Raw genomic sequence first — 55,217 nt, forward strand, 5'->3', positions numbered from 1 at the left:
ATGGCACTGCGCCCGTTCTGCGGCAGCACTTGCCCCCGGATCGGTGTCTGTCCGTTGACCCGAGCGCGAAATTCTCCGTCCAGCCCGCGCGCCATGTTGAACTCGCCAGACACACCATCAAGCGCAATAGTGTCCGTGATCTGCAAGCGATCAAGGGTCAGGCTTAGCGGCCCGCCCCCCTGTTGCCCACCGGTCCCGGCACCCGAGCCGCCGAAATCCGCCTCGCGCAGATCCAGCGTTCCGCCACGCACCTGCACGGCCGGAGCAGCGCCGGGGCCACGGCCCCACAGATCTACCGGGCCATTCATCCAGTTACCGACCCGAACAGTGCTGAAACTTGCCCGCTCCAGCCCGCCGCCGGGAATGAACGTGATCGACCCCTCTGCCTGCAAACCCGGCGCGTCCAGCGCGATCCGGTCGACACGGGGCAATGGCCCAAGCCGCCCATCAAGCGTCAGAGAGCCGGCGGTCGACGCCGGTTTGGACCAGCCCAGGGGCGGCGATGACAGCCGGACCCCACGTAGATTGGTGGATAGGGCAAAGGCAGGGGTGCCGTCGCCCGCGGGCAGATCAATGGTAATGTCACCAGACCCCCGCCCTGTCACCAAACCGGGAGGAAGCCCCAGTTCAAAGGCATCAATCGTGCGCTCCGACAACTCGATGGTGCCTGTGACCTGGCTGGGTTGCGGAGATCCACGGCCCAAAGGCTGCGCCCAGCGCGCATCGAACGGCACCCCGTCCAACGTTCCCACCCCTGACACCTGCACGCCGTCTTGCGACGCAACCACGCGCAACGTATCCGCAGCCAGCCGGCGGCCCTCGATCAGTGCCGTGCTCAACACGTCCCGCGCGGTGCCGGTCGCATCATATTCCACATCCTTCGGCTGCAACCCCTTCTTCATGGCAAAGGCCAGCGTCCCCGCCGCCTGAAGGCGTCCATCCGCCAACGTGGGCGACAGGCCGGCACGCTCCATCACGCTGAGCGGCGGCACATCCAACAGCGACAAGCCCGCCGTCACTGTCCCATCCGTTTCCAAGCGGACAACGGCAGGCACGCCCTCTTTTGCGCGCACGTCGGGAATGATGAAGGACGACCCGCTGACATCCACGTGTCCGCCAAGGGGGGCCGCAACAACCCCCTGATCAACCGAAACAACAAAGCGTCCGTCCAACAGGCTGGCACTGCCGCGCGCCTGCTCGATGGGCGGCATAGTCTTGAGGTAACGCACGCGCGCGTCCTCATAGGCGAACCCGGCATAGGCGACAATCGGGCTGCCCGGTTCATCGCGCAGCGCGACATCCAGATCGCGCATCTGACCATCCTGCAGGTTTTCAAGCACCCACTTGCGTGCCTTAGGGGCATAGCGATCCGGCCAGATCTCAAGCAGGCGATCCGGCATCATGCCCGCCATCTGCGCATCCAGCTGGTAGCTCCAGCCATCCGGTGCAGCAAACAAAGCCCCACGCGCAATCAGGTCCTGACCATGATCCTGAAACAGCGCCTGCCCGACATCCAGCCGAAACGGATTGAGGCTCAAACGGAAGTCCAGCTGAGCCGCGTCCATCTGAATGGGTTCGGGATACAGATTGTCAGGGTTGGCGCTCAACGCGCTGGCCCGGAATTGGCCCACAAGATCGTCAAGACCACCTTGATCGTCCAACCCCAGGACCGCCTGACCATCAATCTGCGCAGTGATCCACGCGCTCTCAACGGACAGCTCATCAAAGGTCAGAACCGTGTCACCGGGATCATAACTGAAGTAGCTGCGCGCCGACTGGAACGGCACCGGTCGTGTTGCGTCGGTTGGCTGAATGACACCCGCGCCGATGTTCAGCGACACGTTCAGTGGATTCAGCACACCATCCGCCCCAATGCCGCCACGCACCGCACCGGATATCGGGGCACGCACCACATCAAGCCATTCGAAGGGCGGTGCAAGAACCGCAATGTCTCCTGCATCGACATCTTCCACGAGCACACCAAAACTGGCGGATGACTGACCGACCTGGCCCTCGTAATTGGCTTCCAGCGTCGCCACGCCCTCTCCGCCGCTCAGCAAGGCAAGGTCCGAGGTAATGCGCACCGCGTCACCATCGCGCGACAGTCGCATCCGACCGCCGTCAATCGTCCACGCGCGGGCCGACCGGATATCTTCGATCCGCAGGGTCAGCGCCTGAATGTCGCCTGAGGTCAGGGCAGACAACCCGGGCAATGTCAAAAGTTCGTCGACACTTTCGATCAACAGGGCAAGGTTGGCGGCCCGTTGTGTTGGTCCGGTCAGGTCCAGACCACCGGATAGAATGACCGATCCATCAATCTCACGTCGCAGGCTGGCAAAGACTCCCGACACGCTGATGTCAGTGGGGCGAAATTCGCCCTGCACCAGATCGGTCAGGGACAAACCGATCCGCATTTCGGAAAAGCCGACAATCTCGACACCTGCGGTGTTCAGCACTTGCACATTGGTCATGCGCACCCGCGGTTTGGCGTTGTCCTCAACCATAAGGTCCAAAGCATCGAACCGAAGTGACGCCGCACCCAAGGCTTCACCTGCGCGCACCTCTATCCGGTCGCGCACCCAATCAGGCGCCGTAACGGGCCGCCCGATCAGCACATAGATCGCAGCCCCCATGAGGGTGGCAAAGACAAGGCTGAAAAACATGCTCCCCAACCCAAGGCGACGCCACAGGCTTTTTTTCCGCCGCGCGGGCGGTTCGGTGATCGGATCTGCACTGCTCATGTCTTTATTCTTGTCTACCCAGCCCTATCATGCCAGTCACAACTTTCCCAAGTCTTATGAAAAGGCCGAAACATGCTGGATATCGCTTCCCCCGCCCCTGACTTCACGCTGCCTGACAGCGACGGCAATGACGTGACCCTGTCGGCGATGCAAGGCAGCCCGATCATTCTGTACTTCTACCCGCGCGATGACACGCCGGGCTGTACCAAGGAGTCCATCGCCTTTTCCGAACACCTGGCCGAGTTCGAGGCCGCAGGCGCCAAGGTCTTCGGCATTTCCAAGGACAGTGTGGCAAGCCACGCCAAATTTGCCAAGAAACGCGAGTTGACTGTGGGCCTGTTATCGGATGAAAACGGCTCGGTCTGCGAGGACTACGGCGTTTGGAAGGAAAAGAACATGTACGGCAAGAAGTACATGGGCATCGAACGCACAACATATCTGATCGACGCCAACGGCAACGTGGCGATGGCCTGGCCCAAGGTAAAGGTACCGGGTCACGCCGAAGCGGTACTGGCGGCCGTCAAAGCCCTTTGACCGGTTGGGGCCTGCACGAGCGGTTTCAAACCTCGGCGGGTGTGGTGGCAGCCGGACGTAGCGGCACCGGCCCAGCGCTGGTGCTGGCGCATGGTTGGCCATGGTCTTCCTTTTCCTGGCACCGGGTGATTGCCACGCTGTCCAAACGGTTCACCGTATATTGGTACGACATGCCCGATTTCGGCGCCTCCGAACGTCGGGCAGATCGCGCAAGCGGGATTGACGCACAGGCGCATGTCTTTGCCGAGATGCTCGACCATTTTGATCTGCGCGCACCCACCGTATGGGCACACGATTTCGGCGGCGCCATCACCCTGCGCGCGCATCTGATGGGCGGCGTGGATTATGCCCGTTTGGTGCTGATGAACGTGGTGATGATGCGCCCGTGGGGGTCTGGCTTTTTTGATCATGTAAAGCGCAACGCCGATGTCTTTGCCGCTGTTCCGCCCCATATCCACAAAGGCATCACCCAAGCATATATCAGCGGTGCATTTGCACATGGCATTGCCCGGGCGGACTTGGATCATCTGGTGGCACCATGGCTGGATGCCGAGGACCAAACCGCCTTCTATCGCCAGTTCGCTCAGGCGGACGAAGCGTTGACGGAAGCATTCGAAGACAGGCTTGCGCAGGTCAGATGTCCCGTTCACATCTTGTGGGACGCGGACGATCCGTGGATACCTCTGGCACACGGGCGCGACTTGGCTTTGGCTATGGGCGGACCGCCCATGACGGAACTGCCGGGACTGGGACATATGCCACAACTCGAAAACGCCGACGCAACACTCCGGGCAGTCCTGCCCGCGCTCACGACATGATGCCGCTCGCGCAAATGGCAGAGGCGGTGCTGCGCACTGCCGAAGGCCGCGAAAAGACCGCGCTGTCGCGCCAGCTGGCTTCCGAATGGCAAGCGGCGCAGGCGGATGGGCAAAGTCCCCATATCGGCACCGCTTCCCCGCCGATGCACCCGGCGCGGCCCGCAGCACCAGAACTTCTCAGTCCCCGCGACGTCCCGCGCCGCCGCCCCGGCAGTCCCGAGGGGCGCATCGCCCTGCCGCCTGCAGTCGCGCATATCGAACTCAACGCCGTGGACCTGCACTGGGACATCATCGCGCGCTTCACCCATGTGCCTATGCCTATGGGGTTTTACGACGACTGGGTCAAAGCGGCAGACGAAGAATCCAAGCATTTCAACCTGATGTGCGACTGCCTGGAGGAGTTGGGCAGCCACTACGGCGCTCTTCCCGCCCATGCCGGCATGTGGCGCGCCGCCGAAGACACCGCAGAGGACTTCATGGGCCGCCTTGCCGTTGTGCCCATGGTGCTCGAAGCCCGCGGGCTCGACGTCACACCGGGTATGATCGAGGTCTTCCGGAAGGCGAAACTCGACAGCGCGGTCGCTGCCCTCGAAACCATCTATGCCGAGGAAGTGGCCCATGTCGCCTATGGCTCAAAGTGGTTCCACTTCCTGTGCGGCCGCGACAATCTCGACCCCAAGGATGCCTTCCACAACCTCGTGCAGCGCTACTTCCACAGCCCCCTCAAACCACCCTTCAATGAAGAGAAACGGGCCGAGGCCGGCCTGCCGCCAGACTTCTACTGGCCTCTGGCGCTAACAGACTGATCCGTATGGGTATCATGCGCGGCTTTCCGCCAATTTGACACATTTCCGCACCGGTTTTGCACAGAACGTAGCGTGAGGCTTGCCGCCAAAGCGGTGTGACTTTATGCACAGGCGTTAGGGCGCTGTGTTTGGGGATATGAGCGCGTAACGGGATGGGACTAAAGGGACGAGCGTTTTGCGGACACGCCTCGGCATTAAGTGGCACGGACTTCTGGAAAAGTATTTTCCCGAGCGCCGCGTCTTTCTCAAATCAGACAATGATACCAGATTCATCCGGCTGCGCCCCGGCACACAACTGCTCGCCTTTGCGGGCAGTTCTTTTGTTGTGGCATGGGCCATCGTCGCCACGGCCATCCTGCTCATGGACAGTATCGGATCGGGCAACTTCCGCGAACAGGCCAAGCGGGATCAAAGCACCTACCAGGCGCGCCTGAACGATCTGGCTGGTCAACGCGATGCCCGCGCGGAAGAGGCACTTGCTGCTCAAAACCGATTCAACGCGGCACTCCAGCAGATTTCACTCATGCAGTCCGAGTTGTTGTCCTCCGAAACCCGCCGACGTGAACTCGAAACCGGAATCGAAGTGATCCAGGCGACGCTCCGCGGCACCATGAAAGACCGCGAAGCCGCGCGCGCGCAGCTCGCTGCGCTGAAGGACCAGGTTGAAACTGGCGGTGCAGGTATCGCACTCGCCGCAAGCGGTGGTGGCGCACCCATGGATTTTGTGGCTGACGCGCTCGCAAAAACCGCTGCCGAACGCGACAAGATCGAACAGGACGCGCAGGATGCGCTGCTTGCCGCCGACGCAATGGCAACCGAAATCGCGCTGATGCGCGAACAGAACGACCAGATTTTCCGCCAGCTCGAAGAAGCGATGACCGTCTCGGTTGCGCCGCTGGACAAGATGTTCCGCTCCGCCGGCATGCCAACCGACCGCATTATCGAACAGGTGCGGCGCGGCTATTCCGGCCAGGGTGGCCCGCTCACGCCCCTGTCCTTCTCCACCCGCGGCGAAGAGCCCAGCCCCGACACGCTGCGCGCCAACCGTCTGCTGAACCAGATGGACACGCTGAACCTTTACCGGATTGCCGCGCAAAAGGCGCCGTTTGCCACCCCGGTCAAATCCGCCTTCCGCTTCACCTCATCCTTCGGCTTTCGCCGCGACCCCAAAACAGGCGGGCGGCGCATGCACAAAGGCGTCGATTTTGCTGCCGGTCTGGGCACGCCGCTCTATGCCACGGCCGACGGCGTTGTAACCCATGCAGGCTGGCAATCAGGCTATGGGCGCCTTGTCAAAATCCAACATGAGTTTGGCATCGAAACCCGCTATGCGCACCTTTCACGACTGAGTGTGAAAGTTGGCCAAAAGGTCTCGCGCGGGGATCGGATTGGTGATATGGGAGCATCCGGACGGGTGACCGGTGTGCACTTGCACTACGAAGTCCGCGTCGGCGGAAAAGCCGTAAACCCGATGATCTATATCAAGGCAGCCAACGATGTTTTCTAAGAGCAAAATCAACGATCCCGCGCCCAGCAGAGATGCGGAGAAAAAAGCGGCACCGGCCGCCCCTGCCCCCGCAGCGCCCAAACAGCAAAGCGAATTCAAGGCCAGCGCGCCCAAGGCGAAACCACCCGCATCGCTTCTCTCAGCTGACCTGCACGTCACGGGCAACATGAAAACCACCGGCGACATCCAGGTCGAAGGCACAGTTGAAGGCGACATTCGCGCCCACCTGCTGACCATCGGTGAAAGCGCCACGATCAAGGGCGAGGTCGTCGCGGACGACGTCGTGATCAACGGTCGCATCGTGGGCCGCGTCCGTGGCCTGAAAGTGCGCCTGACCTCGACCGCACGGGTCGAAGGCGACATCATCCACAAGACCATCGCCATCGAAAGCGGTGCCCATTTCGAAGGGTCCGTACAGCGTCAGGACGATCCCCTGAACGCGGGCGGCAACAAGCCCAAGGCACCACCGCAGCAGCCATCGCCAGCGCCGCAAAACGGCTAGGGTCTTTTTCACATGACAGATACACGGGCGCCCCAGACCACTGCGGCGCCCGTTTTTCATCCCGGGTTCTGCGCGGAACGCAGTCGCCCCTACATCCTTGTTGCGGCGGTACTCGCCTCGGCCCTCGGCATCATAGACGGCACGGTCGTAGCCATCGCCCTACCCGCCATGCGCGACAGCCTGGGCGCGGGGCTGGTTCAGGCACAGTGGATTCACAATGCCTATATGCTCACGCTATCGGCCCTGATCCTTGTCGGCGGGGCCATGGGTGATCGTTTTGGACTGGGCCGCGTTTTTGGGCTGGGCATTGCGCTTTTTGTTGTGGCGTCGATGTTCTGCGCCCTCGCCCCCACGCCGCTCTTCATGATTGTCGCGCGCGCAGTGCAGGGTGTGGGCGCGGCCATCATGGTACCCGGCTCGCTCGCCCTGATTGCCCGCGCCTATCCTCGCGAAAGTCGGGGGCGCGCCATCGGCACATGGGCTGCTGCAACCGCAGTCACCACTGCTGCCGGGCCCATCATCGGCGGGCTTACCCTGACCATTGGCGGGCCCGAAATGTGGCGCTGGATCTTTGCAATCAACCTGCCACTTGGCGCCTTGGCGCTGTTTCTACTATACCGCCATCTGGGCGACGACCCAGCCAAGGAGAATGCCCGCGTTGACATTCCCGGTGCCCTGACCGCAACCGCCGCTCTGCTGGCCATCGCATGGGGACTGACCTCGCTTGATCATGGCGGCAACGCGACGATGTGGTTGATCAGTGGCGCGGTGATGCTGGTGATATTCCTGTGGACGCAAAAGCGTGGCGATCATCCGATGATGCCGCTCACGCTCTTTGCCTCCCGCTCCTTCTCAGCCGCGAATGCGCTTACCTTCACACTCTATTCCGCGCTGTCGATGATGTTCTTCTTCATGCCCATGACCTTTATCGCGGGCTGGGGCCTGACCGAGATCGCAGCCTCGGCCGCTTTCGCGCCCATGTCGGTGTTCATTTCGCTTTTGTCGGCACGCGCCGGCAGACTGGCTGATCGGATCGGCCCTGCGCCCTTGCTCATGGGTGGCTCGTTGGTGGTTGCGACAGGCTATGCAGCAATGGCCACTCTCGCCACTTATCAGAACTTCTGGGGCCATATCCTGCCCGCCATGTGCCTCGTGGGCCTTGGCATGGCAGCCGTCGTGGCCCCGCTCTCTACCTCTGTCATGGCAGCGGTGGACGAAACCCAATCCGGAACCGCCTCGGGCATCAACAATGCCGTGACGCGCATGGCGAGCCTCATCTCGGTCGCCGCAGTCGGAGGGGTCATTGCCGCCCTCTACGCAGGTGCAGGCGGCACAGCCAGCTTCGGGATCGAGAGTGACACAGCGGACCATGGCGCAGCTATGACAGCGGCGTTCTCAGGGCTGGCCTGGATCGCAACAGCACTCGCCGTGATCAGTGCCGGGTTCGGTTGGCTGACCCGAAACGTAAACGAAAATTAACCTTTAATCCAATTTAAATCGTTTAGGTTTGGCTCTTAAGGGTATGATCTAAAAAGAAAAAAGGTCGTACTTAAAGTACGCCCTCCCACTTTGTCCCCGCGGGGACAGATTTTTACTCGGTGACAGACACCTTGGTCATCACATCCGGCGCACCTTCAATCGCACCAGACCGCGGATGCCCCCGCTTGATCTGGTCCAATACCTCAAGGCCCGAGGTCACACGGCCCACAACGGTGTACTGTCCATTCAGAAACGGCCCCGGCTGGAACATGATAAAGAACTGGCTGTTGGCACTGTTCGGGCTTTGCGAACGGGCCATGCCGACGACGCCACGATCAAAGGTGATGTCCGAAAACTCGGCTGGAAGATCCGATTGATCAGATCCGCCGGTCCCTGCGCGACGACCGTCGTAATCAGCTGTCGTATCGCCGAACTGCACATCACCTGTTTGCGCCATGAAGCCGTCGATCACGCGGTGAAAGGCGACATTGTCATACTCGCCCCCCTCGGCCAGCGCCGTGATGCGTGCGACATGCTGCGGTGCCGTGTCTTCCAGAAGATCGATGGCGATGGTGCCATTGGCCTCACCGCTCACCTCAATCTCAAGGCCCGAGGCCAGCGCTGTCCCCGCAGGGACAGCAAGTGCCGCAGCGACGATCAGGTTACGCCACATCGGCGGCCACCTTCACGCTGATCATACGGTCAGGCTCGGCAGGCGGCTCGCCCCGCACGATGGCGTCCACGTGCTCCATACCCGAGGTGACCTGACCATAGACAGTGTACTGCCCGTTCAGGAAATCATTGTCCTTGAAGTTGATAAAGAACTGGCTGTTGGCGCTGTCGGGGTTGGCTGACCGCGCAGCCCCCAACGAGCCACGAGCGTGGGGGACCTTGGAGAACTCGGCCGGAACGTCCGGCTTGTCCGAGCCACCGGTGCCGGCCATGCGGATATTGAACCCGTCTTCCATGTCGCCATGCTGCACGTCGCCCGTCTGCGCCATGAAACCGTCGATTACACGGTGAAACGCGACGTTGTCATATTCACCGGCACGCGCCAGTTCCTTCATCCGCTCGACATGCTTGGGGGCCACGTCGGGCAGCAGTTGAATGGTGACGGTTCCGCCTTTGAGCTCCATCAGGATCGTGTTTTCGGGGTCTTTGATCTCGGCCATGTGCGCCTCTTTCCAATTGGTTTGGGCATCTACCTAAGCCGGTGGGCACGCAGGGACAAGTCACCCGGTTGACCCGAGGTGCATTTGCCGCGATGCAAGGGCCAACGCAGAGGCAAAGGAGTGCGCGACATGGGCTGGAAATCGCTGGATGACATGAATCTGAACGGCAAGCGCGTTCTGACCCGCGTCGATATCAACGTGCCCATGGAAGACGGCCGGGTTACCGACGCCACCCGCATTGAGCGGATCGTGCCCACCATCAAGGACATCCGCGCACGAGGCGGCAGCCCGGTGTTGCTGGCCCATTTCGGACGGCCCAAGGGCCAGCCCAACCCCGAGATGTCTTTGCAGCCCCTCGTCCCTGCCCTCGAACAGGCGTTCGGATGCGCGGTCACCTTTGTCGAACGTCCCAGCCGGGACTGGATCGACGCACAGCCTGCCGATGCGGTGATCCTTGTTGAGAACACCCGCTTTTCCCCAATGGAAGAAGCCAACGATCCGCAGATGGCACAATTTCTTGCCTCCCTTGGCGACGTCTATTGCAATGACGCGTTTTCGGCCGCGCACCGGGCGCATGCCTCGACCACCGGCGTGGCCCATCTGTTGCCCAACTGCGCGGGTCGGTTGATGCAGGCTGAACTGGAAGCGCTAGAGGCGGCCTTGTCCAATCCGAAGCGTCCCGTCGGGGCTGTTGTGGGTGGAGCCAAAGTGTCGACCAAGCTGGACCTGCTGCAGAACCTCGTGAAGAAGATCGACGTGCTGGTGATCGGCGGAGGCATGGCCAACACATTCATCGCGGCACAAGGCGCGGACCTTGGCGCATCTCTGCAGGAAGCAGACCTGCACAACACCGCGCGGGACATCATGGCGGCAGCCAAGGACGCAGGCTGCACCGTGATCCTGCCGACAGACGGACGTGTCGCGCGTGAATTCAAAGCCGATGCGGACCATGAAATTGTTGCCCTTGGGCAAGATACGAAACTGGCAGATGACCAGATGGTTCTGGATGCTGGCGATGATGCGGCAGACGCCATCGCGCGGGCGTTTAGCGATTTGGAAACGTTGATCTGGAACGGCCCCCTCGGCGCATTCGAGATAGCGCCATTCGACACCGCGACGATGGTGGCAGCCAAGGCAGCGGCGGCACTGACGAAGGCAGACAAGCTGGTCACGGTTGCAGGTGGTGGGGACACCGTTGCTGCACTCAACCAGGCGGGTGTTGCAGATGACTTCACCTATATCTCGACGGCCGGGGGCGCATTCCTTGAATGGATGGAGGGTAAAGACCTGCCCGGGGTAGCTGCGCTCACTCAATAGTCAGCGCGTGCCGGTTGGCGCAGACGCGCCTTAACCCATATGATGCCCTATCGATCTGCATCAAATGGGGGACACGACATGGCCTGGACACTGATCACCGGCGCATCCGAAGGTTTGGGCGTGGAGTTCGCGCGCATCGCAGCCAAGGAGAACCGCAATGTGATCCTGGCTGCACGCTCCAAAGAGAAGCTGGAGGCTGTCGCCGAAGAGGCACGCAGCCATGGAGTTGAGACAGTGGTGATCCCTGCCGACCTGTCCGACATGGCAGAGGTCGACCGGTTGTGGTCCGAAGCGAGCAACGGACGCGAGATCGATGTCCTCGTGAACAATGCGGGCCTTGGTTACAACGGCCCGTTCGACGCCGGTCAGGGATGGGAGCGCGAACTAGCCTCGATCAATGTGAACATGCTGGCGCTGACCCGGCTGATGAAGCTGGCGATCCCGCACATGCAGGGTTTGCCCAAGGGGCGTATCCTGAACGTCGCCTCTGTCGCCGGGTTCACCCCCGGTCCGCAGATGGCGGTGTATCACGCCACGAAAGCCTATGTTCTGTCCCTGTCTGAAGCAGTGGCCGAAGAATTGCGCGGATCATCCGTGACAGTGACGGCACTGTGCCCCGGTGCGACTGCCACCAATTTTTTCGATGACGCCGACATGCACGGCGTGCGCCTGCTCAAGATGTCGAAGCCCATGAACGCGAGGGACGTGGCCGAGGCCGGTTGGCTACAAGCACGGGTCGGCAAGCGGATCGTCGTACCCGGTGCAATGAACAAGATGTTTGCTTTCCTGCCCCGGATATCGCCGCGAGCCCTGACAACGCGGATAGCCGCGCAAATGATGGGAAAACACTAGGCCTTGTAAACAAAAGGGATTCACAGCGCGAATCACCTGTGCCATAGTGTTCGAAACCGCCCAAAGAGGCGGGAACAAAGGCAGCAGTTTCACATGTCCCGTACCGCACGCCCCGCAGTGGGCACATTTATCTTCTTCTCGGTTGCGTTCGCCTTGGCGATCTACTTCACCTTTGCCGCCGTGCAGGGGGATTTTGGTCTGTTCCGCCGTGCCGAGATTGAAGCGGAAGCGCGGGACCTGTCGCGCCAGCTTTCTGAGGTCCAAGTGCAGGTGGCACAGATGGAGAACCTGACCAAGCGTCTGTCGGACGATTACCTGGATCTTGATCTGTTGGATGAACAAGCCCGAAGCGTTTTGGGCATGTTGCGCAGCGACGAAATCGTCATCCGCTAACTCCCCGCAAAACCGCTATTTTAAACACAAGTTGCCCTTGCGGCAGATTGGCACTCGCCTCGCGTGAACGAATCCTGTAGGGAATAGTTTAACGCTAAACTATTCCTTGTCAGGGAGGTCACCGCCATGGCCGCGCGCAAAGCCCAAACGAAACCAAACGTGTCAGCGGAGGAGCTGCAGGGCTACTACCGCGACATGTTGTTGATCCGCCGGTTCGAGGAAAAAGCCGGGCAGTTGTACGGCATGGGTCTGATCGGTGGGTTTTGCCACCTTTATATCGGGCAGGAAGCCGTGGTTGTCGGCTTAGAGGCTGCCGCTGAGGAAGGCGACAAACGTATCACGTCCTACCGCGATCACGGCCATATGCTGGCCTGTGGCATGGACCCCAACGGCGTGATGGCCGAGCTGACAGGTCGCGAGGGCGGCTACTCCAAGGGCAAGGGTGGCTCCATGCACATGTTCTCGAAAGAGAAGCATTTCTATGGGGGGCATGGCATCGTCGCCGCGCAGGTGCCGCTTGGTGCGGGCCTCGCTTTTGCTGACAAGTATAAGGAAAACGGGCGCGTCACCTTTACCTATTTCGGTGATGGTGCGGCCAACCAGGGCCAGGTCTACGAGGCCTATAACATGGCCGAGCTGTGGGACCTGCCGGTCGTCTTCGTCATCGAGAACAACCAGTACGCCATGGGCACTTCGACCAAGCGGTCGACGAAGTCGCCCAGCTATTGGGAACGTGGTGCGGCTTATGGCATCCCTGGCGAGGAAGTAGATGGCATGGATGTGTTGGCGGTGAAGGCCGCCGGTCAGAAGGCCGTTGCGCACTGCCGGGCTGGCAAGGGTCCGTATATCCTTGAGATCAAAACATATCGTTATCGCGGTCATTCGATGTCGGACCCGGCCAAGTACCGGACCCGTGAGGAAGTGCAAAAGATGCGCGATGAGCGGGATCCGATCGAGGCGGTGCGGTCCATGCTGTTGACCGGCAAGCACGCGACCGAAGATGACCTGAAGGCCATCGACAAAGAGATCAAGGAAATCGTGAACGCCTCTGCCGAGTTTGCGAAGGAAAGCCCGGAACCAGCGCTCGACGAGCTTTGGACCGATATTTACGCCTGAGGGGAGACAGACTTATGGCAATCGAAATTCTCATGCCCGCCCTGTCCCCCACGATGGAGGAAGGCACGCTGGCGAAATGGCTGGTGAAGGAGGGCGATACGGTATCGTCCGGTGACATCATGGCCGAGATCGAGACCGACAAGGCGACGATGGAGTTCGAAGCTGTCGATGAAGGGATCGTCGGAAAGATCCTGATCGCGGAAGGCACCGAAGGTGTGAAGGTGAACACGCCCATCGCCATTCTGATCGAGGAAGGTGAAGAGGTCGGCGACGTATCTGCCGCCCCTGCCCCGGCAGCCGAAGCCGCCCCCGCGGTTGAAGCACCTGTTCCTGCTGCCGCTGCGGCGCCTGCCGCACCTCAGGTCGACCTGACACCGGACTGGCCGGAAGGCACCGCGATGAAGGAGCAAACGGTCCGCGAAGCGTTGCGCGACGCCATGGCCGAAGAGATGCGGTCTGATGACACCGTGTTTCTGATGGGCGAGGAAGTGGCCGAGTACCAGGGCGCCTATAAGATATCGCAAGGATTGCTGGACGAATTCGGTGCAAAACGTGTGATCGACACGCCGATCACCGAACACGGCTTTGCCGGGATCGGTGTGGGTGCTGCGTTCGGTGGGTTGCGGCCAATCGTCGAGTTCATGACCTTCAACTTCGCGATGCAGGCGATTGACCAGATCATCAACTCAGCCGCCAAGACGCTGTATATGTCCGGCGGCCAGATGGGTGCACCCATGGTGTTCCGTGGTCCCAACGGGGCTGCCGCCCGCGTGGGTGCCCAGCACTCTCAGGACTACGCGGCGTGGTACATGCAGGTTCCGGGTCTGAAGGTGGTCATGCCCTATTCGGCCTCGGACGCCAAAGGTCTGATGAAAACGGCCATCCGCGACAACAACCCCGTCATCTTCCTGGAAAACGAGATCCTCTATGGCCGTACCTTCGATGTACCGGATATGGATGATTTCACCGTTCCCTTCGGCAAGGCCCGCATTTGGCGCGAGGGTGAAGACGTCACCATCGTGTCCTTCGGCATCGGGATGCAATACGCGCTAGAGGCTGCGGACAAGCTGGCTGCTGATGGCATCAATGCCGAGGTTATCGACCTGCGTACCCTGCGCCCGATGGACACGGGCACGATCATCAATTCGGTAATGAAAACAAATCGCTGTGTGACAGTTGAAGAGGGTTGGCCGCAAGGGTCTGTTGGCAACTACATCAGCTCGGTCATCATGCAGGAGGCGTTCGATTACCTTGACGCGCCGGTCATCAATTGCACGGGCAAAGATGTTCCAATGCCCTATGCCGCGAACCTCGAAAAGCACGCGCTGATCACCACGGACGAGGTGATCGAAGCCGTCAAGCAAGTCACCTACCGCTAAGGAGCCGCAGACATGCCGACAGAAATTCTCATGCCCGCACTGTCTCCGACCATGGAGGAAGGTACACTTGCGAAATGGCTGGTGAAAGAAGGGGATACCGTATCGTCTGGTGACCTGCTTGCAGAGATCGAGACCGACAAGGCAACCATGGAATTCGAAGCCGTGGACGAAGGTATTGTCGGCAAGATCCTGGTCGCGGAAGGTTCGGAAGGGGTGAAAGTCAACACCCCCATCGCCGTGTTGTTGGAAGACGGCGAAAGCGCTGATGATATTGGCGATGTTGGCGCATCGACGGCGGTACCTGAAGCAGCACCTGTTGAAGCTCCAGCCAGTGAACCGACAGCCGCCGCAGCAGCAACTTCTGCTCCATCTGCGCCGAAGTGCAGCGATGGAACACGCATTTTTGCATCCCCTCTCGCCCGCCGGATTGCCGCGCAGAAGGGGCTAGACCTCGGTGTGATCAAAGGGTCAGGGCCGCATGGCAGGATTGTAAAAGCAGATGTTGAAAAGGCAGAGGCCGCTCCAGCGCAGGCAGCCGCTACGATGGCAACAGCCGCTCCTGCCGCGGCGGCCCCTACCGGTCCGGGCAGCGACACTGTTGCGAAGATGTACGAGGGTCGCGAATACGAAGAGGTCAAACTCGACGGAATGCGGAGAACCATTGCTGCGCGGCTCACCGAAGCTAAGCAGACGGTCCCACATTTCTACCTCCGGCGCGATATCAAGCTGGATGCATTGCTCGAATTCCGCAGCACCCTGAATGGACAACTGTCCGAGCGCGGGGTGAAATTGTCAGTGAACGACTTCATCATCAAAGCCTGCGCACTGGCGCTGCAACAAGTGCCTGACGCGAACGCGGTTTGGGCAGGTGACAAAGTGCTCAAGCTCACGCCTTCCGATGTTGCCGTCGCAGTAGCAATTGAAGGCGGACTTTTTACACCCGTGTTGCAAGACGCACATCAGAAATCGCTGTCCGCACTTTCCGCGGAGATGAAGGATTTGGCCGGTCGCGCCCGTGATCGTAAACTCGCCCCGCATGAGTATCAGGGTGGTAGTTTCGCCATCTCGAACTTGGGTATGTTTGGGATCGACAACTTCGACGCGGTTATCAATCCCCCACACGGCGCGATACTTGCCGTTGGTGCCGGTGTGAAGAAACCAGTGGTCGGAGCAGATGGCGGGTTGGCAGTTGCGACCGTGATGTCGGTCACCCTGTCCGTGGATCATCGCGTAATTGACGGAGCTCTCGGCGCGAACCTGCTCCAAGCCATAGTAGACAATCTGGAAAACCCGTTGGCGATGCTTGCTTGATCAACACAAAAAGCCCCCTCGGTACAAACCAAGGGGGCTTCTGGGTGATGACCAAATCACTAGGATGGTGAGATAATCAGCGCGGAAAAAGCGCTTCTGACTGTCTCGACCATGGCAGTGCAGATCGCTTATTGATCCTTGCCCAACATGTGGTTCATTGAAACAGAAGGTTGGTCGCAACCCGCCTCACCCACAATGCGTGCCGGAATACCAGCGACCGTCTTGCAAGGTGGAACTTCTTCCAAGACAACAGATCCTGCTGCAATACGGCTGCAATTGCCAACACGGATATTGCCAAGCACTTTCGCCCCTGCACCGATCAGCACACCATCGCCAATCTTGGGATGGCGATCTTCTTCTTCTTTGCCCGTCCCGCCGAGTGTAACGGAATGCAGCATAGAGACATTGTTGCCGACAACCGCAGTTTCCCCAATGACGATGGAATGAGCATGATCAATCATGATCCCCTTGCCGATGCGAGCTGCCGGATGGATATCGACGCCAAAGATCTCAGACACCCGCATCTGGAAGAAATAGGCGAGGTCGGTATGCCCTTCCTGCCACAAGAAATGGCCCACGCGATATGCCTGCATCGCCTGATAACCCTTGAAGTAAAGAATGGGCTGTAAAAGCCGGTGGCACGCGGGATCGCGTTCATAGACAGCAACCAAGTCAGCCCGCGCCGACGCAACAAGCGCTGGCGATTTCTGATAGGCTTCTTCGACCATCTCGCGCACGACAACCATCGACATCTCATTCGACGCCAGCTTGGCCGCAATCCGATAAGACAAAGCCTTCTCAACCGATTTGTGATGTAGAATGCACGCATGCACAAACCCACCTATCAGCGGTTCATCCGAGACAGCTTGCCGTGCTTCTTCTGTAATTTGGTCCCAAACTGGATCCATTGAAGCAAGGTTTGTTCGCAGGTCAGCCATGAAGTGTCCTTTCAGCTTCTTCCTACCCTACTTAAGACCTTTTCTCCAAACGCAAACCCGTGATGTGTCCCATCGCGAAACTGGATCAGTTATCAATGCCGATATCCGTTTGTCACCCGCAGGGTTTTGCAACACGCTCAACTTCTAACTAATTGCGGCCAGCGCGAAGAATAGCATTCCTCTTGATCGGCAGATCACATCAATCCGACCAGAATGCAGATTTGAATGGTCCTGGCCCGAAGCGCGCCGAATTCTGGGCTACAGAGACCTCAAAATCTCCGAAAACACCGTCCGCTTGCAGCATGGCGTTGGTGTATGTCCACGATGGCGCTGGCACGATCGTCTCACGAATGACCTGACCAGACTGGCCGATGCGAACCGTATAGCTCTCGGTCTCCTCGGCCAGAGGCACATCAGGCAGTTCCCAATCATCACCATCCAGCCTAGTGCGGCGGATCCAATTGGCATCAACACCATCATCGCTACTGGACAGACGCAGATGAACTGGTGCGTAAGGTCGTAAACCATTCCCGTTGAAGGCATGAATTGCCTCCGTGTAAGAAGGATCGCCATAGCTCCGCTTCGACGGCCCGATCCGGAAAGTTTGTGAAATCCTACGCAGAGCTCGGAGCAGATTGATCTGTGACGGAACGCCATTCATATGCACAAACCACGATCCAACCGGCCATTCGTCAGGAATGTAAGCATCAGTTCCAGCTTGGCCACGTAACCTGTTCGATAGCAGGTATTGGTCAGGCCCAATCAAATCAGCGTCTTGAAACTGTATCAGTTCCCAATTGTCCGGTGACCCGTCCCCAACAGCAACAAGGTTGCCTCCGTTCAAAAGCGCGACGGCTGGAATGGATTGTAAGGTCCCATGGATCATTTTGACGTCAAGCGGTGCGCCACGATCCATCAGTCCGGACGGAGCATGCGACAAAGCAGAATTCAGAAACCCAATACTCGCACGCGCGGCGATCACCGTGTTTAGTACGAAATCAGAGTCTGAAGGCGACTGATACACCGCCACGCCGCCCGGCCAAGGTGACCCGGTCACAGCCAAATGTGGTGCGTGCTCGACTTCGTTCCCGGTCAACAATGGCAAATCCATGAACACCGATGTTAAAGGAACCGGGGGTATAAATTCGCGCACACCGGCCAGTTCATCTGAAAGCTCGGAAGGCGTATACACTTCCGGTTCAATCCGCACGGCTTCAAGCAACTGCATCTGCCCGTGCTCAACACGGTCAACGCGATACAGGCCAGCGCCTTCGGACTGATCGGCGGCCACTTCGATCACGTCACCGGCGCCAACTCCAATCAAAGATGGTGGCAGGGCAAGCTTTATCGCCTCTCGCGCAATCCGCGCCTCGGTCAACCAACGCTCCGCCACCTGCCGCCCCTCAGGACGGGTCAAAGCCATGGCAACTTCACTTGTAGAGACAGCATGCGTGGCATCATCAGCTAAAGTAGCTTCCTCTGACAAAACATCGAAGTTGCCGTCGGTCTGCACGAAACGAACGCGGACACGTCCAGCCAATTCGGCTTCTGACTCGCGTGACTGCTCCAAACGACCTCCAAGGTCGGAATGAATGGCAAGCGCCTCAGGCGGTAGCGTAACCGCACCTTTCCCAAAGCGGGATACGAACTTCAAAATGCCATCACGCTCGACCGCGTCAAACGCAAAGCGGAGCATCAGTGGCTGCAAGGCCCCCCGCGCGTCCGTGACATCGTCTACAACGAACCCACGCACGTACCCAAACAGTTCGGACGTATCATAGTGCTGCAACCCGGACCGCTTGCAGACTTCACCTACCACCGACGCAAGCGAACGGCCCGACGTCCGCCCATTAATCCAGTGCCCGCGCGGGTAATTTTCACCATCGGACCATGTGCGCAGTGCGTTCGGAAAGAATGGGTAAGGCCTGGCATCCCAGGCCCAGACAAAGGCGCGCGACATGTCGACCATGGGCGCTTCATACTGGGTCGAAATCGGATTATTCTCTGCATCACGCCAATAGGAATGCATCGCCCGAAGATATTGCTTCTGTATCAGGTCATCACGCGCGCCGTTCGAATATTTCGGCAAACTGCTCTCGGATGACTTTTGGTCTAGAAACTTGTTCGGTTGGTTTGTGCCCTTGTCGATGGCCGCACAGCCAAGTTCGGTAAACCAGATTGGCTTAGACTCAGGGACCCAAGACGTCGGCTGTGCCGAACGCACACCGTCGATACGTTCATGGTGCGCATGGCTCCACCAGTTTCGGATGTCCTTGTACCGATACACCCAAGGCTCGTAGTGCGCTCCATCAGTGATCGGCGTCCTGATCTGCACAATTTCCGCTTCCTGAGAACGGTAGTACCAGTCATAACCCTCGCCACCTTCAATATTCGCACGCAGGTAGTCGACATTGTAGATACTCCCCCATTCCGCGTCGAAATGATCTTCGCCATCGCGCCAATCGGAAAGAGGCATGTAATTGTCGATGCCGATAAAATCGATGTTTTCATCCGCCCACAGAGGATCCAGATGAAAGTATCGATCACCAGTACCGTCTTGCGGTTGGTAACCGAAATACTCAGTCCAGTCGGCAGCGTAGCTAATTTTGGTGTCTGGCCCCAGAATAATACGCACTTGCGCCGCCAGCTCTTTCAGCTTCTGGACAGCATAGAACTGGTTCGCGGTGCCACGAATTTGCGTCAAACCGCGCATCTCTGACCCAATACAGAACGCATCGACGCCACCCGCCCTACGGCACAGAGTAGCGTAGTGCAGAATGAACCGCGACAGCGTCCATTCCTGCGGACCGCTGTACTGGTAGTTCCCATTGGTATCGAAATGAGACGCCGTTACAGTGCCAAAGAACGCATCAACTTCGGCCTCAGCGTTGGCGGATCCATCCGGTGAACCATCAACGCCAGGCGCCAGCGACAAAGTGATCCGCCCCCGCCAGGGCAAATGAGGCTGCGCTTCGTCAGGTGCGTACGGGTTTGGAAGCTCATTGCCGTTCAGCTGATCCATAAGGATAAACGGATAGAACATCACTTTCTTGTCCGTTGCGTTCATGGCTTGAATGGCTTCGATCACGGACGCATCCGCGGGTGTACCCCCATAAATCGGACGGTCTTCGACCCGGTGCACTTCCGCTACTGAATGGCGCGACACGCCAGCCACCGACCAAGGCATGTTCTCGCCATCAATATCGCGGCGTTCCACCTTGGGCTGGACCCGACAGGATCCGCAGCGCAGGTCATTCCCGAACCACGAAACGATCAGTGAAGCGGCCTCACAGTTCGGCAATTCGTCATTTAGCGCATCAAGAGAAACGATTAAATCAGATTGACCGGCAGGCGTGTTGATGTTCGCACTCCACCGGCCCCTGTTGCGATCAACGTAGTTGACCGGCGTGGTCGCAAGCGCGTATTCACCAGTTCCGGGCATGAGTGCCACGGCTTTCACGGCCCGAGTGATTTCCTCATCAGCCCCCACTTCATCCGACTGTTCCGGACGCACAACCTCGAACGAAAACTGCGGAACCCGGTTGCCAAAACGGCCCAAGGCCAAGTTCTCGATCACGACATATGCTGTCCCGCGATAGGCTGGAACCAATCCTTGCCCCTCGGTGGCTTCCATCAGCGGGTCAGGAAGCTGATCCTGCGACCCGGTGTAGACACGCATATTCAGGTCATTGACCGAAACTTCTTCACCATCGGCCCAAACACGCCCGATGCGGGTGATTTCCCCTTCACAGACGGCAAGGGCAAGGCTCAGCGAATAACTATATTCACGGACTTCGGGTTGAGGTGTCGGCGCAGGACCGCCTTTGCCGCCACCGCCACCACCGCCCGTCACGGTCACCGTCTCCAAAAAGTCCGAAGACCAGATCACCTGCCCACCAAGACGCATGCGCCCATAAAGCTGAGAGATTGGCGCACCTTCGCCCGAATTTGACAGGCGAAACCTATCTACTTTGCCCTGTTCAACAACCTCAGATCCTTGGCCCATCACGCGTTGGTCAATCACCTTGCCCAAGGTCGCACCAATGGCACGTCCAATCGCAACGGATGACAGCCCCAGCGCAGAGCCACCAATCGAGCCACCAATAGCCGCCCCAGCGGCAGAAAGTACTACGGTCGCCATCAGTCGGCCTCCAAATGGGGGAATTGAAAACGGGCCACGATCCGTCGGGCCCATGGTTTACTGAGCGGGCTCTCGACAACGCCGTGGCCGCTATAGGCATGAATAAAACGGGGCGCGGCCCCCACCTCGGACTGAATGCCCAAATGCTTGGCCACCCCGCCCTCACGCATACGAAACAGGATCACATCGCCGCATTCCGGCTGTGTTGCAGTCTTTGGAACCAAGTGACGCATCGCCGCTGACCAAAGCAGCTCATGACCCTGCGGTTCGGACCAATCCATGCTGTACGCCGGTGGGCGTTCCGGTTCGCTACCGACGACGGCGCGCCAAACCCCACGGACAAGCCCAAGGCAATCAGTACCTGCGCCACGGGCAGCCATCTGGTGGATGTACGGCGTCCCTATCCAGGTCCGCGCCTCATCCACGATCAAAGAAGAAACCGATCTCATCGCAGACTGCCCCCACTGTTTGTGCCGCCAGATGTTGGATAAGCCATCATCCAGTCGTCGCTGGGCAAGTCAGGAAAGCCCTGAAAATTCAGCAAATTGGCAAACTTAAGGCGACAGGTCTCAAACCGCTTGTCACAACCTGCAGTCAAACGCACATGATCCTGTGAATTGACTTGGCCGCGCACAGCTTCCCAAAGCTCGATCCTGCGCACGCCATCTTCAAGGACATCGCGCTTGATCATGCCCCAAAGACCCGCTGCAGAACCGGATGTGACATCGAGCCGTCCGCGCATGAACCACTGTGGTTCAAAGTGACTCATATCGTCCCATTCAAAGACGCGGCCTTCAATCACACGGTCAGGCTGCCCGTCATACCGATATCCAGGCTGATCCAAATTGAAGCGGCACGCGCCATCCCCCAGAACGGCAGTGCATGGCTTTTGATAAATACGACCCAGTGGGCGGTTCAAAGCTTCGGTCAAGCCCCGCAGTTCGGCATGAAAAGCACCGCCAGAGCGCCGCAACTCACCGATCGAACCGCGAAACTGCAACCAACGGACGTCAGGATCAGCCCAATTGACCATCCACGCACGCACCTCGGCGTTGTCAAAACGTCCAGCTTCGATATCATCTTCGCGGACAGATGCGTCGGTCAATGCGCCCAGCGCTTCAGTGTTATCAACACTCAAACCGGTACTCTGCGCCAAAGCGGCTGCAGACAAACCAGTATCCGCACGAAACTCGATTCCGTCAAAAATCAGCGGCGTGTCATGGTCGGTAAACCCAAAAGTTTTACCGTCTGTGCGCAGAATGGCCCATGCTCGACACAACGTCGTAACGCCCTCGGCCGTATGCGCAAGAAACTCTTCGCTTTGCCCACTCATCAAACACGCACCTCAACGATGGGCACGTTTGGAACGGTACCAGCCTGAAAACTTGCAACGGATGTCTGGATCTGGTCAGTGTCAAAGCGCACCGGAACATCAAATTCAAAGCCAGCGGTGATTTCTTCATCTTCCTCAGGCGGATGTTGGAAGGTGACAAGACCCGTGCTCAACTCAACCTCGTAATCAACCCCTTCCTGCATCTCGTCACGACCAAGCCCAACACGTATGGTACCCGCAACAGGTTTGGAAATGGGCCGCGAATACACAAACTCCCCGGACCGATAGGTCTTGAGCAACGGAAACGTGGCTTGCGCCCCATCCCCTTTCGCAATGGTCTGATCAAGAAAGGTCGGGTCGGCGCTCGCTGCACCCGACTTGAAGTCAGCCCAGTCTTTCCAACGGAAACCGTACATCTGCCCCATGCGGGCTTCAAAAAAGGCGATCAGGGTCTCAACGTCATCCAGTGACCGCATCCCCAACCCCGCATCGTAGCGGCGACGCGAATGCGCCCAAGGTGTGTTGCGCTCCTCGAACCCGTTGGCGAGTGTTACAACCTCTGTCCGGCGCTCCGGTCCCCCGACCGAGCCAAAGCTCAAGGACGCGGGAAATCGAACCTCGTGAAAATTCATGGCCTTGGCTCCCCTTCAGTTCTTTAACGGTTGCGGTTCGCGCGGCTCAGCGCGCGGTTCATCTGTGCGGCGATCTGGTTCTGCGACCGTGCAAAACCCTGCACGTCTGGTGTGGTGATATTCATCACAACGGTCGGACCACTCTGGCCCCCACCCCCGCGCACACCCAGCTTGCCATCTGGACCACGGGCGAGTGGCATGATGGCCTCCGGCCCCGCTTCACCCATCACACCCATCCCGCCCCGCATGCCAAATGGCGTTGCCGAACTGACGACGCCACCCGACGCGAAGGGCATCACCCGGCCCTGGCTGAAGGGCGCACCATCCGCAAAGGGCAGGATATTTTCGAGCAATCCACCCGCACCCGAGGCCAGCAATCCACCGACATGATCCGTCACTGGTTTGATGGCCGCGTTATAGGTCGCGTTGATCATCGAGTTGGCCAAACCATCCAAGGCGTCCGACAGGCCCATCCCGTCAAAAACCAACCCGTCAAACGCCTTGCGCAACCCACGGGACAGGCCCTTCTCAAGCGTCGCCACGTCCTTGTTGGTCGCCGCCAGGCTCTCCCGCATACGGCGCAATTCGCTGTCGAACCCCGTGACCATGTCCGAGGTTGCGCTCAAAGTGGAACGCAACCCTTCGGCATTCTCGTCAAGGTTCTCGATCTCGTCTCGGTAATCAGTCATTCCGGATCCCCTTCCGACCGTTCATCCGGCCAGGCAGCCATCAACGCGTCCAGACCTTCGCTCAACAGCGGTGCGGCCTGTCCGGGTGTGCCCAGCATCATCTGCAATTCGGCAGGGGTCAGTGCCCAGAACGCCTCTGGCGTCAGACGCAGCCCCTGCATCCCGGCCCGCATCAGCGCGGGCCAGTCCAACGTCTTTGTCATGCCTCCGGCACCACAAAGGCGCGCGCGATCAACTCGGCCGCAGCACGTGCAGCCCCCATAGGTCCACCCGCAATGTCAGCGTGATCCAATTGGTCGGCATCAAAGGCGCAGCCGCACCCAGCCAAACCAGCCTTCAGCACAGCCAGCACGTCGGTACTGGAAAAGCGGCCCTGCTCGAACCGTTCCACCAAGGCGACCAAGGATGGCTCCGCCAATACCGCCTCAAGCCCCGCCAAAGCCCCAAGGGTCAGCCGCATCACCTGAGGCTGACCATCGATCACAAGCGTAACCTCTCCCCTCCACGGATTGGTCATCAGGCCACAAGCGCCGTAAAGGTCAGCGCACCCGCCGATGCCAAGGACACCTCGTACGTCGCCTCGCCATTGTGACTGCCGCTGTATTCAAGCGATGTCACCTGAAACGGCCCCTCGATGACGCCGAAGTCGGGAATGATCACCTGGAAGTCAGGGGTCTCGCCATCAAAGAAGATCTGGCGCGCGCGTTCGTCCGTACCCTCGTCCTTGAAGACACCTGCGCCGGTGATGTTGGCCGAGCGTACACCCGCACCCGCCAGCAGCTCACGCCACCCGCCCTGACTCTCGAGGCTGGTCACATCCACGCTCTCGGCGTTAAAGCTGACGCGCGTGGCCCGCAGACCCGCAATGGTTTCGAACTGCCCGTCCGAGGTCATGTCGACCTTCAGAAGCAGGTCCTTTCCGTTCTGAGCACCCATGGGTTTTCTCCGTTTGAAAATAGTTGATTAGTTGTCTTCGGTCCGCGCACGGAACGTCAGGTCGATGCGGCGCCCTGTACCCTTGTCGATCTTGACCGCACGTGCCCGCTCAAAACGCAGGGACACCAGCCGCCCACGGTCAAGCGGCAGATCAGCGTCATGCAGAACATCACAGACAGCCCCTGCAGCCTCCTTGGCGGCAAAGAACCCCGGCACCTCGGTCACAATAGACACGACGAAAGTGTGAACAGCTCCGCTTCCAGTCTTGTCATCCGCGACGCGCACGGTCTCGGGGCCAAGGCTGATGTACATGTTTGGCAACGCGCCACTGGGCAGCGCGTCGTAGACGGCGTCCCCAACGACATCGCCAACTGCGATGTCCGACGCGATCGCAGTGAACACCGCGCTCTGAAGCGCTGCAGAAATGGCATAGCTCATATCGCGACCTCCTCATCAGCCATGCACAGCAGGTATCGCCCGTCAGGGTCACGCTCAGCCACGCTTCGGATGTTGAACAAACGGTTCCCATCCCGGAAACGCTGCTCTGGAACGGGGCGCTCGGGATGGCCAACTGGCGCGCCACGGACGACAACCGTGTACGGCACGGCAGATACCGCGGCCCCCGTGGCAATCGTTTCGCGCCCCGTCCGCGCGGTCAGCTCGGCCCACAGAGCGCCCAATGGCATCCAGCGTTCCGAATAGCCGCCCGCACCGTCCGGAACACGGGACGGGCTTTCCAAGGTCAGGCGCCGGTTCAGGCGCGGCAGTCTCATCGTGCGCCCCCGCCCAGGCGAATGGGCTTGTAACGCTCGATCAGGCTGGTCACACCAAAGGGCATGCACCCTTCACTCAACGTCGTCTCGTTGCGGAACTCGTAGTAGTGGGCAGCCAAAAGCATCACGGCCTGCGCCAGATCCGCGGGTATGGCCGCCCATGCCCCGCCAAATCCGGCTGTAAAGCCAATGCGTATCATCCCGGCGGCGGGGATGATCGGCAGGGAATGCCCGACCGAACGCAACCGCGGACGGTGCATGTCACGCTCCAACCAATACGTATCGCCGGTCACATTCAGTTCTGTGCCCGTACGATCCACCAAGGTGACCGTATTCACGGCCATTACCGGGGCCACGGGCAATGCAACGGCATCCACCGTTGTCAGCGATCCGACCGAAAGCACAAAATCGCGTTCGATCAGCGCCTTGCCCGTCCGGGCCTCAATTGCCGCGACAGCCGCACGCAGGAAACTGACAAGCACCGCGTCCTGCACGGTATCATTGCCGAACCCGCTGCCCAGACGCAGATGCGCCTTGAATTCCTCGACCGGCAGTGCGGCGTCGGGCACCGTGGTCTCTTCGTTCAACATCATGGAACATCTCCAGGAAAATTCTGCCCCTCGGCTCAAATGGCCCGGGCGCGCGCCAGTCCGTATTGCTCGGACGGAGGGGAGCAGCTAGACAACACGGCGCACTTCCAGCGCGCACCCGGAACCGGGGGCAGTCGCCCACCCCCGGCCATCCGCAACCAGCCCTTAGGCTGTTGCGAATTTCAGCAGCTTGATCGCGGCAAAGTCGCTCACGTCACCGCCCACGCGCTTGGTGGCATAGAACAGAACGTGCGGTTTCGCGCTGAAGGGGTCACGCAAAACACGCAGGTCGGGGCGCTCGGCCACGGTGTAACCGGCGTTGAAGTCGCCAAACGCAATCGCGTCAGCACCGGTGCCTGCGTCAGGCATGTCCTCGGCGATCAGAACCGGGTAACCCATCAGGGTCGCAGGCTGACCGGCAGCTAGACCGTCCGACCACATGAAGCGACCGTCGTTGTCCTTGAGCTTGCGGACAAGACCAGCCGTCTTGGAATTCATGACAAAGGTCGCGTTGGCGCGGTACTCAGCACCCAGCGCGTACACCACGTCGATGATCGCTTCGGCCGTCACATCGCCGTCAACACCGGTGGGCACATAGCCCAGGTTGCCCCAAGCCCAGACGTCGTTGTCTACGGACGTGTGGGTCAGGAAGCCACGAGGCTTGTCGATACCATCACCGCCAACGAAAGCAGCTGCTTCGGCGCGGGCGAACTTGTCGGCAATGCGACCAGCCAACCACGCTTCGATGTCGAACGCGCTGTCATCCAGCAAACGCTGCGACGCTTTCGGCAACGCGGACAGCTCATGCAGCGGAATGGTGATGCGGTCGATAGTGGGGGTATCGGTCTCGGCCTGTGTGGCAGTCTCGGTTGCCCAGCCTGCGCCCACATCGGTGTGGTCGACCAGCACATCGTACGACGTCGCCTCGACATTGACGACCGATGCGATTGAACGGATCGACGCGGTTGCGTTCAGAACCGATTTGACGGTCTCCGACGTCTGCGGATCGACAAGATAGCCACCGTCCGAGTTCACGGCCGTGGACAGTGATTTGCCTTCCAGCTCTAGGCCACGCAGGCCATCATCTTCGCCCGAACGCAGATAGGCGTTAAACGCCTTCTGATGGGGGGCACCCGTTTCGACGGCACCTGCCAGAGGGGTGCGCGCCGCAGTCATGTTTTTCCGATCCAGCATGGTCAGTCGCTCTTCCGTTTGTTGAAGTTTGGTTTGAAAGTCGGCTTGGAAGCCTTTGAATTCGGTCACGAAACCCGTTACGGCCTCTGCAACCTCCTGAGCCGGGGACAAACCTTCCCCGGCCCGAGCCTTGATCTCGGTCTTGCTCATCAGCATGTCCTTGATGGTTGGTGTGAAACGGCCCCGCGCTTTAGCGCTGCGCCAACTCCGCGCGCGCAGCCCGCAGGGCCGCCGCCATGTCGCGCAAATGGTCGTCCTGATCCGAAGGCATCTCTTCGGACTTGGCCGCCACCCGCGCACTGGGCAGCATCGGGAAGGTCACAAGCGACACCTCCCAAAGCTCCAGTTCGGTCAAGAGCCGCTGGCCCTTGTCATTCTTCGTGGCCTTCACGGTGCGGTAGCCGATAGACAAGCCATCAATGGCCCCCGCCCCGATCAACTCCGCCGCCTCGCGACCCTTGGCGATCGAGGGCAGCAAACGCCCCTTCACCCACAGCCCCTTGGCATCTTCCCGCACCTCGTCCCACACGCCGATGGGAAAGGCCGGGTCGTGCTGCCACAGCATCTTCACGTTGCGCCCCTCGGCAGCGATGGCCTTGAGGGACGCCGCATAAGCGCCCTTGCCCACCACATCGCCCCCCTGGTCACAGGCACCGAACAGGCTCGCATAGCCCTCGATTACCGTGCCGTCCTGCACCTCGACGCCTTCGCCAAAGCGCGCAAATTTTGTCTCCAGACCGGTCTCTGCCTGCATCTGCTCTCTCCTCTTCAATGCGGCGCCCTAATGGGGAATGGCCGCCATGATCGATTGAAACCCGGTCGCCAGCACCACGGCCGCGACGCCGTAAACAGTCAGCCACAACCGCTTCTCCAGCCGCTCCATCAGCTGCTCGAGCCGATCCAGGCGATTGGAGATATTGGCAAAATGCACGTCGGTCAGACGCTCGTGGGCCTCCAACTTCAGGCCCGGACCGCACGCAAACTTTTCCCAAAGTTTGGCATCATCCATCCGCACCCTCCTCGGCCACAGCAGGCAGGCCCAAAAGGCGGCGCTTCTCAGCCACGCTCAGGAAATCCGCACCGGCAACCCGCGCCCACTGCGCATCCCGCTCAGCAGACAAGGCCGACACCTGATCCAGATCCGGGGCCAGCACCACATCCTCACCCGTATGCGCGCCCAACCACTCGGCCAGCGCCGCAGCCACGCGAGTCGCCAACGGCAAGACGGTCAGACGATAGAACGCCCGGTTGGCCTCCTGATAATTGGCGTATGTCGCATCGCCCTGAATACCCAGCAACATCGGCGGCACACCAAAGGCCAACGCGATCTCACGCGCGGCGGCCTCTTTGGTCTTCTGAAATTCCATGTCCGAGGGCGAAAAGCCCATCGGCTTCCAATCCAGACCACCCTCAAGCAACATCGGACGCCCCGCGTTGCGCGCACCCGAATGGTTGGTCTCGATCTCGCTCACCAAACGGTCATACTGATCGCCCGACAACTGAGATTGACCATCCTGCCCACGATAGACAATGGCACCCGAAGGCCGCGCCGCATTGTCCAGCAGGGACTTCGACCACCGCGACGCCGCCGTATGAACATCCAAGGCCATGGCGGCGGCCTGCATGGGCGAGAAGCCGTAATGGTCGTCCTGCGGGTGGAACGACTTGATATGACAGATCGGGCTCACGGGGCCCGACGCGTCAAACCGATGCGTCTTGCCCCCCACTGAGTAGTCGTAAGCCACCGGCCAGCCATCCGCTCCCGGCACCACCGACATCCGGTCCGACCGCAACACATGCAGCTCCAGCGGCGCACCACTTTCCCCCGCAACAGCCTCGACATACGCGTTGCCCGACAGCAGCAACTGCGCATAAAGCGCCTCCAGCAACTCCGCCCGTCCCTGCCCCGGATTGGGTCGCTTCAGCAGGCTCAGAAGTGGATGGGTCTCAAAGCGCTGCTCGACATCCTGCAACACCAAGGGCAACGCTGCTGCCGCTTCTGCGATCAACTTGACGGACCGAAACCCCACTGGGTTTCCGGAAAAGCCAGCGCGGGTCAGCGACACCGCGTCACGCGGGCTCCACGCCACGCGACCACCTGTCTGCCAAGCCACAACTTTGCCCGTCGCACTCGCCTTCTGCTCTGGTACATCCGCCACAGCCCGGTTCCGAAAGAAATCAAACACGAAGGGTCTCCTTTTGATCCCAAAGGGCCGTCCGGCCCATCGTCCAAAGAAAAAGGCGGCTCAAAAAAGAACCGCCTCTCCACAAGGGCTATCCCCTGCTTCATCTTGCCAAACAAACTCCCCCCGGAGGGGACGACGCCACACGCGGTGACATCACAAACTCCGCACCCCCGGCCGCCGATAGGCATTCGCAGGCTCGATCATCAACTCATGCAACGCCCACACCAACGCATCGACCCGGTCAGGCGATCCCTCGCCCTCATATCCAACCCGTGTCATCCGGGTCATCTGATCCTCCAGATCACCCAACCCAAGGGCATGGGTCACCCGATCCTGCTCATAGAGCGCCGCCACAGGCTCCGCGCGCGCCACCTTGCCCTTCGAGGCATGTACCGTTTTGAGTGACACCATCGGATCCACCTGCCGGATCACCTCGCTTACCAGTTGTCCGCCCTGATTGACCTCAGCCACCAGACGGTCAGCATTGTGTGTGTCCATCGCATCAATCGCCGCCTTCGCCCAACCTGCAGGACCCAAGCCTTGCACCGTGCAATCGGCAATCACATGGGCCCGCCAGTCCTGTGGCGGCCCGTCCATGGACACGCCCGCCACCACGATCCCACAAGCGTCCGACGCCTTGCCGGAACTCACGGCAGGGTCGAGGCCCACAACCACCCGATCCAGCTTCGGCTTCCGCTTCCGCTTCCGACGCACCGCATCCAGCATCGCCGTGGTCCACAACGCGCCCTCGGCGTCGCTCAGCAAGATACCTTCCAGTTCCTGCCGTCCCAACCGAGTCCCGGCATAGCGACGACGCACCTCTTCCAGAAACGAACCCGCCAGATTGGCCGCATTGGCCTCGGTCGGCGCGTGGGTGATGACAGTCGATGACTGCGCCAGCAAATCCTTCAACACTTCGACGTTGCGGGGCGTCGTCGTCACGCAGACACGCGGATCATCGCCCAGCCGCAACGCGAACTGCAGCATGTCCCAGGTCTCCTGACCCCGTTTCCACTTGGCCAACTCGTCCACCCAGGCACAATCAAATTGCGGCCCCCGCAACCCCTCCGGGTCATGGGCTGTGTGAATGGTCGCGACAGCCCCGTTGGGCCATTCCAGCATCTTCCGGGTCGCATGAAACTTCGGACGGCGATCCGCGGGTGAGCACACCAGAAGGCCGCTCTCACCAAAAATCATCACCTCGCGGACCTGCTCGATGGTTTCCCCAACCAAGGCAACACGCCGGGCCTTCCCCTTGTCCAACGGCATCGGCCCTTCGACCATGGACCGGACCCACTCGGCCCCCGCGCGCGTCTTGCCAGCGCCACGGCCGCCCATGATCACCCAGGATCGCCAATCGCCCTCGGGCGGCAACTGGTGCTCCATTGCCCAAAACTCAAACAGAAAAGGGAGGGCGCCCAAGGCGCCCTCTCCCAACTCATTCAGAAACTGCTCCTGCGCTTCCACAGGTGCGGAGGCGACCAAGCGCGCACCGAACCTCAGCTCGGGCAAGATCAAGGTCGAAGGCGTATCCGTTCTGGGCAATGCCGGTTCGGGCTTGTCGGAAGTCGTCAAGCTTATTCTCCATACCTTGCAGGTTCACGACCAGCCGCTTCAACGCGGCTATCTGGCTGTTCACCTCTGTTTCTTTAAGTTCCTCCCCGGCTTCGGCCTTTCTTGTGAAGGCTTCGAATTGCTGTCGCATATCTGTCAAAGACGCCTGCATCGACGAGACAAGCTCATCGCTGCGAGCCTCTTCAGCCCCCGGGGTAATCAATGTCATGTGATATGACCTCTCATGCGTTGGGATGATCTCCGCACGAGAGAAACAGAAAAGCGACCTCCGGGTCACCCCGGGGCCGCTTGCCCACTTCTTCTAGCTTGTCACAAGTTATACGTGTGACCGTTCGCAAAGTCAAGCGAAATCCACTTGAGGAAAACCCACTAACCGTACGGTATGATTAACAAAATCTTACTCCAGTAGTTAACATGTGGTTAACGCAAGGCGTAAGCCTTTGATCCCCCACAACAACCGTTGTTTGTCCCCGCGGGGACAACCCCGTTCCTTCGTGAAAACATCCGCAAGACGGATATGTCGTCGACCTTACCCGCCGTCCGACTGGTTGGCACGTTCCGCCTCGATCTCGCGCCAGCGGGCCACGTTGCGGTTGTGCTCGTCCAGCGTCTCGGCAAAGGCGTGTCCGCCCGTTCCGTCCGCAACGAAGAACACATAGTTCGTCGCGTCCGGTTGCGCCGCAGCCATCAAGCTCTCACGTCCGGGGTTGGCAATCGGTGTCGGCGGCAGGCCCTGAATGACATAAGTGTTCCACGGTGTCGTCGCGCGCAGTTCCGACCGACGCAAGCCCCGGCCCAGCACACCCTGCCCCTTGGTAATGCCGTAGATCACGGTTGGGTCCGTCTGCAGCCGCATGCCGCGGTTCAAACGATTCACAAAGACCGACGCCACCTGGCGGCGTTCTTCGGCCACGCCCGTCTCCTTCTCGATGATCGAAGCGAGGGTCAGCAACTCCTCCGGGCTCTCCAGCGGCAGTTCTTCGTCCCGGGCCTCCCAGGCAGCCGACACCCAAAGCTCCTGCTGTTCGGCCATCTGGGCCAGGATATCAGAACGACTATCGCCGCTACGCACTTCATAGCTGTCCGGGGCCAGCGCGCCCTCAGGCGGTATCTCCGAGACCTCACCGTCCAGTACATCCATGTTGCGCAAGGCATCCACGACCTGCCAGCTCGTTACACCCTCCGCCAGCGCGACGCGATACCGTGTATCCTGCGCCTCGCGCACTTCGGCGTAGATCGTAGGAACCTCTTCCTCACCCGGCTGGAACTCGACCCGCTCCACAAAGCGGTTGGTGGCGGGGTCCAACTCACGCACCTGTGCGCTCAATCGGTTCACGCCGATACGATAGACGACCTCGGTCCCACAGGTGCTGGCGCCGCCCCGGGTCACCGCATCCACAATCTCTTCCATGGAAGCGCCGGGCTCCACCAGGAAACTCCCGGCCTTCAGCTCATCCGTCTTACCGGCATAGTCCGCGCCAATGCGAAAGATGGAGCCATTCGACACGGCACCCTGCTCTTCCAGGTCCCGGCTGACACGGCGAAAATTCGACCCACGGTCCACCTGCACGCAAATGGCATCGGTCAGGGGCCCTTGTCCCTCATATTGACCACGCCCCCACAGGATCAACCCGCCCAGCACGAACAGGGCCACAATTAGAAATGTCAGTGCGTTCGAGGCGATGGATCGCCACATCAGCTGACCTTTCCGAAGATCACGCTGGCATTTGTGCCGCCAAAGCCAAAGCTGTTGGACAGGGCCACGTCGACCTTGCGTTCGCGCTTGGCATTGGGCGCTAGGTCAATAGGTGTCTCAACGGCAGGGTTGTCCAGGTTGATGGTCGGCGGGCAGACCTGATCACGGATCGCAAGGATCGAGAAGATGGCCTCGATCGCACCCGCAGCACCCAACAAATGACCGGTCGCCGACTTGGTCGAAGACATGGTCACGTTTGCAGCATGATTGCCCAGCAAACGCTCAACCGCGCCCAGCTCAATGGTGTCCGCCATGGTCGAGGTGCCATGCGCGTTGATATAGTCGATGTCCGACGGCTCCAGCCCTGCGTTGCGCAGCGCTGCTCTCATTGAACGCTCACCACCTTCGCCATCCTCGGACGGCGCGGTGATGTGGTAGGCGTCGCCGGACAGGCCATAGCCCCGAACTTCGGCGTAAATCTTGGCACCACGGGCCACGGCGTGCTCATATTCCTCAAGCACAACAATGCCCGCGCCCTCACCCATGACGAACCCATCACGGTCTTCGTCATAGGGACGGCTTGCCGATTGCGGATCATCAGCACGTTTGGTCGACAGCGCCTTGCAGGCGTTGAACCCTGCGATGCCGATCTTGCAGATGGCCGCCTCGGCCCCACCCGCGATCATTACATCGGCGTCGCCATGCTGAATCAGTCGAGATGCATCGCCAATGGCATGGGCCCCAGTGGAACAGGCCGTAACGACCGAATGGTTTGGCCCCTTGAAGCCATACTTGATGCTGACCTGACCCGAGATCAGGTTGATCAGCGCGCCGGGCACAAAGAAGGGCGACACGCGGCGCGGCCCTTTTTCTTCCATCATCACGGCCGTGTTGGCGATCGAGTTCAGACCACCGATCCCAGAGCCGATCAAAACACCCGTGCGTTCAAGGCTCTCTTTGTCCTCCGGCATCCAACACGAATCCTCGACCGCCTGCTGTGCGGCTGCGAGGCCAAACATGATAAAGGTATCGACCTTGCGCTGTTCTTTCGGCGCCATATAGGCATCCGCGTTGAACGTGCCATCCGATCCGTCCCCACGAGGCACTTCGCACGCGTATGTTGTGGTCAACCCCTCCGGATCGAACTGCGTGATCGGGCCCGCGCCCGATTGCCCGTCCAGAATACGGCTCCAGCTTGCCTCGACCCCATCCGCCAATGGCGTCACCAGTCCAAGACCTGTCACGACAACTCTGCGCATCTGCTCATGCCCCTCTCGTTTCTGGCTCGCCTCTTACCGCGCCCGCACACCCCTGTTCAAGTCCCGGCGAGGCACAGGTCTTTCGCATCGGTGAGCCCGAAGCGGCATTTAATAATGTCGTGCGCCGACAGGCGCGCCTTTGGATCACGCCTATGGCGGAGACTTGCGCAGTTTCAGTTGAATGGGGCCGGCATCATCCTCGGCCAAACGCATGTCCACATAGCCCAGTCGCTCTGCAATGCGTGCAGAGGCCTCATTGTCAGGGTCCATCATGCATACCAAGGGCCCCGTCACCACACGATCAAACCAGTCATGTGCTGCCTGTGCGGCCTCAAGCCCCAGGCCAACACCCTGCGCCTCCGGGGCCAGAACCCAGCCCGCTTCCGGCACAGAATCAAAGTCTTCACCCAGCCCCCGCGCGCCGTGAAAGAATCCAACCTGCCCAACCAGACGCTTGGTCACATGTTCTTCGATGCCCCATTGACCAAAGCCGGTCATCTGCCAATGCCCCGCATTGGTCAGGAACGCTTTCCAACTGTCGCTGCGATTGCGAGGCGTGCCGCCAATATACACCGCGACCTCCGGCATGGCCCAAATTTCGGCAAAGCGATCAAATTCGCCCGGTCTCATTGCGCGCAAGGTCACGCGCGCCGTGTTGATGGTCGGCACAAGTCTGCCCATGGATATTGTCCTGCCCGAACGTTTTGTCGTTTTAGGGAATTGTGACCCTGCAAAACCGCCAAAGACAAGAGCCCATCGCACGCGCACAAAAAAACGGCGCCCTTTCGCACGAAAGAACGCCGTTTTGTCGGGCAAGTGCCCGGAATGCTTACGAGGCTTTCGAAATGAAGCCCACTGCGTCGCCGAAGGTTTGGATGGTTTCGGCCGCGTCATCGGGGATCTCGATGCCGAACTCCTCTTCGAAGGCCATCACCAGTTCCACGGTGTCCAGGCTGTCTGCGCCCAGATCATCAATGAAGGACGCGTTTTCGCTTACCTTGTCTTCGTCCACACCCAGGTGCTCTACAACGATCTTTTTAACGCGATCGGCGATGTCGCTCATATGACTGTCCTCATTTTACCGGGGCAAATATTCGCGCCCCCAAGTGGTGTCCCCGTGCAAGCAGGGCTCTGGTCTTGCCCCCCTGGGGCGGTGAAGCAACAGACCATTTGCATGGCCTGCCGCCGGAATCTGCGCCGCCTATAGCACATCCCGTAAAGATGGCAATACGCGGCGTGTTAGCGCCTACAACATGGCCATGCCGCCATTGACGTGCAAGGTCGTGCCCGTGACGTAAGCCGCTTCGGGGCTGGCAAGGTACAGCGTTGCGGCGGCAATTTCATGCGCTTCGCCCATCCGACCGGCGGGAATTTGCCCCATGATTCCAGTCTTTTGGTCATCTGTCAGCTTATCTGTCATCGCAGTTGCGATGAACCCGGGCGCAATGGCGTTCACTGTGATCCCCCGGCTTGCCACCTCGTAGGCGAGGCTTTTGGACATGCCAACCATACCGGCCTTGGATGCCGCGTAGTTCGCCTGCCCCGGGTTGCCTGTGGCCCCCACGACCGAGCTGATGTTCACGATCCTGCCCCAGCGCGACTTCATCATGCCGCGCATGACACCTTTGCACAGTTTGAAGGTCGACGTCAGGTTCACGTTGATCACCGACTGCCATTCCTCGTCCGACATGCGCATAAAGATATTGTCGCGCGTGATCCCAGCGTTGTTCACGAGGATGTCGACAGCCCCCATCGCCTCGATCGCCTGTTTCGGCAGCGCGTCGACGGCCTCAGGATCGCTGAGGTTGCACGGCAGCACATGCGCCCGTTCCCCCAACTCGCCCGCCAGCGCCTTAAGCGGGTCGGTGCGTGTGCCGCTCAGCCCTACGGTTGCGCCTGCGCCGTGCAGCGTGCGCGCAATCTCGGCCCCAATGCCGCCCGATGCGCCCGTGATCAGCGCCGATTTTCCCGTCAGATCAAACATGTGAACCTCTTTTCGTTAAGTCTGGGCCACGTCCATGTAGACGTCGCAAATGTTCAGGGACGCGTCCTTGGCCACGAAGCGGTAGACTTCGCGCGCCCAGCCGGTTCGTGTCAGGCCACGTTTCTCCACTTCGACCGTCAGTGCCTGGTAGATGCGGGGCAAGGTGTCAAAGGCCCCGTGATGGCGGATGTGCAATGCTTGCATCTCGGGTACTTCGAATATCTGGAACCCCGGCAGGGACCTTGGCAACTGGACACCGATACGGATGTCCATGTCGTCGTCTTCCACCCGATAAAGCGCTGTCTGTGGTCCGGCAAAGAAGATGCCCGCCTGCCCCAATAGCGAATCCATCCGCCCGAACACGTCCGGGATCAGCTGGAACCGCTTGGCAAACGGCACCGTATCGATCACACCGCCCAAGGTTTGGGGCGGCAAGGTGACCAGATCAGCCATCAACAGCCGCCTTTACGTCATCGGGCGTGCCCACGGGACGGGTGGCAATGGAGCGGTCGATGCGGCGGATCATGCCAGAAAGCGCCTTGCCCGCGCCGATCTCCCAGATCTCGGTTACGCCTTGCTGGCCCATATACATCACCGTTTCGCGCCAACGGACCGAGCCCGTGACCTGCGACACGAGATGCGCGCGCAACTCGTCCGGGACGCTGCAAGCCGTAACCGTGACATTGGGAATCACAGGGACAACAGGTGCATGGATATCAACCGCGCCAAGCGCGTCGGCCATCGCGCGGGCTGCGGGCTCCATCAGACTACAGTGAAACGGCGCCGACACGGGCAGCATCACGGCGCGCTTTGCACCCTTTTCCTTGGCAATCTCGACAGCCCGTTCAACAGCACCCAAGTGGCCGGACACAACCACCTGGCCGGGATCGTTGTCATTCGCAGCCTGGCACACCTCGCCCTGCGCAGCCTCGGACGCGACCGTCGCCGCCGTTTCGAAATCCAGACCCAGCAATGCAGCCATGGCGCCCACACCCACCGGCACGGCTTCTTGCATCGCCTGCCCCCGGGTACGCAGCAGGCGGGCGGTGTCGGCAACACTCAGCGCACCGGCGGCACAAAGGGCAGAGTATTCGCCCAAGGAATGCCCTGCCACGAAGCTTGCCTTGTCGATGCCGATCCCTTCGGCTTCGAGCGCGCGCATGGCCGCCACGGATGTCGCCATCAGCGCCGGTTGGGCGTTTTGGGTCAGCGTCAGCGTGTCCTGCTCCCCTTCCCAGATCAGCGTGCTCAACTTCTCGCCCAGCGCCTCGTCCACCTCGTCGAACACGGCGCGCGCTGCCGGATAGGCCTCGGCCAGTGCCTTGCCCATTCCTATTGTCTGTGCGCCCTGTCCCGGAAATACAAATGCCACGCTCATGGCCTGCCCCCTCGTTGTCGTTTCAACCGGGTGTAAAGGCCATCCCCGCGCCAGACAAGGGATCGGTGCACGAGGCATGTGCGGGAATTGCGTGTTGTCCTGCGCGCATGTCGCATAACATTGAGGGCAAAGGTGTTAGATTCACACACAAATGCCCGGAGACCGCTCATGGCCCTCGCCAACACCGCCGACCGCTACGGCAGCCTGTCCAAGACTTTTCACTGGCTGACCGCCCTTCTGATCCTGACGCTTTTCCCTATTGGCCTTGTTGCAAACAACATGGCCTACGAGTTGCAGACCATGTCCGCGCCTGCGGATGACCTGGTGGCCCGCACGGCCTGGCTGTTTTCGCTGCACAAAACCTTGGGCGTTACCGTGTTCTTCGTGGCCCTGCTGCGCATTCTGTGGGCGCTGAACCAGCCGAAACCGGGGCTTCTGCATTCGGATCGCAAGCTGGAGAGCCTGGCGGCGGAAACCGTGCACTGGCTGCTGTATGGCAGCCTGGTTGTCGTACCGCTGTCTGGCTGGATTCACCATGCCGCGGCAAGCGGTTTCGCCCCGATCTGGTGGCCGTTCGGGCAGAACCTGCCGCTGGTACCGAAATCCGAAGCCGTTGCCGGTGCCATGGCCGGAGCCCACTGGGTGCTGACCAAGGTTCTGGGCGTCGCGCTCTTGCTGCATATTGCGGGGGCGCTCAAGCACCACGTCATAGACAAGGATGCCACCCTGCGACGCATGTGGTTCGGACCCGCCGATGTTCCTGCAACCAGCCCCGAGCACAAACACGCGGCCCCGCTTACGGCTGCACTTGCCCTTTGGGCGCTTGCCCTGTCCGGTGGCGCCGCGCTTGGTGTCTATGCACCGCATGGCGACGGTGCTGCAGTTGCCGAACTTGAGGAGGTCCAGTCGGACTGGCAGGTGCAGGAGGGAACACTGGATATCACGGTGACCCAACTCGGGTCAGCAGTCGAAGGGCAATTCGGAGACTGGACCGCCGCGATCAGCTTTGACGAAACAGTCGACAACGGCACGGCAGGCACGGTCGAGGTCACGATATCGATCGGCTCACTCACCCTCGGATCGGTCACGGATCAGGCGATGGGACCGGATTTCTTCAATACCGCCGAGTTCCCGACGGCAACATTCGTGGCCGATATCCTCCCGGTCGTGGACGGGTATGAAGCGCAGGGCACACTCACGATCAAGGGCCAGTCGGTGCCGGTCACCCTGCCCCTTGGTCTTTCGATAGATGGCGATAATGCCTCGATGACGGGCGGGCTGACACTCGATCGCCGCAGTTTCGATATTGGGGCCAATATGGCTGACGAAAGCTCTTTGGCTTTCGCGGTGACAGTGGATGTCAGTCTGACCGCCCTGCGCGCTGCGACAGAATAGGACGTCCAGGTTGGTCCCCTGTCTATGCTCTCAAAAGTCCTCGCCGAGGGCATATCCCGGAAGGGTCTGAAAAGGCCCTTCTGGACAAAATGGTGTCGCGCGCATGCGCGTCCTTTCGACAGCAGCCACGAAAAAAGGGCCGCGCAATCGATCGCGCGGCCCATTGCAAGTCTGTGAGTGATGGTCTTACTCGGCCTTCTCGGCCTCGACCGAGATCTGCACTTGAACTTCGTCGCCGACAGCCGGGGCAAAGGCGCCCAGGTTGAAGTCGGACCGCAGCACTGTCGTTGTCGCGTTGAAACCGGCCCAGTCCTTCTGGTTCAGCGGGTTGGCCCCGGCCTGGTTCAGCGTTGCATCCAGAACAATGGCCTTGGTCACGTCATTCATGGTCAGATCACCCGTGATCTGCGCGGTGCCGTCCCCTGTCACTTCGATGGCGGTTGATGTGAACGAAATGACATCTTCGTCCGTTGCTCCAAAGAAATCATCGGACATAAAGTGGCCATCGCGTTTTTCCCAGCCGGTGAACATGGATTTGGTGGGCATCGACACGGTAACACTGGAATTGGCGGGATTTTCCTGATCGAACATGATCTCGCCCTCAAAGCCCGAGAACATACCCCACGTGGTCGAGAAACCGAGGTGGTTGTAAGAAAACAGCACCTGGCTGTGGCTCGAATCCAGCGTGTAGCGCTCGGCCGCGAATGCAAATGACGCGGACGAGGCAAGCGCGGTGGCAAGGAGAAGGGATTTCATGGGGCGTGCTCCACAAGAGTTACGGTGTAATCAAAGATGTCGCATATTGCCGCAGAGGCAACTGCACATCTCTCAACATATCGTGCGCGCGGCTGAACACCGCTCATGTGCACAAAGTCGCCCTGTGACGTGTTAGAGTTTGCCCGCGTCCTGCAACGCATCGTGCAGACTGGACCACATCTCCGGGTCCGGCAGCGACACTGCAGCGAGAAATTCTCCGTTTGCAGCGGTCAACCGGATCACGTCGCCAACCACTTCGGCACGCCCCAGGTCACGGATGGCAATACGGCGGATGATCGAACGCCGCCCTCCGTCGGGACGCGTGATACGCACCTCGCGCCGCACCGTATCAATCTGGACCTCGGGCTCGTGCATCCGTGGCTTGTCCTGCATGAGGGTGAGCCCCGCAAACCCAAGAAACAGCGACACGCCCAGCTTCATCAACACCAGATCCATTGCTGTCTGTGACCCCGGTTCAAGCCACAAGCCAAAGGACGCCAGAACAAGGAGCCCGCCAGTTGCGCGGCTCGCGATCCCTCTGGCGCCAAGGAAAAAGCCACGCAAACGTGTCGTTCCCTGTTGCCCGGTGTCAGTCATGGCATCGAATGTGGCAGTCATGGCAGTGATCCTCCAACGTGTTGAGCTGACTCTGTCGGTCAAAAATGACTAAATTGCGGCCCATCCAAGGAAAGCCCATGATCACGCCGCACGGCGCGATCTGCCCTTGCACCACAGCGTCAACGGTGTATACGAGCGCATCCCTGCAAACCCGTTTTGCCGCGCAGTCTCTCGTGACCATCCCGCAGGGCCTTGATGGATCGGTCTATGAAATGCGCCTTGATAGAAGTGGAGATATCTCATGCCTCTTTATGAGCATGTTATGATTGCCCGTCAGGACCTGTCGAACACGCAGGCCGAAGGGCTCATCGAACATTTTGGCACCGTTCTGGCCGACAATGGCGGTCAACTCGTGGACAACGAGTACTGGGGCGTCAAAACCATGGCCTACAAGATCAACAAGAACCGCAAGGGCCACTACGCCTATATGCGCACCAACGCCCCCGCGGGCGCCGTGCAGGAAATGGAGCGCCTGATGCGCCTGCATGACGATGTCATGCGCGTTCTGACGATCAAAGTGGACGAGCATGCCGAAGGCCCCTCGATCCAGATGCAGAAACGTGACGAACGCGACAGCCGTCGCGAGCGCCGCTAAGAGAGAGGGAGCTAAACCATGGCTGCAAAACCGTTTTTCCGCCGTCGTAAAGTGTGCCCCTTCTCGGGCGAAAACGCACCATCGATCGACTACAAGGACACGCGCCTGCTGCAACGCTACATCTCTGAGCGTGGCAAGATCGTGCCCAGCCGTATCACCGCCGTATCGGCCAAGAAGCAACGCGAGCTGGCCCGTGCCATCAAGCGCGCCCGTTTCCTGGCCCTGCTGCCCTACGCCGTGAAATAAGGAGCGACTGACATGCAAGTTATCCTTCTCGAACGTGTGGCCAAACTGGGCCAGATGGGTGACGTCGTTGACGTCAAACCCGGCTATGCCCGCAACTATCTACTGTTGCAGAAAAAGGCGCTGGTCGCATCCAAAGCCAACATCGCAGACTTCGAATCGCAGAAATCGCAACTTGAAGCCCGCAACCTTGAAACCAAAAAAGAAGCCGAAGCGCTGGGTGAAAAGCTGGATGGCCAGCAGTTCATCGTGATTCGCCAAGCTTCGGACGGTGGTAACCTTTATGGCTCCGTCACGCCCCGTGACGCATCCGATGTTGCCACGGCTGAAGGTTTCAGCGTTGATCGCAAGCAGGTTGTGATCCCGAACCCCATCAAGGAGCTGGGCCTGCACGATGTGCACATCACCCTGCACCCCGAAGTGGACGTGGTCATCCAGCTGAACGTAGCCCGCTCGGAAGAAGAAGCCGAGCTGCAGGCGTCGGGCAAATCGATCCAGGAGCTGGCCGCCGAAGAGGAAGCCGCTGCCGAGTTCGAAATCCAGGAGCTGTTCGACGACATCGGTGCGGCTGCATCGGAAGACGAAGAGCTGGCCGAATCCGCAGGCATCGCGTCCGAAGAGGCACCCGCCGAGGAAGAGCCCAAGGACTGATCCGCATTCGGATACACAATCAAACCGCGTCCCCTTGGGGCGCGGTTTTTTCTTTGCCCCCACCCCGTTTGACCTTTGCGCCCTGCACCGCCAAGGTGCGCGCATGTTGCGACGTCTTGGCCTTTTCCTGTTTGCGCTTGCCGCCTGCGATGAGCCCACCTTTGATCGTGACCCGGCCGCCATTGCAATGGCGCCGCGCCCACAGCCGCAGACCGAGGCCGAGGTCGCCTTTGCCACCGACCTGTTCAACATGCTTCAGGAGCGTTCCATCAACGAGGGCCGCGAATATTGCGGATTGATTGGTGTGGATCGCTCGGGCTCATACTTTGCCACGACGGCCCGCCGCGGCGGGACCTCAACTTGCCTGCCGCCCCTGTCAGCTGGTGCCGGTGTAACGGTGCTGGCCTCTTACCACACCCATGGCGCATACGATCCTGAATATCTGACCGAGGTCCCGTCCTACGACGATATCCGCACAGATATCGAGGACGGCACGGACGGCTATATTGCAACACCGGGTGGACGGCTGTGGTATGTGGATGCCCGTGCGCAAGAGGCGCGGCTGATCTGCGGCGCGCGATGTCTGGTCAGCGACGTCGAGTTTCGGGAGGACCCCGAGTTTCCGGTTCGACCGCGATACAGTTTGCAGGACCTGACTGCGTTCTGACACGCGCGTGCAGTTCCTGAGCTTTGTCGAGGAGCCTTGTCAGGCAGCGCAATCCCAAGCGTAAAGCATCCGTGACCAATGGCAATTTCGCGATACAAAGCCGCGACGCACGACACCTGTTCCAATGTCTGCCGGTAAGCGACGGCTTAAATGTTCACTGCTAAAGAATGCCACGAAGCGCGGTGTACCGCCGCGTGCATTTGTAACTGGCGCGGCAAGTGGGTTGGGACAGAGGTTCTGTCAGGAGCTTTTGTCGAAGGGAGTCTCGCTTGCTGCATTCGATCTTCACTTTGACTCAAGCGCACGCAACGCCTTGGAAAGCATGGCGACGCCCGGCCAAAAGGTTGAGTTCTACACAGCTGATGTGTCGGACGCCAATGCCGTCGCTGCCGCCGTGGATCAGGCGATTGATGATGTTGAGGCGCCTGATCTGGTGATCCATAGTGCTGGCATATGTGAACCATCCACCTTTCTGGAAACAAGTGCCGAGAGCTTCACCCGCTCTATCAACATCAATCTGATCGGTACCCGAAACGTTGCGGCTGCTGCGTTGCCCGTCATGGCGGCTGGATCACACATAGTCTTGGTGGCGTCACTTGCCGGGATATCCGCCAATTATTCGTATGCAGGCTACAGCGCCTCCAAATTTGGTGTGGTCGGCCTGACCGAAGTGCTGCGCATGGAGATGATAGAGCGCGATATTGATGTCACCTCTCTATGTCCTGCCGAGATCATGACACCAATGGTCTTGAAAGAGCAGGAGCGCGTGGATCCAATTCGGATCAAACTCAAGGCCTTTGCTGGCTCAATGGAGCTTGATCAGGCGTGCACACTCATCATGCAAGGCATTGCCGCAAGAAAGCCCCGGTTGGTGCCGGGATTTCGTGCAAAACTTACCGTGCTCTTGACGCATGTCATGCCTGGTCTGGCCCGCAAGATCGCGCGCCATATGATCCGGTCAGAGCTGGGTCGCGAACGGGCCGCGATACGTGGAAAAGCACATCGTGACGTGGCGGGGCTTTAACCATCAAATCTGTGGGCCGAGACAGGTGATACAGCCTAAGATGGCCGTGGCCCACTTCGCGGCGCTTGCCTCTGTTTTAGGGAGAGGATCGCGCTTGCGGTACGTCCTACAGACAGCGGCCCGCAGTCATGTGCGGCTTGGCATCTCCACCAAAGGCTGATGTCGGTGCGGGTCGCTTGGTCGGCTCGTGTGACGCATGGCAATGGGGGCGCACAGCATGGAACTTCTTGGGCAGGTCGATTTAACAGTCGTACTTTACGTTGCTGGGGTTTATGCCGCCATCGTTGTCAGCCCGGGTCCTGGATTTGTGCTCGTGTCGCGCTTGGCGTTGAGAGGTGAGGGCAAGGTCTGCAACGGTGTCATTGCCGGACTTGCCACTGCCGCCACCTTCTACGCATTTCTTGCGATGATCGGCTTGGCTGCACTTCTGAACCAACTTGGATGGCTTGCAATAGCCGTTCAGATCGCGGGAGGGCTCTACCTCATCCATCTCGGGCTCACATCGTGGAGGAGCTCACAGAACTCAAGGGACCTAAAAAGGAATGGCCGATTGTTGGAGAGAGTATCGAAGTGGTGTCCAGACGGGCCTTTTGGTGAACCTGTCAAACCCCAAGGCCATTACGTTCTTTGGCAGCCTTTACGCAGTGATTGTGCCGATTGATGCGCATTGGGCGACCCGCGCCTGCATCCTGCTGACAGGTCTGACCACCGATCGGTCAGCCTGCTTCCGCACCCAGAACAACCGGTTCGGTACGGGCCATTCTGCATAAATCGCAAATACGCACGGCTTCGGTAATGCCCATCATTGCCAGATTGCGGAAGTTCGGCAGCTCGAACGGGTCCGCGCTGCTGTAGTCGACCTGGTAGCCAATATCCTCGAACGAAGCGATGGAGAGCCGGCTAAGCGGACGCACGCCGCCGGAAAGGAAGCCGGTCAACAGCTCGTCCCCGAACACCAGCTCCCGCCAATGGCTCTCGCGTGTGCCAGCGCCGCCGGTGTTCGATATGGGAACGGCATTGCCGCCTTGCGGATCAAGGTCCGCGAATTCCCTGGACGCTGACGTACCCACGAAACGTGGGTCCATTGTGCCTGTTCCTGCGATCAGGTTTTGCCTGAGCCATAGCGTTCCGAATCCAAGAACATGGGCCATTTCATGCAAGATGACGTCTTCGAAGCGGCCGCCCGTTTCAAGGCTGACAACATCGGCTTGGTCAAACTCCATGATACCGGTAAGCGGCAATTCGGTGCCTTGGCGTAAAATCGTGGGGCCAGCCTGACCAAGAACGCCATTTGCGCCGTCGATAGGTCGGATCGAGACATCAATGCGCACGCCTGTCAGGGTTGCCCCCCGCACGTCAATCGGGTCGAAACCGGTGTTCACGACCTGATCCCAGCGCGCTGCTGATCGTTCAAAAACGGCCTGTCTTTCAGTTGTGACGTCCCCATCAAACGTAAGTTCGATCATGGTCTCATCCCGTCTTGTTCCGAACGCCGCTATTTTGACAGACTGTCGGCCCTGCACGCTACAGTGGGATGTCAGCTCGGCATCCCGCAGCCGAAAATACATAGGCGCACCAGCCAGTTCTTGCCTTCAGCATCCAATGAATGTCGATACGTCCGGCTGGGATGAACGTCAGTTGGCGTGTTTACCCTGTTCTAGATAATATGCCGCTCATTCCGCATTTAGCGGGCTTTCATTTGATTGCGGATTTCTTTTCACCCGTCCCCGTCATGCTTGGTTCCAGGAAACCAACAATGGACGGACCAAGCCCATGTTTCATGACCCTCACATTTCAGACCACACGTATTCGGCCCAAGCAGGGTCAACGCATCTTGCACGACCAGACTATCGTCATCGCGCCGTTCCAAACTTTTGGACACTGCGAAGTCGCGGCGAAAATGAAAGCGCACTGGATTGCGAAACAGCCGTCGCGTTGGCGTGTTTTGTTGGTCCAGTCTTCGAGGCGGCGAAGAGCTGGTGCGGACTGCTGTCTGCATTGGAAAGACGGGGCTTCCGCCTGGTGTTCGAGGGGAATGAGTTGACGTTGATCCAATATGAAACAGGGGTCAGCCTGTGTACGTGCGCGTCGCTTGGCTACAAGTTCTCCTCCCTCAAGGCTCGATTGGGGAAGCCGAAAATCGATTCCGGATCATTGCGGCTTACCCCGCATACGTTCGCAGCCGCCTGACGGCGCGGGATCATGATCAGCTTGCATCCTGCGATGACCGATCCTCTGGTGCTTTAGGCAATCTTTTGCGCCCCCTACAGAATGGGCAGAGCACGAATTCGATTGCGTCACCTGCGCACCAAAAAAGGGCCGCGCCAGATGGCGCAGCCCTTGAAAAACTATGTGAGGCGGTGACTTAGTCTTCGTCTTCCAGCGCCTCGACAGCTTTCTGGAGGTCATCCTTGCTGACTTCCTTGTCCTTCACCGCGGCGTTTTCAACGATGTGGTCGACCACCTTGTCCTCGAACAGCGGCGCGCGCAGTTGCTGCTGCATCTGTTGGTTCTGCTGAACGAACTCAAAGAACTGGCGTTCCTGGCCCGGATACTGACGCGCTTGCTGCATGATGGCCTGGCTCATCTCGGCGTCGGTCACTTCGACCTCGGCCTTCTGACCCAGCTCTGCCAACAACAGACCAAGGCGCACGCGGCGTTCGGCCAGCGTGTTGTGTTCGTCTGTCGGCTCGACCTCGGGGTGGTCATGCCCTTCGACATCGGGGTTTTCCTCGTGCCACAGCTGGTGCGCAATCTGCTTGGCTTCGGCTTCGACCAGCGACGGAGGCAGGTCGAACTTCACGATGTCATCCAGTTGGTCAAGCAGCGCGCGTTTCATGACCGCGCGCGCGGCACCGCCATATTCACCTTCCAGCTGTTCGGTGATGCGGGACTTCAGACCGTCCAGATCTTCGGCCCCATATTTCTTGGCCAGCTCGTCGTCGATCTCAGCGGCAACGGGTTCTTTCACTTCCTTAATGGTGCAATCGAACACGGCCTCTTTGCCGGCCAAGTTCTCAGCCTGATAATCGTCGGGGAAAGAAACAGTTACGGCCTTTTCTTCACCTGCCTTCGCACCCACAAGCTGCTCTTCAAAGCCAGGGATGAAAGAGTTGGAGCCCAGTGCGAGAGGATAGTCCTCGGCCGAACCGCCTTCGAAGGCTTCACCGTCGACCTTGCCCACGAAGTCCATAACAACCTGATCGCCGTCCTTGGCCTTTGAGCCTTTTTTGCGCGCTTTGAAATCCTGCGCGTTTTCAGCAAGCGACCCGAGTGTTTCCTCGACCGCCGCGCCGTCAGCTTTTACAACCAGTCGTTCTAGCTTGATCTTGCTCAGGTCCACTTCGGGAATCTCGGGCAGCGCTTCGTAGGACATCTCGACATTCACGTCGTCGCCTTCTTTCCAGTCCTCGTTGGTCATCTTGACCTCGGGCTGCATGGCAGGCCGATCGCCGCTGTCTTCGAAATGCTTGTTCATGGCGCCATCGATGCTTTCCTGCATCGCTTCGCCCATCAGGCGCTGGCCAAACTGCTTTTTCAGCAGGGCCATGGGCACCTTGCCCTTGCGAAAACCCTTCATCTCGACGTCGGGCTGCGCCTCGGTCAGCTTCTCGTTGACCTTGTCGTCCAGTTCAGCGGCGGTCACGGTGATGGCATAGCCGCGTTTCAGCCCTTCGTTCAGCGTCTCGGTGACCTGCATGTGTGCTCCCATAGCATTAAAGCCCCGTCCATGGGGGCTGATCGGAAATTCGCGCCCTTCTATGCAGCGTGGATGCGGTGTGCAAGGGGATTGGCGCATGTCACGTAAAAATGGGTAGATTGGACGCGCCGGACGGATTGATCCGCGAGGGCTTGCAACGCTCGTGCGCCACCACAAGGCGACCACACAGCAACTTTTTGGTGCGGGCGGGGAGACTCGAACTCCCACACCTTGCGGCGCCAGAACCTAAATCTGGTGCAGGCTTCGACGGACCAAGTAAACAAGGGGTTTCTGAAGGGATGCTGCCGTTGGTTGCCGATGTTGCTGCAACATTCGCAACAGCTCCGCAACAAACCTTCGGAGGTAGATAGTATCTGATGTTGGTGCGGGCGGAGGGACTTGAACCCACACACCTTGCGGTACGGGAACCTAAATCCCGCGCGTCTACCAATTCCGCCACGCCCGCTCCAGCTACCCAGGAAACTCCCGAGAAATCAGGTGACCAAGACCCAGTGCGCTAACCGCAGCCAGCCCGGACCACCATCCGCCGAAGTAAAGGCTGACGATAACGAGGGCAATAGCCAAAAGCATCTTAGCGTGGGTCGAAGTCATGTCGTGTTTCTATGCCCGTTCCGCCCCGCAGTCTACGGCCCAGAAAGCGGAGCATCACATGAACCCCCGCTTCTGGACTGCGTCGATTGCCCACGCACCGTAGGCAAAGCCGAAGATTGGAAGCGCGAGGAACTCGGCTACCTGAATGGCTTTGGTCTCCGGGGCTTGAATGCCCCAGATAAAGAGCGTGAATAGAAAGACCAACATGGCACCAGCGACCTCACGTTTGTAGGTCTTCTCGCCGGTGTCGGTCATCGTGCTGTCAGGAATGCGCTCTTGGCGATCTTCGCTTCGACTTGCTTGCGGAACGCTTCAGAGGTCTTGTAGCGAGGGTCGGACATGTCCTTCTTCATCGCCTTCATATCCGCATAGCCTTCCGTGGCTTTGGGTGTCTTGCCGCCAAGCGGTGTCGTTTCTTTCCCGAACTCAGCAGCGTATCGTGCCTTGGCGGCGTTCACTGCGGCGAGGGACTTACCGAAGTCGCCGGAGCTTACCGCTTCGTTGTAGGCGACCTTCTCCTCTTCGGTGTATTGGGACTGGACGAACTCACGGATGCGGGAAAACGCCTCGTCACCACCGACCGATGCCTTGATCGCGTTGATCTCAGCAGCGGAGTTGTCTTCAACTTCCTTGCAGCCAGACGTTCTAGGACCTTGTCCGTGTCGAAGGTCCCTGTCAGGGCGGGGTTGGACAGGAAGCCAGCCGCTTTCGTCAGGAAGGCTTCGAGGCGCTGGCCTTCGTCTTCGCGGCCTAGTGCAGCGAGACCTGTGACAATCGCGATGTCAACGCCATCAGGTAGCTTCCCGATCTTACTCTTCTTCCGCATTAGGAAGATGCGACGCTTCACATACCGGACGGCGAGGTGTCGCTTCCCTGACCCGGGCTGCGCCGCCTTCTCAAGGAACCCTTCGATAGCCCCTGCGATCTTCTCGACCGACATCGCGACGAGGGTCTTGCCATACCGGGTGCCGCTCTCGTTCCCCTTCTCCCGTGCTTTCGCGATCTGCTTCCTGATCTGGTTTCGGCCCAGCGCAACCATCCGTTCCTCCAGCTCGATCTCCCGGTAGAGGTCTTCCCCATAGGCCATGATCAGGTCCTCTTCGGGGCGGCGAAGTTCTGCGTTCATTCGTGCAATCTCCAGTGTTGCGGCAACAATGTTGCGGCGGGTGATTATCTAATGCAGACTGGAATACATCTGCGCAAAGCAAAGGCGCAGGCTCGAAAGCCCACGCCCGCTGTGATTTTGGAGACCTATCGAAGTGTGGATAGATTAAAGGATGGAACCTAAATCTGGTGCGTCTACCAATTCCGCCACGCCCGCAACACCAGCCCCCATAGCAAAGCAAATTGAAGGATGCGAGACGTATTTGTGTAAAAACCACGCGACATTAAAGGTCTATTCAGGTATTATGCCGGTAACCTAGAGGCAGGTTACAGAAAGAGACGCCATGAAACCGAATACGGTCGGGCGCGAAACAGGTGGGCGGATGCCCCCTTTGCGCATTGACATTGCACATGTCGGGCTTGTGTCCGGCACCCTTATCTTGACAGCGGATGGTGAAATGCCGGTCGAGTATCTCTCGGCAGGTGACAGGATCATCACGCGGAACGCGGGCCTTGTGCCGCTGGCCGCCAGCCAATCCTATCGCACCACGGACGAGGCGGTGAAAATTGCCGCCGGATCCTTAGGGGATACAAAACCCACACACAACGTCATCATACCCGCAGCCCAGATGGTGCTGGTGCGTGACTGGCGGGCCAAGGCATTACGCGGTGCCGCGCAAGCCGTGATGCCCGCCTGGTGCCTGATTGATGATGAGTTCATTACATCTTTGGGGCAGCGTGAAATGACACTGGTGCGGCTTGGATTCGAAGCGCCCCACATCATTTATGCGGATGGTCTGGAATTGTCAGTGCCCTCGATGGCCTTGACGGGGGCCGCTGCAGCTTAGGCCCCCAGGTCTCGGAGCACCTGCGGCAATATCTCGGGCAGATCCTCTGCGATCAGACCCGGGCCAAAAGCACGCGCGCATTCCGCATGCAGCCACGCAGCCGTTTCAGAAGCTTCCATCGGATCAAGACCACGGGCCAACAGGCCCGTGATAAAACCGGCCAACACATCCCCCGCCCCGGCTGTTGCCAGCCAAGGCGCCTCGCGCCCATACACTGCTGCATGGACCGAACATCGCCCATCCGGGTGAGCAATCACGGTGTCGGGTCCCTTGAGCAAGACGATCGCCCCGCACCGCGCTGCCGCATCTCGGGTCGCATCGACTTTCGAGTAAGCTGGGCCTTGGTCCGGCACACCGCTTAGCTTCTCAGCAATGTCCGGAAACAGGCGCGCGAACTCTCCGCCATGCGGCGTGAGCACGGCTTGCTCGTTCAGCGAATCCATGCGGCTTGAATCTTCGGCAATCAGTGTCAAAGCGTCGGCATCAAACACGGCATGACGCGTAAGGCGGAGGTGTCCTCCGCCCAGAACGGCATCGACGAGCGCAGCCGCCCGGTCATGCACCCCAAGCCCGGGGCCAAGACAGAGCGCATTGATACGCTCATCTTCGAGAACGGCATTCAGGGCGTCACCGTCACCCACGCGCACGAGCATCAAGGCGGTGATCTGCGAGGTCACCTCCATCTGTGCGGAGGGCGGCACTCCCAGTGTGACCAGCCCCGCGCCGATGCGCAGCGCACCGCGCGCGGCCAGACGCGCAGCCCCAGTGCGCCCTGCCCCACCCGTCAGGACAAGAGAATGGCCATGGTCGAATTTGTGGCGTCCTTCGCTGGGCCGCTTCACGACCAAATCGTATGGCCACATCCGGCGACTGCCCCCACGTGTCGGATCAAAATCCAGCAGACAAGCGACTTCCGGGTCACGCGTCATGCGAAGATGCGCGGGGCGCCGATCCTCTTCGCCCAGACCGATATCTACAACACGCAACGCATAGCTTTGCCGCTCAAGGTAGTGGCCCACTTTACGTCTGTGAAAGGTGACCGTCAGGTCGGTCTGCAACAGACGCTTGGACGCATCTTCCTTCCACCAGCGCCAATGCGCATCTACATCATCGCCGATATCGGTCGGATACTCAGGCATCAAAATGTGTCCGCTGTCGCAATCCATGCCGGACGGGCAATCCACGGCAACCACATGGAATGGGACAAGCCACGGATGATTATCCCCCACATCACGGTTGCGTACAGCGTGATGGGCCAGCGCGCACTCAAGGGGAATAGCGCGGTTCAACCCGGTGCCGAACATGGCGTCAATCATCAGGACCGGGCGCCGCCCGTTCGACACCGAAGCCACATTTAGCGGTGCAACCGCGCCCATACCAACCCACAGATCGTGGTTTGACTTCGCATCCGGTGGCAGCTTCGTTGGATCGCCATAGAGAAACACCTCAACGTCCCACCCGAGACCTGCCAGCAGCCGCGCTACGACAAAGCCATCGCCACCGTTGTTGCCGGGTCCGCACAGAACGACCGCCCGGCGTGCGCCATCACCCAATTCCGGCCATTCTTCGAAGACCGCCTCGACCACGCCTGCCCCGGCGCGCTCCATCAGCTCGAGGCCCGTCGTCTCTCCCGACTCGATCGCGGCCTGTTCGATGGCCCGCATCTGGGCAGCTGTCAGCAGCTCGGTCATGCACAAATCCTTAAAGTTTTTAAACCGCCTATTTTTTATGCGCATCGCTCAATTTGAGGGCGCACACTTCACAATCCTGTCTCATCCCACCCAATCTCTACCGCATCCCATGGACGCCCCAAACCACAAATGGTCCACCGCCAACACACGGCGCGACAAAGGGAGGCAGCCCCATGAAAAAGATCGAAGCGATCATCAAGCCCTTCAAGCTTGATGAAGTCAAAGAGGCACTGCAAGAGGTCGGCGTTCAGGGTCTGTCCGTGATCGAGGTCAAGGGATTTGGCCGCCAGAAGGGTCACACTGAACTTTATCGCGGTGCCGAATATGTTGTCGACTTTCTGCCCAAGGTGAAAGTCGAGGTCGTGCTGGACGACGATCAGGTCGATGATGCCATCGCTGCTATCGTGGACGCTGCCAAGACCGAGAAGATCGGCGACGGCAAGATTTTCGTCACGCCCATCGAACAAACCATTCGCATCCGTACCGGCGAGACCGGCTCGGACGCGCTCTAAATTCTACTCAAAGACAGGAAGGATCCATAGGAAATGGCCAACCCCGTTCTCGACATGATCAAGGAAGAAGGCGCCGAGTACGTCGACATCCGTTTCACCGACCCCCGTGGCAAGCTGCAGCACGTGACCGTCATGGCCGACCAGGTCGACGAGGATTTCCTTGAAGAAGGCTTTATGTTCGACGGCTCGTCCATCGCGGGCTGGAAGTCGATCGAAGCGTCCGACATGAAACTGATGCCCGACCAGGCCAGCGCCTATGTCGACCCCTTCTATGCCGAGAAAACCATCTGCGTGCACTGTTCGATTGTTGAGCCCGACACAGGCGAAGCATACGAGCGTGACCCACGCGGCACGGCCGAGAAAGCCGAAGCCTACCTGAAATCCACAGGTATCGGTGACGCGGCCTATATGGGCCCCGAAGCTGAATTCTTCCTGTTTGATGATGTGCGTTATTCCAACAGCATCAACAAGGTGTCGTACGAAGTTGATGCGACGGATGCGTCGTGGAACACGGACACCGAATACGAGATGGGTAACATGGGCCACCGTCCAGGCGTCAAGGGCGGCTACTTCCCCGTGAACCCCACGGACGAAAGCCAAGACCTGCGCTCTGAGATGCTGTCTACCATGAAGCGTCTGGGCATGAAGGTCGACAAGCACCACCACGAAGTGGCGTCCTGTCAGCACGAGCTGGGTCTGATCTTTGACAGCCTGACCAAGCAGGCCGACGAGCTGCAGAAGTACAAGTACGTCATCCACAACGTCGCCGCTGCATACGGCAAGTCGGCTACGTTCATGCCCAAGCCCATCGCGGGCGACAACGGCACAGGGATGCACGTCAACATGTCGATCTGGAAAGACGGCAAGCCGCTCTTTGCTGGTGACAAATACGCTGACCTGTCCGACGAAGCTCTTTTCTTCATCGGTGGTGTGCTGAAGCACGCCAAAGCGCTGAACGCCTTCACCAACCCGTCGACCAACAGCTACAAGCGTCTGATCCCGGGCTTCGAAGCGCCTGTGCTGCGCGCCTATTCGGCTCGTAACCGCTCGGGCTGCGTCCGGATCCCATGGACCGAGTCGCCCAAAGCCAAGCGCGTCGAGGCCCGCTTCCCCGACCCATCGGCGAACCCCTACTTGTGCTTTGCCGCCCTGCTGATGGCCGGCCTCGACGGTATCCAGAACAAGATCCACCCGGGCGAGCCTTCGGACAAGGACCTGTACGATCTGCCGCCAGAAGAGCTGGCCGGTATCCCGACAGTTTGCGGCAGCTTGCGCGAAGCCATGGAAGAGTTGGAAGCCGACATGGACTTCCTGCTGGCCGGTGACGTGTTCACCAAAGACCAGATCGAGGGCTATATCGCGCTCAAGATGGAAGAGATCGAAACATACGAACACACACCCCACCCGGTTGAGTTCGGCATGTACTACAGCTGCTAAGCTGGTAACCGATCAAACGAGTTTTGGAGGGGCACCTATAATGGTGCCCCTTTTTTCATGCACGAGCTATGTTGCTAAGAGCGGTCATATTGCCCCAGCAACCATCCCATTTTCAGCATACGATATTCATCGCGCCATGTGGTCACATGCTGTGCATTTCCATAAAACTCACGTGGCGCGTCAAGGCTGCGCGACGGTCGACCCACCACGTGACACAGCCCCCCCGAGACCGGCGATGACTTGCTTATATGATCTCTCAGACGGTCCAAGGTCCTGAATTCCTGACTTGCATCCGCTACTAGCAGTAAAGATTATTGCAGCATTACAGAGCTATTTTAACCAGGTGACCATATTATGATTACAACACAGTTTTGCTTCCGCGTCTGTATTGCAGCATCTGCTATTATGGGGCTGCACCTGATCCTGACGCACATCGCCTAAACAGCCAAGAATGTTGATTTTGAGAACCAAGCGCGTGCAGGTTACCCTGCACGTGTTTTGCAGGAGAGCTAACATGTATTTCAAACAGCGCGCGCGCAGCCTATTTGCCGCCGGACTTATCATGACAGCAGGCACAGGAATGGCGTTGGCCCAGTGTGGAAACAGTTCAGCAGGCTTCGAAACATGGAAGACCGGCTTTGCGAATGATGCGCGGCAAGCAGGTGTGAGATCGTCGGGGCTGCAAGCCCTCGCAAATGCGCAGTATGCGACACGTACGATCGCCGCAGATCGCAATCAAAAATCGTTCCGCTACTCGCTTGACAAGTTTATGCAGGTCCGTGGCGCGGATACAATCGTTGCGCAAGGACGCAAGCGCAAAGCCCGCAACCCTGATTTCTATGCAGCACTCGAACAGCAATACGGCGTTCCTTCCGGTGTATTGATTGCCATCCACGGGATGGAGACGGCTTTTGGCGGGTTTATGGGCGACAGCTCGGTCGTGTCAGCCATTTTGACGCTGACCTATGATTGCCGTCGTTCAGATTTTTTCGAACCGCACGCCATTGGCGCGTTGAAGCTGGTGGATCAAGGGTCGATCACCGGCGCGACCAAAGGGGCGAAACACGGTGAGTTGGGGCATACTCAGTTCTTGCCCGGCAATGCGCTGAAATACGGTGTTGATGCAAATGGCGATGGGCGCATCGATCTGTACAACCAAACCGATGCCTTGGCCTCGACCGCCAACTTTCTCAGACAGAAAGGTTGGAAAACGGGTCAGGGGTACCAGCAAGGACAGCCAAACTTCGCCGTCATCAAACAGTGGAACGCAGCAACGGTCTATCAGCAGGCCATCGCGATCATGGGTGCCCGCATCGACGGGTGAATGGACTGTGTTTCACCCGAAACCTGGCACCAAGAAAAACCCCAAACTGCGCTGGTCCCTGCCTGACCGGGCATTTTTCGGATACGGTGCCTGCCATATTCTGGCGGGAACCTATCTGCTTGATCCACCACGGCGGGGCTTTTGCGCTGAACGCATCGTGCCGAACGGCCCCTATCCCGGCAATCACATCTATCTGACCGACGGCGCCATCGCCTTCGACTACCGCGGTTACGTGGCCCGAGACAGGCTGTTGGACTGGTTTCGCAAGGCATGGAACGGCCACACACCCGGTTGGTCAGGCACCATCGAGGCGGTTCGGTTCGATCTGCTTGATACTGCTGCGCTCAACGCGCGCAAGATGCTAGGGCCGGACCAGTATTTTGGTGATCCTGTTGCCCGCGCCCGGCGCTTCCTGGCCCAAAAAAGGCACAGCGGGTGACGCAGAAGCGGGATGATCCCAAACGCCACACTCCGTTCAACACTTGCCAAACCGATACCGTGCCCCTAAGTCGCATCAGCATAGGGACCAGACCCCTGCCCTCCGCATCTTGGTGAAGTCTGGCGATCCGACCCCAATTTTGGTCGCAGGCACGGCAATGCGGAGACCCGATAGCCCAGATCACGCGACCGGAACACGGAGACGGATATGGATATGGATATTCCCCTTCCCTCACGCGCAGCGCTCAAGGCGCAGGCAAAGCGATTGCGTGCGGCCCTGAACGAAGCTGGCACCCCTTGCACCCATGCCCAGGCACTGGAAACGGTGGCGCGGCAATGGGGTGCGCGCGATTGGAACACCTTGCACGCAC

General features: G+C 59.5%; 62 protein-coding genes and 1 tRNA gene (2 of these 63 only partly in view). 26 read left to right on the forward strand and 37 right to left on the reverse strand.

The annotated features are described in order from the left end of the window. Positions 1 to 2,741, reverse strand: the 5' portion of a protein-coding gene (locus Q1A75_RS03980; protein ID WP_299549253.1) for a hypothetical protein. Its footprint begins 676 nt before the window's first position; 2,741 of the gene's 3,417 nt are visible here — the first part of the coding sequence; its start codon is at positions 2,739 to 2,741; its stop codon lies off the left edge, out of view. A gap of 72 nt (positions 2,742 to 2,813) precedes the next feature. Here Q1A75_RS03980 and bcp point away from each other — a divergent pair, with 72 nt between their 5' ends. The 6 genes from bcp (at position 2,814) to Q1A75_RS04010 (ending at position 8,387) form a co-directional block, all read left to right on the forward strand. Then, entirely contained in the window at positions 2,814 to 3,275 is a 462-nt protein-coding gene (bcp, locus tag Q1A75_RS03985) for a thioredoxin-dependent thiol peroxidase (RefSeq protein ID WP_299549256.1), read from the forward strand. Continuing rightward, complete coding sequence (locus tag Q1A75_RS03990) at positions 3,272 to 4,093, forward strand: alpha/beta hydrolase (protein WP_299549259.1); 822 nt, start codon at positions 3,272 to 3,274, stop codon at positions 4,091 to 4,093. The genes bcp and Q1A75_RS03990 overlap by 4 nt, the downstream gene beginning before the upstream one ends. After that, complete coding sequence (locus Q1A75_RS03995) at positions 4,090 to 4,899, forward strand: ferritin-like domain-containing protein (RefSeq protein WP_299549262.1); 810 nt, start codon at positions 4,090 to 4,092, stop codon at positions 4,897 to 4,899. The genes Q1A75_RS03990 and Q1A75_RS03995 overlap by 4 nt, the downstream gene beginning before the upstream one ends. 175 nt (positions 4,900 to 5,074) lie before the next feature. Further along, positions 5,075 to 6,406, forward strand: coding sequence for a M23 family metallopeptidase (locus Q1A75_RS04000; protein WP_299549265.1), 1,332 nt, complete (start codon positions 5,075 to 5,077; stop codon positions 6,404 to 6,406). Then, a complete protein-coding gene (locus Q1A75_RS04005; RefSeq protein WP_299549267.1) occupies positions 6,396 to 6,908 on the forward strand; it encodes a polymer-forming cytoskeletal protein in 513 nt (170 codons plus the stop codon). Before Q1A75_RS04000 ends, Q1A75_RS04005 begins: the two co-directional genes overlap by 11 nt. A 12-nt stretch (positions 6,909 to 6,920) precedes the next feature. Continuing rightward, on the forward strand, positions 6,921 to 8,387 hold the full coding sequence (locus tag Q1A75_RS04010) for an MFS transporter (RefSeq protein WP_299549270.1): 1,467 nt from the start codon (positions 6,921 to 6,923) through the stop codon (positions 8,385 to 8,387). Positions 8,388 to 8,499: 112 nt separating this feature from the next. On the opposite strand, the gene Q1A75_RS04015 is transcribed toward Q1A75_RS04010, so the two are convergent. Both Q1A75_RS04015 and Q1A75_RS04020 read right to left on the reverse strand, forming a co-directional pair. Then, positions 8,500 to 9,060, reverse strand: coding sequence for a peptidylprolyl isomerase (locus tag Q1A75_RS04015; RefSeq protein WP_299549273.1), 561 nt, complete (start codon positions 9,058 to 9,060; stop codon positions 8,500 to 8,502). Further along, positions 9,050 to 9,559, reverse strand: coding sequence for a peptidylprolyl isomerase (locus Q1A75_RS04020; RefSeq protein WP_299549276.1), 510 nt, complete (start codon positions 9,557 to 9,559; stop codon positions 9,050 to 9,052). Before Q1A75_RS04020 ends, Q1A75_RS04015 begins: the two co-directional genes overlap by 11 nt. Before the next feature lie 129 nt (positions 9,560 to 9,688). Between Q1A75_RS04020 and Q1A75_RS04025 the strand changes: the two genes are divergently transcribed. The 6 genes from Q1A75_RS04025 (at position 9,689) to Q1A75_RS04050 (ending at position 15,927) form a co-directional block, all read left to right on the forward strand. Then, a complete protein-coding gene (locus Q1A75_RS04025; RefSeq protein WP_299549279.1) occupies positions 9,689 to 10,876 on the forward strand; it encodes a phosphoglycerate kinase in 1,188 nt (395 codons plus the stop codon). 78 nt (positions 10,877 to 10,954) lie between these two features. Further along, a complete protein-coding gene (locus Q1A75_RS04030) occupies positions 10,955 to 11,728 on the forward strand; it encodes an SDR family oxidoreductase (protein ID WP_299549282.1) in 774 nt (257 codons plus the stop codon). A 93-nt stretch (positions 11,729 to 11,821) separates the two neighbouring features. Then, positions 11,822 to 12,121 (forward strand): septum formation initiator family protein, encoded by a 300-nt coding sequence (locus Q1A75_RS04035; protein WP_299206591.1) that lies wholly within the window; start codon positions 11,822 to 11,824, stop codon positions 12,119 to 12,121. A 126-nt stretch (positions 12,122 to 12,247) separates the two neighbouring features. After that, positions 12,248 to 13,237, forward strand: a complete 990-nt coding sequence (gene pdhA, locus Q1A75_RS04040) for a pyruvate dehydrogenase (acetyl-transferring) E1 component subunit alpha (RefSeq protein ID WP_299206593.1) — start codon at positions 12,248 to 12,250, stop codon at positions 13,235 to 13,237. A 14-nt stretch (positions 13,238 to 13,251) separates the two neighbouring features. Then, positions 13,252 to 14,616: a pyruvate dehydrogenase complex E1 component subunit beta gene (locus Q1A75_RS04045; RefSeq protein ID WP_299549285.1), complete on the forward strand. Its 1,365-nt coding sequence runs from the start codon at positions 13,252 to 13,254 to the stop codon at positions 14,614 to 14,616. 12 nt (positions 14,617 to 14,628) lie between these two features. Beyond that, positions 14,629 to 15,927 (forward strand): pyruvate dehydrogenase complex dihydrolipoamide acetyltransferase, encoded by a 1,299-nt coding sequence (locus Q1A75_RS04050; RefSeq protein ID WP_299549287.1) that lies wholly within the window; start codon positions 14,629 to 14,631, stop codon positions 15,925 to 15,927. Between the two features lie 128 nt (positions 15,928 to 16,055). Here Q1A75_RS04050 and cysE read toward each other — a convergent pair whose 3' ends face one another. The 25 genes from cysE to fabD all read right to left on the reverse strand — a co-directional run bounded on the left by cysE (position 16,056) and on the right by fabD (position 37,231). Next, entirely contained in the window at positions 16,056 to 16,865 is an 810-nt protein-coding gene (gene cysE / locus Q1A75_RS04055) for a serine O-acetyltransferase (protein WP_299549290.1), read from the reverse strand. 199 nt (positions 16,866 to 17,064) lie between these two features. Continuing rightward, the gene (locus Q1A75_RS04060) at positions 17,065 to 21,006 is read right to left on the reverse strand and encodes a glycoside hydrolase/phage tail family protein (protein WP_299549294.1); all 3,942 of its coding nucleotides are present in this window, start codon (positions 21,004 to 21,006) and stop codon (positions 17,065 to 17,067) included. After that, complete coding sequence (locus tag Q1A75_RS04065) at positions 21,006 to 21,455, reverse strand: NlpC/P60 family protein (RefSeq protein WP_299549297.1); 450 nt, start codon at positions 21,453 to 21,455, stop codon at positions 21,006 to 21,008. Before Q1A75_RS04065 ends, Q1A75_RS04060 begins: the two co-directional genes overlap by 1 nt. Then, positions 21,452 to 22,339: a DUF2163 domain-containing protein gene (locus Q1A75_RS04070; protein WP_299549300.1), complete on the reverse strand. Its 888-nt coding sequence runs from the start codon at positions 22,337 to 22,339 to the stop codon at positions 21,452 to 21,454. The genes Q1A75_RS04065 and Q1A75_RS04070 overlap by 4 nt, the downstream gene beginning before the upstream one ends. Continuing rightward, positions 22,339 to 22,971 (reverse strand): DUF2460 domain-containing protein, encoded by a 633-nt coding sequence (locus Q1A75_RS04075; protein ID WP_299549303.1) that lies wholly within the window; start codon positions 22,969 to 22,971, stop codon positions 22,339 to 22,341. Before Q1A75_RS04075 ends, Q1A75_RS04070 begins: the two co-directional genes overlap by 1 nt. Before the next feature lie 23 nt (positions 22,972 to 22,994). After that, entirely contained in the window at positions 22,995 to 23,660 is a 666-nt protein-coding gene (locus Q1A75_RS04080; protein ID WP_299549306.1) for a phage tail tape measure protein, read from the reverse strand. Then, positions 23,657 to 23,863 (reverse strand): rcc01693 family protein, encoded by a 207-nt coding sequence (locus tag Q1A75_RS04085; RefSeq protein WP_299549309.1) that lies wholly within the window; start codon positions 23,861 to 23,863, stop codon positions 23,657 to 23,659. Before Q1A75_RS04085 ends, Q1A75_RS04080 begins: the two co-directional genes overlap by 4 nt. Next, entirely contained in the window at positions 23,860 to 24,177 is a 318-nt protein-coding gene (locus tag Q1A75_RS04090) for a gene transfer agent family protein (RefSeq protein ID WP_299549312.1), read from the reverse strand. Before Q1A75_RS04090 ends, Q1A75_RS04085 begins: the two co-directional genes overlap by 4 nt. Further along, entirely contained in the window at positions 24,177 to 24,596 is a 420-nt protein-coding gene (locus Q1A75_RS04095; protein ID WP_299549314.1) for a phage major tail protein, TP901-1 family, read from the reverse strand. Before Q1A75_RS04095 ends, Q1A75_RS04090 begins: the two co-directional genes overlap by 1 nt. Before the next feature lie 27 nt (positions 24,597 to 24,623). Continuing rightward, a complete protein-coding gene (locus Q1A75_RS04100) occupies positions 24,624 to 25,034 on the reverse strand; it encodes a DUF3168 domain-containing protein (RefSeq protein WP_299549317.1) in 411 nt (136 codons plus the stop codon). After that, a complete protein-coding gene (locus Q1A75_RS04105; protein WP_299549320.1) occupies positions 25,031 to 25,369 on the reverse strand; it encodes a head-tail adaptor protein in 339 nt (112 codons plus the stop codon). Before Q1A75_RS04105 ends, Q1A75_RS04100 begins: the two co-directional genes overlap by 4 nt. Beyond that, positions 25,366 to 25,962: a head-tail connector protein gene (locus Q1A75_RS04110; protein ID WP_299549323.1), complete on the reverse strand. Its 597-nt coding sequence runs from the start codon at positions 25,960 to 25,962 to the stop codon at positions 25,366 to 25,368. Before Q1A75_RS04110 ends, Q1A75_RS04105 begins: the two co-directional genes overlap by 4 nt. Positions 25,963 to 26,124: 162 nt before the next feature. Continuing rightward, entirely contained in the window at positions 26,125 to 27,303 is a 1,179-nt protein-coding gene (locus Q1A75_RS04115) for a phage major capsid protein (protein WP_299549326.1), read from the reverse strand. A gap of 40 nt (positions 27,304 to 27,343) precedes the next feature. Then, entirely contained in the window at positions 27,344 to 27,907 is a 564-nt protein-coding gene (locus Q1A75_RS04120) for an HK97 family phage prohead protease (RefSeq protein WP_299549329.1), read from the reverse strand. 27 nt (positions 27,908 to 27,934) lie between these two features. Continuing rightward, positions 27,935 to 28,162 carry a hypothetical protein gene (locus Q1A75_RS04125; RefSeq protein WP_299549331.1) on the reverse strand — a complete coding sequence of 76 codons (228 nt, stop codon included), beginning with the start codon at positions 28,160 to 28,162 and terminating at the stop codon, positions 27,935 to 27,937. Then, the gene (locus tag Q1A75_RS04130) at positions 28,155 to 29,339 is read right to left on the reverse strand and encodes a phage portal protein (RefSeq protein WP_299549334.1); all 1,185 of its coding nucleotides are present in this window, start codon (positions 29,337 to 29,339) and stop codon (positions 28,155 to 28,157) included. Before Q1A75_RS04130 ends, Q1A75_RS04125 begins: the two co-directional genes overlap by 8 nt. A gap of 153 nt (positions 29,340 to 29,492) precedes the next feature. Further along, a complete protein-coding gene (locus Q1A75_RS04135) occupies positions 29,493 to 30,725 on the reverse strand; it encodes a terminase family protein (RefSeq protein ID WP_299549337.1) in 1,233 nt (410 codons plus the stop codon). A gap of 52 nt (positions 30,726 to 30,777) precedes the next feature. Next, positions 30,778 to 31,122, reverse strand: coding sequence for a hypothetical protein (locus Q1A75_RS04140; RefSeq protein ID WP_299549340.1), 345 nt, complete (start codon positions 31,120 to 31,122; stop codon positions 30,778 to 30,780). A gap of 321 nt (positions 31,123 to 31,443) precedes the next feature. Continuing rightward, complete coding sequence (mltG, locus tag Q1A75_RS04145; protein WP_299549343.1) at positions 31,444 to 32,610, reverse strand: endolytic transglycosylase MltG; 1,167 nt, start codon at positions 32,608 to 32,610, stop codon at positions 31,444 to 31,446. Continuing rightward, complete coding sequence (fabF, locus tag Q1A75_RS04150) at positions 32,610 to 33,869, reverse strand: beta-ketoacyl-ACP synthase II (RefSeq protein WP_299549346.1); 1,260 nt, start codon at positions 33,867 to 33,869, stop codon at positions 32,610 to 32,612. The genes mltG and fabF overlap by 1 nt, the downstream gene beginning before the upstream one ends. 150 nt (positions 33,870 to 34,019) lie before the next feature. Next, positions 34,020 to 34,550, reverse strand: coding sequence for a GNAT family N-acetyltransferase (locus tag Q1A75_RS04155; RefSeq protein WP_299549349.1), 531 nt, complete (start codon positions 34,548 to 34,550; stop codon positions 34,020 to 34,022). A gap of 148 nt (positions 34,551 to 34,698) precedes the next feature. Then, positions 34,699 to 34,932 carry an acyl carrier protein gene (locus Q1A75_RS04160; RefSeq protein WP_299549352.1) on the reverse strand — a complete coding sequence of 78 codons (234 nt, stop codon included), beginning with the start codon at positions 34,930 to 34,932 and terminating at the stop codon, positions 34,699 to 34,701. A 183-nt stretch (positions 34,933 to 35,115) separates the two neighbouring features. Further along, positions 35,116 to 35,853, reverse strand: a complete 738-nt coding sequence (gene fabG / locus Q1A75_RS04165; RefSeq protein WP_299549355.1) for a 3-oxoacyl-[acyl-carrier-protein] reductase — start codon at positions 35,851 to 35,853, stop codon at positions 35,116 to 35,118. A gap of 15 nt (positions 35,854 to 35,868) precedes the next feature. Further along, positions 35,869 to 36,306, reverse strand: a complete 438-nt coding sequence (locus tag Q1A75_RS04170; RefSeq protein ID WP_299549358.1) for a GyrI-like domain-containing protein — start codon at positions 36,304 to 36,306, stop codon at positions 35,869 to 35,871. Continuing rightward, positions 36,299 to 37,231 carry an ACP S-malonyltransferase gene (fabD, locus tag Q1A75_RS04175; protein ID WP_299549360.1) on the reverse strand — a complete coding sequence of 311 codons (933 nt, stop codon included), beginning with the start codon at positions 37,229 to 37,231 and terminating at the stop codon, positions 36,299 to 36,301. Before fabD ends, Q1A75_RS04170 begins: the two co-directional genes overlap by 8 nt. 168 nt (positions 37,232 to 37,399) lie before the next feature. On the opposite strand from fabD, the gene Q1A75_RS04180 reads away from it, so the two are divergent. Then, positions 37,400 to 38,626, forward strand: a complete 1,227-nt coding sequence (locus Q1A75_RS04180; protein ID WP_299549363.1) for a cytochrome b/b6 domain-containing protein — start codon at positions 37,400 to 37,402, stop codon at positions 38,624 to 38,626. A 186-nt stretch (positions 38,627 to 38,812) separates the two neighbouring features. Here Q1A75_RS04180 and Q1A75_RS04185 read toward each other — a convergent pair whose 3' ends face one another. Both Q1A75_RS04185 and Q1A75_RS04190 read right to left on the reverse strand, forming a co-directional pair. Further along, positions 38,813 to 39,382 (reverse strand): YceI family protein, encoded by a 570-nt coding sequence (locus tag Q1A75_RS04185; protein ID WP_299549365.1) that lies wholly within the window; start codon positions 39,380 to 39,382, stop codon positions 38,813 to 38,815. Between the two features lie 132 nt (positions 39,383 to 39,514). Next, positions 39,515 to 40,000 (reverse strand): hypothetical protein, encoded by a 486-nt coding sequence (locus Q1A75_RS04190; RefSeq protein ID WP_299549368.1) that lies wholly within the window; start codon positions 39,998 to 40,000, stop codon positions 39,515 to 39,517. 241 nt (positions 40,001 to 40,241) lie between these two features. Between Q1A75_RS04190 and rpsF the strand changes: the two genes are divergently transcribed. From rpsF to Q1A75_RS24255, 7 genes are all read left to right on the forward strand, one after another. After that, the gene (gene rpsF / locus Q1A75_RS04195) at positions 40,242 to 40,595 is read left to right on the forward strand and encodes a 30S ribosomal protein S6 (protein WP_299549371.1); all 354 of its coding nucleotides are present in this window, start codon (positions 40,242 to 40,244) and stop codon (positions 40,593 to 40,595) included. Positions 40,596 to 40,613: 18 nt separating this feature from the next. After that, positions 40,614 to 40,841 carry a 30S ribosomal protein S18 gene (gene rpsR, locus Q1A75_RS04200; protein WP_299206661.1) on the forward strand — a complete coding sequence of 76 codons (228 nt, stop codon included), beginning with the start codon at positions 40,614 to 40,616 and terminating at the stop codon, positions 40,839 to 40,841. 12 nt (positions 40,842 to 40,853) lie between these two features. After that, positions 40,854 to 41,489 (forward strand): 50S ribosomal protein L9, encoded by a 636-nt coding sequence (gene rplI, locus Q1A75_RS04205; RefSeq protein ID WP_299549374.1) that lies wholly within the window; start codon positions 40,854 to 40,856, stop codon positions 41,487 to 41,489. Positions 41,490 to 41,592: 103 nt separating this feature from the next. Continuing rightward, positions 41,593 to 42,156, forward strand: a complete 564-nt coding sequence (locus Q1A75_RS04210; protein ID WP_299549377.1) for a DUF4329 domain-containing protein — start codon at positions 41,593 to 41,595, stop codon at positions 42,154 to 42,156. Positions 42,157 to 42,280: 124 nt separating this feature from the next. Further along, positions 42,281 to 43,180 (forward strand): SDR family NAD(P)-dependent oxidoreductase, encoded by a 900-nt coding sequence (locus tag Q1A75_RS04215; protein ID WP_299549380.1) that lies wholly within the window; start codon positions 42,281 to 42,283, stop codon positions 43,178 to 43,180. 217 nt (positions 43,181 to 43,397) lie between these two features. Then, positions 43,398 to 43,841: a LysE family transporter gene (locus Q1A75_RS04220; RefSeq protein WP_299549383.1), complete on the forward strand. Its 444-nt coding sequence runs from the start codon at positions 43,398 to 43,400 to the stop codon at positions 43,839 to 43,841. Next, on the forward strand, positions 43,774 to 43,950 hold the full coding sequence (locus tag Q1A75_RS24255) for a hypothetical protein (protein ID WP_366142172.1): 177 nt from the start codon (positions 43,774 to 43,776) through the stop codon (positions 43,948 to 43,950). Before Q1A75_RS04220 ends, Q1A75_RS24255 begins: the two co-directional genes overlap by 68 nt. On the opposite strand, the gene Q1A75_RS04225 is transcribed toward Q1A75_RS24255, so the two are convergent. From Q1A75_RS04225 to Q1A75_RS04250, 6 genes are all read right to left on the reverse strand, one after another. Further along, the gene (locus Q1A75_RS04225) at positions 43,897 to 44,646 is read right to left on the reverse strand and encodes a leishmanolysin-related zinc metalloendopeptidase (protein ID WP_299549386.1); all 750 of its coding nucleotides are present in this window, start codon (positions 44,644 to 44,646) and stop codon (positions 43,897 to 43,899) included. The genes Q1A75_RS24255 and Q1A75_RS04225 overlap by 54 nt on opposite strands. Positions 44,647 to 45,545: 899 nt before the next feature. Next, positions 45,546 to 46,880 carry a trigger factor gene (gene tig, locus Q1A75_RS04230; RefSeq protein WP_299549389.1) on the reverse strand — a complete coding sequence of 445 codons (1,335 nt, stop codon included), beginning with the start codon at positions 46,878 to 46,880 and terminating at the stop codon, positions 45,546 to 45,548. A gap of 381 nt (positions 46,881 to 47,261) precedes the next feature. After that, positions 47,262 to 47,346, reverse strand: a tRNA-Leu gene (locus Q1A75_RS04235). A gap of 200 nt (positions 47,347 to 47,546) precedes the next feature. Then, positions 47,547 to 47,747, reverse strand: coding sequence for a hypothetical protein (locus Q1A75_RS04240; RefSeq protein WP_299549392.1), 201 nt, complete (start codon positions 47,745 to 47,747; stop codon positions 47,547 to 47,549). Continuing rightward, positions 47,744 to 48,094 carry a hypothetical protein gene (locus Q1A75_RS24260; RefSeq protein ID WP_366142176.1) on the reverse strand — a complete coding sequence of 117 codons (351 nt, stop codon included), beginning with the start codon at positions 48,092 to 48,094 and terminating at the stop codon, positions 47,744 to 47,746. Before Q1A75_RS24260 ends, Q1A75_RS04240 begins: the two co-directional genes overlap by 4 nt. Next, positions 47,983 to 48,618: a hypothetical protein gene (locus tag Q1A75_RS04250; RefSeq protein ID WP_299549397.1), complete on the reverse strand. Its 636-nt coding sequence runs from the start codon at positions 48,616 to 48,618 to the stop codon at positions 47,983 to 47,985. The genes Q1A75_RS24260 and Q1A75_RS04250 overlap by 112 nt, the downstream gene beginning before the upstream one ends. A 322-nt stretch (positions 48,619 to 48,940) precedes the next feature. Here Q1A75_RS04250 and Q1A75_RS04255 point away from each other — a divergent pair, with 322 nt between their 5' ends. Beyond that, the gene (locus Q1A75_RS04255) at positions 48,941 to 49,444 is read left to right on the forward strand and encodes a Hint domain-containing protein (protein WP_299549400.1); all 504 of its coding nucleotides are present in this window, start codon (positions 48,941 to 48,943) and stop codon (positions 49,442 to 49,444) included. Here the strand turns inward: Q1A75_RS04255 and Q1A75_RS04260 are convergent. After that, entirely contained in the window at positions 49,441 to 51,135 is a 1,695-nt protein-coding gene (locus tag Q1A75_RS04260) for an NAD(P)H-hydrate dehydratase (RefSeq protein ID WP_299549403.1), read from the reverse strand. The two genes, Q1A75_RS04255 and Q1A75_RS04260, sit on opposite strands and share 4 nt — an antisense overlap. 173 nt (positions 51,136 to 51,308) lie before the next feature. Here Q1A75_RS04260 and Q1A75_RS04265 point away from each other — a divergent pair, with 173 nt between their 5' ends. The 5 genes from Q1A75_RS04265 to Q1A75_RS04285 all read left to right on the forward strand — a co-directional run. Beyond that, complete coding sequence (locus tag Q1A75_RS04265) at positions 51,309 to 51,647, forward strand: P-II family nitrogen regulator (RefSeq protein ID WP_299549406.1); 339 nt, start codon at positions 51,309 to 51,311, stop codon at positions 51,645 to 51,647. A 33-nt stretch (positions 51,648 to 51,680) separates the two neighbouring features. After that, entirely contained in the window at positions 51,681 to 53,084 is a 1,404-nt protein-coding gene (glnA, locus tag Q1A75_RS04270; RefSeq protein WP_299549409.1) for a type I glutamate--ammonia ligase, read from the forward strand. Positions 53,085 to 53,646: 562 nt separating this feature from the next. Continuing rightward, positions 53,647 to 54,408, forward strand: coding sequence for a lytic transglycosylase domain-containing protein (locus Q1A75_RS04275; RefSeq protein ID WP_299549602.1), 762 nt, complete (start codon positions 53,647 to 53,649; stop codon positions 54,406 to 54,408). Continuing rightward, positions 54,389 to 54,847, forward strand: coding sequence for a hypothetical protein (locus tag Q1A75_RS04280; RefSeq protein ID WP_299591848.1), 459 nt, complete (start codon positions 54,389 to 54,391; stop codon positions 54,845 to 54,847). Before Q1A75_RS04275 ends, Q1A75_RS04280 begins: the two co-directional genes overlap by 20 nt. A gap of 213 nt (positions 54,848 to 55,060) precedes the next feature. Further along, positions 55,061 to 55,217, forward strand: partial view of a glyoxalase superfamily protein gene (locus Q1A75_RS04285; protein ID WP_299591846.1) — the beginning only. Its footprint extends 287 nt past the window's final position; 157 of the gene's 444 nt are visible here — the first part of the coding sequence; its start codon is at positions 55,061 to 55,063; its stop codon lies beyond the right edge, outside the window.

The sequence above is a fragment of the uncultured Tateyamaria sp. genome, from assembly GCF_947504105.1.
GTDB lineage: Bacteria > Pseudomonadota > Alphaproteobacteria > Rhodobacterales > Rhodobacteraceae > Tateyamaria.

Coding starts and splice junctions, on each gene's coding strand:
- bcp (WP_299549256.1), top strand. CDS start 2,814: ATGCTGGATATCGCTTCCCCCGCCCCTGACTTCACGCTGCCTGACAGC.
- Q1A75_RS03995 (WP_299549262.1), top strand. CDS start 4,090: ATGATGCCGCTCGCGCAAATGGCAGAGGCGGTGCTGCGCACTGCCGAA.
- Q1A75_RS04005 (WP_299549267.1), top strand. CDS start 6,396: ATGTTTTCTAAGAGCAAAATCAACGATCCCGCGCCCAGCAGAGATGCG.
- Q1A75_RS04010 (WP_299549270.1), top strand. CDS start 6,921: ATGACAGATACACGGGCGCCCCAGACCACTGCGGCGCCCGTTTTTCAT.
- Q1A75_RS04015 (WP_299549273.1), bottom strand. CDS start 9,060: ATGTGGCGTAACCTGATCGTCGCTGCGGCACTTGCTGTCCCTGCGGGG.
- Q1A75_RS04020 (WP_299549276.1), bottom strand. CDS start 9,559: ATGGCCGAGATCAAAGACCCCGAAAACACGATCCTGATGGAGCTCAAA.
- Q1A75_RS04025 (WP_299549279.1), top strand. CDS start 9,689: ATGGGCTGGAAATCGCTGGATGACATGAATCTGAACGGCAAGCGCGTT.
- Q1A75_RS04030 (WP_299549282.1), top strand. CDS start 10,955: ATGGCCTGGACACTGATCACCGGCGCATCCGAAGGTTTGGGCGTGGAG.
- Q1A75_RS04035 (WP_299206591.1), top strand. CDS start 11,822: ATGTCCCGTACCGCACGCCCCGCAGTGGGCACATTTATCTTCTTCTCG.
- pdhA (WP_299206593.1), top strand. CDS start 12,248: ATGGCCGCGCGCAAAGCCCAAACGAAACCAAACGTGTCAGCGGAGGAG.
- Q1A75_RS04045 (WP_299549285.1), top strand. CDS start 13,252: ATGGCAATCGAAATTCTCATGCCCGCCCTGTCCCCCACGATGGAGGAA.
- Q1A75_RS04050 (WP_299549287.1), top strand. CDS start 14,629: ATGCCGACAGAAATTCTCATGCCCGCACTGTCTCCGACCATGGAGGAA.
- cysE (WP_299549290.1), bottom strand. CDS start 16,865: ATGGCTGACCTGCGAACAAACCTTGCTTCAATGGATCCAGTTTGGGAC.
- Q1A75_RS04060 (WP_299549294.1), bottom strand. CDS start 21,006: ATGGCGACCGTAGTACTTTCTGCCGCTGGGGCGGCTATTGGTGGCTCG.
- Q1A75_RS04065 (WP_299549297.1), bottom strand. CDS start 21,455: ATGAGATCGGTTTCTTCTTTGATCGTGGATGAGGCGCGGACCTGGATA.
- Q1A75_RS04070 (WP_299549300.1), bottom strand. CDS start 22,339: ATGAGTGGGCAAAGCGAAGAGTTTCTTGCGCATACGGCCGAGGGCGTT.
- Q1A75_RS04075 (WP_299549303.1), bottom strand. CDS start 22,971: ATGAATTTTCACGAGGTTCGATTTCCCGCGTCCTTGAGCTTTGGCTCG.
- Q1A75_RS04080 (WP_299549306.1), bottom strand. CDS start 23,660: ATGACTGATTACCGAGACGAGATCGAGAACCTTGACGAGAATGCCGAA.
- Q1A75_RS04085 (WP_299549309.1), bottom strand. CDS start 23,863: ATGACAAAGACGTTGGACTGGCCCGCGCTGATGCGGGCCGGGATGCAG.
- Q1A75_RS04090 (WP_299549312.1), bottom strand. CDS start 24,177: ATGACCAATCCGTGGAGGGGAGAGGTTACGCTTGTGATCGATGGTCAG.
- Q1A75_RS04095 (WP_299549314.1), bottom strand. CDS start 24,596: ATGGGTGCTCAGAACGGAAAGGACCTGCTTCTGAAGGTCGACATGACC.
- Q1A75_RS04100 (WP_299549317.1), bottom strand. CDS start 25,034: ATGAGCTATGCCATTTCTGCAGCGCTTCAGAGCGCGGTGTTCACTGCG.
- Q1A75_RS04105 (WP_299549320.1), bottom strand. CDS start 25,369: ATGAGACTGCCGCGCCTGAACCGGCGCCTGACCTTGGAAAGCCCGTCC.
- Q1A75_RS04110 (WP_299549323.1), bottom strand. CDS start 25,962: ATGATGTTGAACGAAGAGACCACGGTGCCCGACGCCGCACTGCCGGTC.
- Q1A75_RS04115 (WP_299549326.1), bottom strand. CDS start 27,303: ATGAGCAAGACCGAGATCAAGGCTCGGGCCGGGGAAGGTTTGTCCCCG.
- Q1A75_RS04120 (WP_299549329.1), bottom strand. CDS start 27,907: ATGCAGGCAGAGACCGGTCTGGAGACAAAATTTGCGCGCTTTGGCGAA.
- Q1A75_RS04125 (WP_299549331.1), bottom strand. CDS start 28,162: ATGGATGATGCCAAACTTTGGGAAAAGTTTGCGTGCGGTCCGGGCCTG.
- Q1A75_RS04135 (WP_299549337.1), bottom strand. CDS start 30,725: ATGGAGCACCAGTTGCCGCCCGAGGGCGATTGGCGATCCTGGGTGATC.
- Q1A75_RS04140 (WP_299549340.1), bottom strand. CDS start 31,122: ATGACATTGATTACCCCGGGGGCTGAAGAGGCTCGCAGCGATGAGCTT.
- mltG (WP_299549343.1), bottom strand. CDS start 32,610: ATGTGGCGATCCATCGCCTCGAACGCACTGACATTTCTAATTGTGGCC.
- fabF (WP_299549346.1), bottom strand. CDS start 33,869: ATGCGCAGAGTTGTCGTGACAGGTCTTGGACTGGTGACGCCATTGGCG.
- Q1A75_RS04155 (WP_299549349.1), bottom strand. CDS start 34,550: ATGGGCAGACTTGTGCCGACCATCAACACGGCGCGCGTGACCTTGCGC.
- Q1A75_RS04160 (WP_299549352.1), bottom strand. CDS start 34,932: ATGAGCGACATCGCCGATCGCGTTAAAAAGATCGTTGTAGAGCACCTG.
- fabG (WP_299549355.1), bottom strand. CDS start 35,853: ATGTTTGATCTGACGGGAAAATCGGCGCTGATCACGGGCGCATCGGGC.
- Q1A75_RS04170 (WP_299549358.1), bottom strand. CDS start 36,306: ATGGCTGATCTGGTCACCTTGCCGCCCCAAACCTTGGGCGGTGTGATC.
- fabD (WP_299549360.1), bottom strand. CDS start 37,231: ATGAGCGTGGCATTTGTATTTCCGGGACAGGGCGCACAGACAATAGGA.
- Q1A75_RS04180 (WP_299549363.1), top strand. CDS start 37,400: ATGGCCCTCGCCAACACCGCCGACCGCTACGGCAGCCTGTCCAAGACT.
- Q1A75_RS04185 (WP_299549365.1), bottom strand. CDS start 39,382: ATGAAATCCCTTCTCCTTGCCACCGCGCTTGCCTCGTCCGCGTCATTT.
- Q1A75_RS04190 (WP_299549368.1), bottom strand. CDS start 40,000: ATGACTGCCACATTCGATGCCATGACTGACACCGGGCAACAGGGAACG.
- rpsF (WP_299549371.1), top strand. CDS start 40,242: ATGCCTCTTTATGAGCATGTTATGATTGCCCGTCAGGACCTGTCGAAC.
- rpsR (WP_299206661.1), top strand. CDS start 40,614: ATGGCTGCAAAACCGTTTTTCCGCCGTCGTAAAGTGTGCCCCTTCTCG.
- rplI (WP_299549374.1), top strand. CDS start 40,854: ATGCAAGTTATCCTTCTCGAACGTGTGGCCAAACTGGGCCAGATGGGT.
- Q1A75_RS04210 (WP_299549377.1), top strand. CDS start 41,593: ATGTTGCGACGTCTTGGCCTTTTCCTGTTTGCGCTTGCCGCCTGCGAT.
- Q1A75_RS04215 (WP_299549380.1), top strand. CDS start 42,281: ATGTCTGCCGGTAAGCGACGGCTTAAATGTTCACTGCTAAAGAATGCC.
- Q1A75_RS04220 (WP_299549383.1), top strand. CDS start 43,398: ATGGAACTTCTTGGGCAGGTCGATTTAACAGTCGTACTTTACGTTGCT.
- Q1A75_RS04225 (WP_299549386.1), bottom strand. CDS start 44,646: ATGATCGAACTTACGTTTGATGGGGACGTCACAACTGAAAGACAGGCC.
- tig (WP_299549389.1), bottom strand. CDS start 46,880: ATGCAGGTCACCGAGACGCTGAACGAAGGGCTGAAACGCGGCTATGCC.
- Q1A75_RS04240 (WP_299549392.1), bottom strand. CDS start 47,747: ATGACCGACACCGGCGAGAAGACCTACAAACGTGAGGTCGCTGGTGCC.
- Q1A75_RS04250 (WP_299549397.1), bottom strand. CDS start 48,618: ATGAACGCAGAACTTCGCCGCCCCGAAGAGGACCTGATCATGGCCTAT.
- Q1A75_RS04255 (WP_299549400.1), top strand. CDS start 48,941: ATGAAACCGAATACGGTCGGGCGCGAAACAGGTGGGCGGATGCCCCCT.
- Q1A75_RS04260 (WP_299549403.1), bottom strand. CDS start 51,135: ATGACCGAGCTGCTGACAGCTGCCCAGATGCGGGCCATCGAACAGGCC.
- Q1A75_RS04265 (WP_299549406.1), top strand. CDS start 51,309: ATGAAAAAGATCGAAGCGATCATCAAGCCCTTCAAGCTTGATGAAGTC.
- glnA (WP_299549409.1), top strand. CDS start 51,681: ATGGCCAACCCCGTTCTCGACATGATCAAGGAAGAAGGCGCCGAGTAC.
- Q1A75_RS04275 (WP_299549602.1), top strand. CDS start 53,647: ATGACAGCAGGCACAGGAATGGCGTTGGCCCAGTGTGGAAACAGTTCA.